At 70.5% G+C, this 57671-nt stretch carries 37 protein-coding genes, 2 tRNA genes and 1 riboswitch (1 of these 40 running past the window's edge); of the genes, 21 read left to right on the top strand and 18 right to left on the bottom strand.

What is annotated here, in order from left to right; genetic code table 11:
- Nucleotides 1-1739, bottom strand: the 5' portion of a protein-coding gene (locus ACFPZN_RS36265) for an MMPL family transporter (RefSeq protein ID WP_378286973.1). 511 nt of this gene lie to the left of the window's left edge; the window shows 1739 of its 2250 coding nt (coding positions 1-1739); the start codon lies at nt 1737-1739; its stop codon lies off the left edge, out of view.
- Between the two features lie 110 nt (nt 1740-1849).
- On the opposite strand from ACFPZN_RS36265, the gene ACFPZN_RS36260 reads away from it, so the two are divergent.
- The 3 genes from ACFPZN_RS36260 to ACFPZN_RS36250 all read left to right on the top strand — a co-directional run bounded on the left by ACFPZN_RS36260 (nt 1850) and on the right by ACFPZN_RS36250 (nt 6971).
- Entirely contained in the window at nt 1850-2422 is a 573-nt protein-coding gene (locus ACFPZN_RS36260) for a TetR/AcrR family transcriptional regulator (protein ID WP_378286972.1), read from the top strand.
- Between the two features lie 120 nt (nt 2423-2542).
- Entirely contained in the window at nt 2543-3724 is a 1182-nt protein-coding gene (locus ACFPZN_RS36255; RefSeq protein ID WP_378286971.1) for an FKBP-type peptidyl-prolyl cis-trans isomerase, read from the top strand.
- Nucleotides 3725-3974: 250 nt separating this feature from the next.
- Nucleotides 3975-6971: a transglycosylase domain-containing protein gene (locus tag ACFPZN_RS36250; protein WP_378286970.1), complete on the top strand. Its 2997-nt coding sequence runs from the start codon at nt 3975-3977 to the stop codon at nt 6969-6971.
- Nucleotides 6972-7081: 110 nt separating this feature from the next.
- On the opposite strand, the gene ACFPZN_RS36245 is transcribed toward ACFPZN_RS36250, so the two are convergent.
- A complete protein-coding gene (locus ACFPZN_RS36245; RefSeq protein ID WP_378286969.1) occupies nt 7082-7465 on the bottom strand; it encodes a hypothetical protein in 384 nt (127 codons plus the stop codon).
- Between the two features lie 50 nt (nt 7466-7515).
- Nucleotides 7516-7632: riboswitch (SAM riboswitch) on the top strand.
- A gap of 68 nt (nt 7633-7700) precedes the next feature.
- On the opposite strand from ACFPZN_RS36245, the gene ACFPZN_RS36240 reads away from it, so the two are divergent.
- From ACFPZN_RS36240 to ACFPZN_RS36225, 4 genes are all read left to right on the top strand, one after another.
- A complete protein-coding gene (locus ACFPZN_RS36240) occupies nt 7701-9038 on the top strand; it encodes an aminotransferase class V-fold PLP-dependent enzyme (protein ID WP_378286967.1) in 1338 nt (445 codons plus the stop codon).
- A gap of 251 nt (nt 9039-9289) precedes the next feature.
- Complete coding sequence (locus tag ACFPZN_RS36235; RefSeq protein ID WP_378286966.1) at nt 9290-12577, top strand: SseB family protein; 3288 nt, start codon at nt 9290-9292, stop codon at nt 12575-12577.
- Nucleotides 12574-12942: a hypothetical protein gene (locus ACFPZN_RS36230; RefSeq protein ID WP_378286965.1), complete on the top strand. Its 369-nt coding sequence runs from the start codon at nt 12574-12576 to the stop codon at nt 12940-12942. The genes ACFPZN_RS36235 and ACFPZN_RS36230 overlap by 4 nt, the downstream gene beginning before the upstream one ends.
- Nucleotides 12943-13040: 98 nt before the next feature.
- Entirely contained in the window at nt 13041-14018 is a 978-nt protein-coding gene (locus ACFPZN_RS36225) for a hypothetical protein (protein ID WP_378286964.1), read from the top strand.
- A 10-nt stretch (nt 14019-14028) separates the two neighbouring features.
- On the opposite strand, the gene ACFPZN_RS36220 is transcribed toward ACFPZN_RS36225, so the two are convergent.
- Together ACFPZN_RS36220 and ACFPZN_RS36215 are read right to left on the bottom strand one after the other, a co-directional pair.
- Entirely contained in the window at nt 14029-14850 is an 822-nt protein-coding gene (locus tag ACFPZN_RS36220; RefSeq protein WP_378286962.1) for a TrmH family RNA methyltransferase, read from the bottom strand.
- A 34-nt stretch (nt 14851-14884) separates the two neighbouring features.
- Complete coding sequence (locus tag ACFPZN_RS36215) at nt 14885-15934, bottom strand: endonuclease/exonuclease/phosphatase family protein (RefSeq protein WP_378286961.1); 1050 nt, start codon at nt 15932-15934, stop codon at nt 14885-14887.
- A 274-nt stretch (nt 15935-16208) separates the two neighbouring features.
- Here ACFPZN_RS36215 and ACFPZN_RS36210 point away from each other — a divergent pair, with 274 nt between their 5' ends.
- The 3 genes from ACFPZN_RS36210 (at nt 16209) to ACFPZN_RS36200 (ending at nt 22242) form a co-directional block, all read left to right on the top strand.
- Nucleotides 16209-18596: a substrate-binding domain-containing protein gene (locus ACFPZN_RS36210; RefSeq protein WP_378286960.1), complete on the top strand. Its 2388-nt coding sequence runs from the start codon at nt 16209-16211 to the stop codon at nt 18594-18596.
- 301 nt (nt 18597-18897) lie between these two features.
- Entirely contained in the window at nt 18898-20448 is a 1551-nt protein-coding gene (locus tag ACFPZN_RS36205; protein ID WP_378286959.1) for an RNA polymerase sigma factor, read from the top strand.
- Nucleotides 20449-20814: 366 nt separating this feature from the next.
- Nucleotides 20815-22242, top strand: coding sequence for an RNA polymerase sigma factor (locus tag ACFPZN_RS36200; protein WP_378286958.1), 1428 nt, complete (start codon nt 20815-20817; stop codon nt 22240-22242).
- 88 nt (nt 22243-22330) lie between these two features.
- Here the strand turns inward: ACFPZN_RS36200 and ACFPZN_RS36195 are convergent, their stop codons facing one another.
- The gene (locus tag ACFPZN_RS36195; RefSeq protein ID WP_378286957.1) at nt 22331-23437 is read right to left on the bottom strand and encodes a phosphotransferase family protein; all 1107 of its coding nucleotides are present in this window, start codon (nt 23435-23437) and stop codon (nt 22331-22333) included.
- Between the two features lie 527 nt (nt 23438-23964).
- Between ACFPZN_RS36195 and ACFPZN_RS36190 the strand changes: the two genes are divergently transcribed.
- Entirely contained in the window at nt 23965-25032 is a 1068-nt protein-coding gene (locus tag ACFPZN_RS36190) for a hypothetical protein (protein WP_378286956.1), read from the top strand.
- On the opposite strand, the gene pdxR is transcribed toward ACFPZN_RS36190, so the two are convergent.
- Nucleotides 24968-26350: a MocR-like pyridoxine biosynthesis transcription factor PdxR gene (pdxR, locus tag ACFPZN_RS36185; protein ID WP_378286955.1), complete on the bottom strand. Its 1383-nt coding sequence runs from the start codon at nt 26348-26350 to the stop codon at nt 24968-24970. The genes ACFPZN_RS36190 and pdxR overlap by 65 nt on opposite strands.
- A 68-nt stretch (nt 26351-26418) precedes the next feature.
- Here pdxR and ACFPZN_RS36180 point away from each other — a divergent pair, with 68 nt between their 5' ends.
- The 6 genes from ACFPZN_RS36180 to ACFPZN_RS36155 all read left to right on the top strand — a co-directional run bounded on the left by ACFPZN_RS36180 (nt 26419) and on the right by ACFPZN_RS36155 (nt 29701).
- Nucleotides 26419-27066, top strand: coding sequence for a pyridoxamine 5'-phosphate oxidase family protein (locus tag ACFPZN_RS36180; RefSeq protein ID WP_378286954.1), 648 nt, complete (start codon nt 26419-26421; stop codon nt 27064-27066).
- 54 nt (nt 27067-27120) lie between these two features.
- Nucleotides 27121-27720: an oligoribonuclease gene (gene orn, locus ACFPZN_RS36175; protein ID WP_378286953.1), complete on the top strand. Its 600-nt coding sequence runs from the start codon at nt 27121-27123 to the stop codon at nt 27718-27720.
- Nucleotides 27721-27789: 69 nt separating this feature from the next.
- Nucleotides 27790-27865: transfer RNA gene (locus tag ACFPZN_RS36170), tRNA-His, on the top strand.
- A 104-nt stretch (nt 27866-27969) separates the two neighbouring features.
- Complete coding sequence (locus ACFPZN_RS36165) at nt 27970-28926, top strand: TIGR03557 family F420-dependent LLM class oxidoreductase (RefSeq protein WP_378286952.1); 957 nt, start codon at nt 27970-27972, stop codon at nt 28924-28926.
- Nucleotides 28927-28985: 59 nt separating this feature from the next.
- Nucleotides 28986-29546 (top strand): response regulator transcription factor, encoded by a 561-nt coding sequence (locus ACFPZN_RS36160; protein ID WP_378286951.1) that lies wholly within the window; start codon nt 28986-28988, stop codon nt 29544-29546.
- 82 nt (nt 29547-29628) lie between these two features.
- Nucleotides 29629-29701 (top strand) — tRNA-Lys (locus ACFPZN_RS36155).
- Nucleotides 29702-30261: 560 nt separating this feature from the next.
- Here the strand turns inward: ACFPZN_RS36155 and ACFPZN_RS36150 are convergent.
- The 6 genes from ACFPZN_RS36150 to ACFPZN_RS36125 all read right to left on the bottom strand — a co-directional run bounded on the left by ACFPZN_RS36150 (nt 30262) and on the right by ACFPZN_RS36125 (nt 41794).
- On the bottom strand, nt 30262-31197 hold the full coding sequence (locus ACFPZN_RS36150; protein WP_378286950.1) for a hypothetical protein: 936 nt from the start codon (nt 31195-31197) through the stop codon (nt 30262-30264).
- A 24-nt stretch (nt 31198-31221) separates the two neighbouring features.
- The gene (locus tag ACFPZN_RS36145; protein ID WP_378286949.1) at nt 31222-31485 is read right to left on the bottom strand and encodes a hypothetical protein; all 264 of its coding nucleotides are present in this window, start codon (nt 31483-31485) and stop codon (nt 31222-31224) included.
- A gap of 317 nt (nt 31486-31802) precedes the next feature.
- Nucleotides 31803-33986: a UvrD-helicase domain-containing protein gene (locus ACFPZN_RS36140; protein WP_378286948.1), complete on the bottom strand. Its 2184-nt coding sequence runs from the start codon at nt 33984-33986 to the stop codon at nt 31803-31805.
- A 64-nt stretch (nt 33987-34050) separates the two neighbouring features.
- On the bottom strand, nt 34051-40701 hold the full coding sequence (locus ACFPZN_RS36135; protein ID WP_378286947.1) for a DEAD/DEAH box helicase: 6651 nt from the start codon (nt 40699-40701) through the stop codon (nt 34051-34053).
- An 89-nt stretch (nt 40702-40790) separates the two neighbouring features.
- Nucleotides 40791-40985, bottom strand: coding sequence for a DUF397 domain-containing protein (locus tag ACFPZN_RS36130; protein ID WP_378286946.1), 195 nt, complete (start codon nt 40983-40985; stop codon nt 40791-40793).
- The gene (locus ACFPZN_RS36125; protein WP_378286944.1) at nt 40982-41794 is read right to left on the bottom strand and encodes a helix-turn-helix domain-containing protein; all 813 of its coding nucleotides are present in this window, start codon (nt 41792-41794) and stop codon (nt 40982-40984) included. Before ACFPZN_RS36125 ends, ACFPZN_RS36130 begins: the two co-directional genes overlap by 4 nt.
- Before the next feature lie 56 nt (nt 41795-41850).
- Between ACFPZN_RS36125 and ACFPZN_RS36120 the strand changes: the two genes are divergently transcribed.
- The gene (locus ACFPZN_RS36120) at nt 41851-42324 is read left to right on the top strand and encodes an ATP-binding protein (RefSeq protein ID WP_378286943.1); all 474 of its coding nucleotides are present in this window, start codon (nt 41851-41853) and stop codon (nt 42322-42324) included.
- Between the two features lie 22 nt (nt 42325-42346).
- Here ACFPZN_RS36120 and ACFPZN_RS36115 read toward each other — a convergent pair whose 3' ends face one another.
- The 4 genes from ACFPZN_RS36115 to ACFPZN_RS36100 all read right to left on the bottom strand — a co-directional run bounded on the left by ACFPZN_RS36115 (nt 42347) and on the right by ACFPZN_RS36100 (nt 52156).
- On the bottom strand, nt 42347-42991 hold the full coding sequence (locus tag ACFPZN_RS36115) for a recombination directionality factor (RefSeq protein ID WP_378286942.1): 645 nt from the start codon (nt 42989-42991) through the stop codon (nt 42347-42349).
- A 168-nt stretch (nt 42992-43159) separates the two neighbouring features.
- Nucleotides 43160-48253, bottom strand: a complete 5094-nt coding sequence (locus ACFPZN_RS36110) for a class I SAM-dependent DNA methyltransferase (RefSeq protein WP_378286941.1) — start codon at nt 48251-48253, stop codon at nt 43160-43162.
- Nucleotides 48254-48328: 75 nt separating this feature from the next.
- On the bottom strand, nt 48329-51109 hold the full coding sequence (locus ACFPZN_RS36105; protein WP_378286940.1) for a DEAD/DEAH box helicase: 2781 nt from the start codon (nt 51107-51109) through the stop codon (nt 48329-48331).
- A gap of 18 nt (nt 51110-51127) precedes the next feature.
- Nucleotides 51128-52156 carry a serine/threonine-protein kinase gene (locus ACFPZN_RS36100; RefSeq protein ID WP_378286939.1) on the bottom strand — a complete coding sequence of 343 codons (1029 nt, stop codon included), beginning with the start codon at nt 52154-52156 and terminating at the stop codon, nt 51128-51130.
- 307 nt (nt 52157-52463) lie between these two features.
- On the opposite strand from ACFPZN_RS36100, the gene ACFPZN_RS36095 reads away from it, so the two are divergent.
- The 3 genes from ACFPZN_RS36095 (at nt 52464) to ACFPZN_RS36085 (ending at nt 55218) form a co-directional block, all read left to right on the top strand.
- A complete protein-coding gene (locus ACFPZN_RS36095) occupies nt 52464-52727 on the top strand; it encodes a hypothetical protein (protein WP_378286938.1) in 264 nt (87 codons plus the stop codon).
- 209 nt (nt 52728-52936) lie between these two features.
- Nucleotides 52937-54988 (top strand): N-6 DNA methylase, encoded by a 2052-nt coding sequence (locus ACFPZN_RS36090; protein ID WP_378286937.1) that lies wholly within the window; start codon nt 52937-52939, stop codon nt 54986-54988.
- Entirely contained in the window at nt 54985-55218 is a 234-nt protein-coding gene (locus ACFPZN_RS36085; protein WP_378286936.1) for a hypothetical protein, read from the top strand. Before ACFPZN_RS36090 ends, ACFPZN_RS36085 begins: the two co-directional genes overlap by 4 nt.
- 307 nt (nt 55219-55525) lie before the next feature.
- Here the strand turns inward: ACFPZN_RS36085 and ACFPZN_RS36080 are convergent, their stop codons facing one another.
- A complete protein-coding gene (locus tag ACFPZN_RS36080; protein WP_378286935.1) occupies nt 55526-56563 on the bottom strand; it encodes a Wadjet anti-phage system protein JetD domain-containing protein in 1038 nt (345 codons plus the stop codon).
- A 240-nt stretch (nt 56564-56803) separates the two neighbouring features.
- A partial coding sequence (locus tag ACFPZN_RS36075) for a polymorphic toxin-type HINT domain-containing protein (protein WP_378286934.1) occupies nt 56804-57671 on the bottom strand: 868 nt, incomplete at its 5' end.

The raw sequence follows: 57671 nt of genomic DNA, 5'->3' as shown, positions 1-57671 counted from the left end.
CAGCCCCACTGGAACACCGCCACGACCGCGCCGAAGGTGGCCGCGACGCTCAGCAGGAACCCGGCGGTGGCCTTCAGCGGGATCAGCACCGACCGGAACACCAGCAGAAGCAGCACCAGAGCCAGGCCGACGACCACGGCCAGGTAGGGCACCAGCGCGTCGGCCAGCGTGGCGGACATGTCGATGTTGAGCGCGGTCAGCCCGGTCACCGCGATGGACGCCCCGGTCGCGGCGCGGATCGCCGGGGCCTGCCCGCGGAGCCGCTCGACCAGGTCGGTGGTGGCCTGCTCGCTCGGCCCGCTGCGCGGCATCACCGTGATCAGCGCGGTGTCGCCGGCCTGGTTGAACGCGGCGGGCCGGGCGGCGGCGACGCCGGGCGTCCGGGACACCACGTCGCCGACGTGCCGGGCGGCGGCCCGCGGGTCGTCGCTGCGGGCGGCGTCCACGACCAGGGTGAGCGGTCCGTTGAAGCCGGGGCCGAAGCCCTCGGCGAGCAGGTCGTAGGCCTGGCGCTGGGTGGTGTCGGGCGCCGAGATGCTGTCGTCGGGCAGGCCGAGCCGCAGGTCGGTCACCGGGACGGCGAGGGTGATCAGCACGGCTCCGGCGGCCAGCAGGAACGGGATCGGCCGCCGCGTCACCTGCCGTGCCCAGCGGATGCCCATCGGGCCTCGTGCCGCCGCCCGGGACCCGCCGGCGGCGTCCGGGTTCGCGGAGCGCCGTGCCCGGCCGCGGCGGCCGAGGACGCGCGGGCCGGCGAAGCCGAGCAGCGCCGGCAGCAGGGTCAGCGCGATCAGGACGGCCACGACCACGGTGGCGGCGGCCGCCAGCCCCATCTCGGTGAGGATCGGGATGCCGACCACGGTCAGGCCGGCCAGGCCGATCACAACGGTGAGCCCGGCGAACATCACGGCGGTCCCGGCCGTGCCGACGGCCCGTCCGGCCGCCTCCTCCGGGTCGCCGCCGGACTCCAGCTCCTGCCGGTAGCGGGAGACGATGAACAGCGCGTAGTCGATCGCCACGGCCAGCCCCAGCATGATCGCCAGCGTGGGGGTGGAGGAGCTGAGGTCGGTGAACCCGGTGGCGGCGGTGATCGCGGTGACCCCGATCCCGATGCCCAGCAGCGCGGTGAGCAGCGGCAGCCCGGCGGCGACCAGCGAGCCGAAGGTGACCACCAGCACCACCGCGGCCGCCAGCACCCCGATGACCTCCATGAGGTGCTGGCCCCCCTCGGCCTCGGTCGCGTCGCCGCCCATCTCGACCCGGATCCCGGCGGCGCGGGCGGGGTCGGGTGCCCGCTCCAGCGCGGCGCGCGCCTCCTCGCTCAGGTCCGTGGCCCCGACGCGGTAGGTGACCTGCGCGAACGCGACGGCCCCGGACGCGCTGACGGCACCGGCCTGGTACGGGTCCTGGACGGCGGCGACCTGCGGCCCCGCCCTGAGCGCGGCCACGGCCTGCCCGACCGCCGCCCGCGCGGACGGCTCGGTGAGCCGCCGCCCTTCGGGGGCGGCGAACACCACCCGGGCGGTGGCACCGCCTCCGGCGGCCTGCGGGAAGCGCTCGTCCAGCATGTCGATCGCCCGCTGCGCCTCGGTGCCGGGGATCGAGAAGGCGTTGTCGGTCGGCCCGGACAGGGTCGCGGCGGCGGTCCCGCTGAGCCCGAGCAGCAGCACCCAGACGAGCAGGACCCAGCGCCGTCGGCGGAAGGCGAACCGGCCCAGCCGGTAGAAGTACGCGGCCACCTGAGGCTCCCATCAGATCTTTTGTCATCACATCTCTGTAGCGAGACAGAATGTCTCATCTTAGAGACAAGGCTGTCAAATACTGGGACAGGGAGATAGAGTCGGCCGTGATGATGATGAGGAGTCCCGCCCTTCGCGACCATGTGGCCACCGGCCTGCTGGAGACCGCGGCCGCCGTGCTGGCCGAGCGCGGCGAGTCGGCGAGCATGACCGACATCGCGGAGGCCGCCGGGGTGGCCCGGGCCACCCTCTACCGCTACTTCCCCAACCGCGAGGCACTGCGGCAGGCGCTGTACGACGCCGCCTTCGCCGACCTCACCGCGCGCGTCGCCGACGCCGGGCTGGACACCGCCACGGTGCCCGAGGGCCTGGCCCGGCTGACCCGCGCGTTCGTCGGGGCGGCCGGCAAATGGCGGGCCCTGGAGCTGTTCCACAAGACGCCCGGCGACGCCAGGAAGCTCGACCGCGAGCTGATCGAGCCGATGCGCGGGCTGTTCGAGCGCGGCGCGGCCGAGGGCTCCTTCCGCGGCGACGTCTCCGTGGCCACGATGATCGAGATCTATGTGGCGCTGCTGGAGGGCGCGGTGTCACGGGTGATCCGCGGCCGGCTCGGCGTCGAGGAGGCCAGCTCCGCCATCACCGCGATTTTCCTGAACGGGGTCCTCGACTCCCCCGACCGGTAGATTGCGTCGGAGCCGGTACATTGGGCCGGTCTTCTTTGCCCTGTTTTCACAGCCTTCTTAGGTCCACGGTGGCAGGGTGTGACCTCGTGGTGTCGTCGAGCCCGGAGCGAGTGAGGAAACATGTCCGAGGATGACAAGCCCCGGGGTGAGCGTACGGTCAAGGCCAAGGCCAAGCTGCCGAACGCCAAGAACATCCGGAGCCCGGAGTTCACCCCGCACGGGATCAGCGGCGGCAGCCGCAGCCGCGGCCCGCGCCCGTCGGGCAAGACCGCGGCGCAGGCCAAGCGGCAGCGGATGGCGGGGATCTCCGTCGCGGTGGTCGCCGTGGTGGCCGTCGCCTGGGCGATCAGCTACACCCAGGGGCACCGGTTCCTCCCCGACTCGGTCCCCGACTACCTGAGCCGTCCCGGGCCGGAGATCAAGGCCACCGGGGCGCTCGGCTCGGCGCCCAAGGTGAGCATTCCCAAGAACCTCCAGCCGACCGGGCGGCTCAACGTCACCACCCCCATCAAGGGCACCGGCACCAAGATCGCCAACGGGGACACCACGCTGGTGAAGTTCACCTTCTACCAGTGGGCCAAGAGCACCGACCCGGACAAGCCCGACGAGAGCACCAACAAGAAGCTCAGCTCGTCCTGGGAGCGCCCGGCGGGCCAGCAGGTGCTGCCGATGACCATCGGCAAGACCGAGCTCAAGGGCCTCGACAAGGGCCTGGCCGGCCAGACCGCCGGCAGCCGGGTGATCCTGGAGATCCCGCCCAAGGAGGGCTTCGGCGAGCAGGGCCAGCAGCTCGGCCTGCAGAGCGGCGACTCGGTGGTCTTCGTGGTGGACGTGCTGGCCTCGTACCCGAAGAACGCCGAGGCCAAGGGCACCCCGAAGCCGCTCGACGACAAGGACCTGCCGACGGTCGGGGCGGTCGAGCCGGGCAAGGGCCCCAAGGTCACCATCCCCAAGGCCGACCCGCCGGAGAAGATGCAGGTCAAGACCCTGATCGAGGGCACGGGACCGGCCACCACCAAGGACGACGTGGCCGTGGTCCACTACAAGGGCCTGATCTGGCGCGACGGCAAGCAGTTCGACTCCAGCTGGGAGAAGGGCGAGCCGGCCACCTTCCCGCTCAACGCCACCGAGGGCATGACCGGCTTCTTCAAGGGCCTGCAGGGGCAGAAGATCGGCAGCCGCGTGATGCTCCTCCTGCCGCCCGGGGACGGGTACGGCAAGGAGGGCAACCCGCAGGCCGGGATCAAGGGGACCGACCACACCGTCTTCCTGGTCGACATCCTGGGCACCGTGCCCAAGTGACGGCCGCCTAGAGCGCGCCTGGCGCGGTTCCGCGACATCGGACGGCGGGGCATCCGGAGGGGTGGCCCGCCGTCCGGCGTTCCGCGCGCCCCGGGAGCGGGGCACGGAAACGAGGCCCGGTAACGATCACGACAACCGTTCGGGCTTCCGGGCCGTCCTTATTGAGGGAAAGCCATGGCAGTGCGCTTGACCCGCCGAACCCGGCGAACCCCTCGGGTATCGTCGGTAACAAATGAATCACGGGGGGCTTGTGAGCAGTAATGATGAGGGCCCGGCCGCGGGCGGCAGGGTGAAGGGCACCGCCCCGGACCACATCAAATCCGACAAATCCGAGAATGACGACATCGCCGCGAACATGAATGACAACGGCGTCCCCGGCACGACCGGGACCGGCACCGACGACCACCCCGACCCCGCGGACGAGGCCACCTTGGCCGACACACCTCCGGACGAGACTCCCGTGGACGACCCCCCGGCGGACGAGGCGCCCAGGGACGAGGCGGCGCCCGAGGACGAGACGCCTCCGGACGACCCGCCCCTCGGCGAGACCGTCCGCGACGGAACCCCGATCGTCGACGACGACACCACCGGCACGGACGCTCCCCGGGACGAGGTCACGGACCCGTCCGAGAAGCCTCTCCCGGACCAGGCCCCCGACCTGGACGAAGGCACCGGCCTCGGCTCCGATTCCGGTACGACCCGCGATTTCGAGCCCGTCGACGCCCTCGAAGCCCCCGTCCTGAACGGGCAGGAGGCGGCCACCGAGACCACCGGCACCGGCGAGGCCGCCGAGCCCGCCGCCGACCCCGCCACCGAACCCGCCACCGAGGCGGAGGCCGCGCCGCAGACCGCACCGGCCCCCCTCGACGACCCCGCCCCCGCCCCCTCGGAGCCCCTCTCCCCCGCCCCCGCCGAGCCCGCCCCCGCCGGCGGCTCCGACGCGACCTCCGTCGGCTCCGGCGGCGCCGAGCGCCCGGCCGAAGACCGCACCGCCACCGTCGCCTCCCCCATTGCCGCGTCCCCTGACGCCCCTCCCGGGAAGAAGGGCAGGCGCGGCAAGAAGGGCGCGGGCAATGGCGCGGGCAGCGCCCCCGGAAAGGGCGGGGGCGGCGGTAAGAAGCCGCCCAAGAAGAAGCGCAGCAGGCCCGTCCGTTACGCGCGCCGCACCCTGTTCGCCGTTCTCGCATTCCTCGGGTTCGCGGTGGCCGCGTTCGGCGTCGCCTATCTCCTGACGCCCGTCCCCTCCCCGCAGCAGCAGGCCATCGCGCAGGGCCCGACGTTCTACTACGCCGACGGCAAGACGGTGATCGCCAAGACCGGCACCAACCGCGACGCCGTGCCGATCAAGCAGATCCCCGAGGGCGTGCGCGACGCGGTGATCGCGGCCGAGAACCGCAGCTTCTACGAGGACCCCGGGGTCTCGGTGCGGGGCACCGGGCGGGCGTTCTGGTCCACGGTCACCGGCGAGCAGCTGCAGGGCGGCTCCACCATCACCCAGCAGATGGTCCGCAACTACTACGGCGGCATCGGCAAGGAGCGCTCGGTCACCCGCAAGCTCAAGGAGATCATGGTCTCCCTGAAGGTCGGGCGGGAGAAGTCCAAGGACTGGATCCTCGAGCAGTACCTCAACACCATCTTCTTCGGCCGCGACGCCTACGGCGTCCAGGCCGCCGCCAAGGCGTACTACGGCAAGGACGTCAGCCAGCTGACCCCCGCGCAGGGCGCCTTCCTCGCCGCGGCGATCCAGCAGCCGAGCAACTTCGCCGAGCCCGAGGGCCAGAACCGCGTCTACGCCGAGCAGCGCTGGCGGGCCGTGGTGAACAACATGGTCCGGGACGGCGCGGTCACCCAGGCCGACGCGGCGGCGATGACCTTCCCGATGCCGGTCAAGCAGAAGATCACCAACATCCTCAAGGGCCAGAAGGGCTACATGGTCAATGTGGCCAAGAAGGAGCTGATCGAGCGCCGCGGCTACAGCGAGGACGAGATCAACCGCAGCGGGTTGAAGATCACCACGACCTTCGACAAGCGGCTGATGGACGCGGCGCGCCGCGCGGTCACCGCCAACGCCCCGGCCGGGATGAGCAAGAAGATCCGCACCGGGATGGTGTCGGTCGACCCGGCGACCGGGCAGGTGCTGGCGTTCTACGGCGGGCGCGACTACCTGGTGGAGGCGCTGAGCAGCTCGTTCGGCGACTGGGCGCAGGCCGGGTCCGGGTTCAAGCCGATCGTGCTGGCCACCGCGCTCGACGACGGGATGAAGCTGTACGACTCGGTCGACGGGTCCTCGCCGCAGTACTTCGCCGGCACCCCCGTCCGCAACGACAGCGGCCGCAGCTTCGGCTACGTGAACCTGGTCGGCGCCACCCAGAACTCGGTCAACACCGCCTACATCCACATCGGCCAGAAGGTCGGCCTCGACAAGGTGACGGCGATGGCCGAGAAGATGGGCATCCCCAGGAGCCAGCTCACCGCCAACGGCGCCAACACCGCGCCGACCTTCCCGCTGGGCGTCATCTCGGTGCACCCGGTGCAGCAGGCCGGGGTGTACGCCACGTTCGCCTCCGAGGGCCAGCACCGCACCCCGTTCGTGGTGAAGTCGGTGACCGACAACAAGGAGCACACCCGCACGTTCACCGAGAAGGGCGAGCGGGTCTTCAGCCAGCAGGTGGCGCGGGACGCCACGTACGCGATGCAGCAGGTGGTCCGCGGCGGCACCGGCACCGGGGCGCAGCTGGCCGACGGCCGCGACGTGGCGGGCAAGACCGGCACCACCGACGCGGGCCGGGCGATCTGGTTCAACGGGTTCATCCCGCAGATGGCCACGACGGTGTCGATGTTCCGCAGTGACAGCAGGCCGCTGAACATCCCCGGGTACGGGACGTACGGCGGTGCCCTTCCGGCCCAGGTGTGGCGCACCTTCATGGCGGACGCGGTCTCCATCATGAACTACTCGCCGAAGTCGTTCGGGTCGCCGTCGGTGACCCCCGGCGGCGGGTACTCCGGGCAGCCGTCCGACCGTCCCGGCGGGCCGCCGGCGACCGGGCCCGGCCCGTCGCGCCCGCCCGGCTCCGAGGGGCCCGGCCGCGAGCCCTCGACCCCGCCCACCGACGACGGCCCCGAGCTGCCGCTGCCGCCCGAGCCCGGTGACCCGGGCGATCCCGGCGGCGGGGGCGGTGACCCCGGCGATCCCGGCGACCCCGGTGGTGGGGGCGGCGGCACCGATCCCGGCCGACTACGCGGATGAGAGAAGGGGCCCGGCGGAAACGCCGGGCCCCTTCCTCGTCACCCGAGACGACGCGCCTCGGCACGGTGCCACGCTCGGCCGCCGCGCGCTCGACCGCCAGGGGCGGCGGGTCAGGCGCAGGCGCGGCCGATCCGCTGCGGCGTCTGGGTGATCACCGTGTTGAGCTGGGCGGCGTCGCCCGTTCCGACCGAGGTGGCGGCCCCGCGCAGGCGGCCGCCCTCCTCCTTCAGCGCCTTCTTGAGCTCGGGGTTCTCGGCCTGGCCCGACAGCCCCTCGACCTTTCCGGCGAGCTGCTCGGTGGCCTGCTTCCATTGCTCGGGCTTGTTCGCGGCGACGCTCCTGACCTGGGTGATGTACTGCTCGAACGCCTTCCTGGTGTCGGCGCAGACCTGGGCGGAGTTGTCGCCTCCCAGAAGCCCGCACCCGCCCAGCAGCCCGGGAGCGCCGAGCGCCAGCACTCCCCCGGTCAGCGCTCGAACCGCCGCGTTCCTCATCGCATCCCTCTCTTTGCTCCCCGTCGGCACCCGCATATACTTCCGCATTAGGTCATGAGCGTCAGCGACAAGCCCCGGCTTGCTGACCGGCAACCCTTCGTCCGCGATGGGGTGCCCCGGGTGAGGACCTGGCCGGACGCGAACCCGCGTCCCGGCAAGCGCGGATCCCACCCGGTCGCGGCCGTCAGGGCCGGACACTCCATGGGGTCCCCGGGACCCTGGGAGGGTCGCACGCATGTCGTCCGCCGGTATCTCCACGCTCGTTCCGTCCGCTCCGGCGCCCCGCACCCCCGTACCGCCGCGTGAGCCGAGCGTCCCCCGGCACGAGCCGGACCTCCCGCGCGTCATCGGGACCGGCGCGCCGGTCCCCCTGGACGACGGCGGCAGCATCGCCTACGCCAACTTCGACTACGCCGCCAGCGCCCCCTGTCTGGAGGCGGTGCACGAGGCCGTCACCCGCACGCTGCCGTACTACAGCAGCGTGCACCGCGGCGCCGGATACGCCTCGCAGGTCACCACCGACGCCTACGAGAGCGCGCGCGAGACCGTACGCGGGTTCCTCGGGGCCTGGACGCGCGCGGCGGTCGTCTTCACTCGCAACACCACCGACGCGATGAACCTGCTCGCGCACGCGGCCCCGCCCGGCACCACCGCCGTCGTGTTCGAGACCGAGCACCACGCGAGCCTGCTGCCCTGGCGGCGCGCCGTGCGGCTGCCCGCCCCCGCGAACCCGGCCGAGGCGATCGAGGCCGCCGACCGGGCCCTGGCGGCGGCGCCGGCCGGGCCGAGGCTGCTGGTGGTCACGGCGGCGTCGAACGTGACGGGCGAGGTGTGGCCGATCGCCGAGCTGGCCCGCACGGCGCGGCGGCACGGGGCGCGGATCGCGGTGGACGCCGCCCAGTACGTCCCGCACCGGCCGTTCGACATGACCGCGCTCGGCGTGGACTACGTCGCCTTCTCCGGGCACAAGCTGTACGCGCCGTTCGGCGCCGGGGTGCTGGCGGGCCGGTCGGACTGGCTGCGCGCCGCGGAGCCGTTCCTCAAGGGCGGCGGCGCCAGCGACTCGGTGAGCGCGCACGGCGACCGGGTCCGCTGGTCCGCGGACGCGCAGCGGCGGCACGAGGCGGGCACCCCGAACGTGCTGGGCGCCATCGCCCTCGCCGCCGCCTGCGACACCCTCGCCGCGACCGGCTGGGACGCGCTGGTCCGGCGGGAGGAGCGGCTGCTGGCCAGGCTGCGCCGCGGCATCGCCGCGCTGCCGGGCGTGCGGGAGCTGACGCTGTGGGGCACGGGCGTGCCTCGCGTCGGGATCGTGTCATTCGTGGTGGACGGGTGGAACGCGCGCGACGCTGCGCTTACGCTGTCGGGGTCGTACGGCATCGGTGTCCGGGACGGGAAGTTCTGCGCCCATCCGTTCGTCGGGCACCTGCTCTCCGGCGCCGCCGCGGACGGCGCTGGGTGCGGCGAGGGCGACACGGCGGTGCGCGCCAGCTTCGGACTGGGGACGGGTGAGGAGCACGTCGACCGGCTCTTGCGGGCGCTGGCCGAGCTCGTCCGGGAGCCGCGCGGCTGAGGCTCGTTCCCCGGCCGCCGGACGGTGCGCGGGGCGGATCGTCCGCCGGGCGGAGCGTCGCCGGGGGCACTTTGGTCCTGTTCGCCCATGTAGCGTAAGGCGAGTCCGTAACTTGCGCGTCAAGAGCCCGGTCATCGGGCCCGGGACGGGCAGGATTGAGCCTCGCCGGGTCACCGGCGGTGCTCGGACGAGGGCGGCGCGACGGCGGCGCGGGATTGACGCAGGCGTGACTGATACAGGGGGTGGCGATCGTGGCCGACGCGTGGCGACCCACGTCGGAACTCGAGCGCCGACTACAGGAGACGGTGCGGGCCGGGGACCAGGAGGGCTACTTCCGCGTCCTCGCGGAGAGCGAACTGGTGATCCCGGTGCCGCCGGACCTGGCCGACGAGGTGCTGGCCGACCGGGCCCAGGCGACCTGGCCGGTGCAGGAGGAGGAGGGCCGCACGCACGTGCTGGCCTACACCTCGGCGGCGGCGATGCGGGAATGCCTCGGGCCGGCGTACCGGCACTTCCTGACGCTGAGGTTCAGCGACCTCGCCGAGACGTGGCCGGACACCCGGTGGTGGCTGGCGGTCGACGCGCCGGCGCGCGGGGCGGACGAGGTGGTGCTGCCCATCGAGTCGCGCCTGCCGTCGTGGTTCATCAAGCAGGTGGTGGAGGGCGACAGCCGTCCGCCGAAGGTCGGCCGGGGCATGGCCGATCCGCTGCGTGACGGCCGGCGGGCCCCGGCGCACGCGGCGGGCAAGGGCCTGGGCAAGCACGCCGCCCCGCCCGTCCCGGCGGCTCCGCCGAGCCCGCCGAGTCCGCCCGTTCCGTCGGCTCCGCTCGACGCGGTGGAGCGCGAGCACAACGCGCAGCCGCCGTCCCCGCCTGCTCAGACGCCGCCGCCACCGGTGGGTGCAGAGCCCGGCGTGCCCGTGCAGGAAGGCGCCCCGGCCGTACCGCCGCCCGCGCCCGACGCGCCCGCTCCGGACGCGCCGCCCGACGGCCTGTCGCAGCTGCCCGAGGGCGGGGTCGCCGCCGCGCTCGGCGCCGACACGACCGTGCCGCCGCCCGACGCCGCCGACGCCACGCGGCTCGACACCCCCGCCATCCCGGCGGACGCGACCGAGCCCCCCGCCGCCACGGCGCCCGCCGGTGCCGACGGGGCGCCCTGGGAGGAACTGCAGGAGCAGCACCGCGACCTGCCGCGCGCGGAGCCCCGGCGGCCCGAGTTCCGTCCCGCCAACGAAGTCGAGCGCTCGCTGCTGCGCGCCGCCGCCAACAACGACCACGACCTGTTCCTCCAGACGCTGGCGGACGCGGAGGTGCTGCTGCCGATCCCGGAGGACATGGACTACCTGCTGCGGCCCGGCCGTCCCGGGTTCCCGTGGCAGACGCGGGAGATCGACGGGGCGACGGTGATCCCGCTGTTCACCTCCAGGGAGCGCCTGGTGGAGGCCGCCGCGACCGCCGGAGCGGGCACCGACTACATCACGCTGCCGTTCACCGTCGTGCTGCGCTACTGGCCGGACCGCGACCGGCCGCTGGCGATCAACTCCGGTTCCCCCGCGGGCGGGACGATCCTGGCCGAGCAGCTGTCCGGCCTGGCGACCTGGGCGGACCAGCGCGCGGCCCGCCGCATGTCGGAGTCCTTCGAGCCGCAGAACGACGTCGAGCAGCGGCTGTTCGACGCGGCGCTGCGCCGCGACACCGACGCCTTCTTCAAGGTGCTGCTGGGCGCGCAGGTGCTCGTCCCGGCCGAGCAGGAGACGCCGTGGGGCATCGCGCCCGACGGCGCCGAGTTCCCGTGGCGCCCGGTCCCCGTCCACGGCAAGGTCTCCATCCAGCTGTTCACCTCGCTCAAGTGGATGACCGAGGCGATCGGGACGTCGCGGTTCGTGATGCCGAGCCTGCTGGAGATGGTGTCGGCCTGGCCGGACACCGAGTGGACGCTCGTCCTGAACCCCGGCACGCCCATCGACGCGACGATGCCCGGCGAGCAGGCCCGCGCGCTCAGCGGCCCGGCGCGCTCGGACGCCGCCGCCGCGGCGCCGCCCGCCGCCCAGCCGGAACCGGAAACGGAACCGCGACCGCAGCCGGAAGCGCAGGCGAAGGCCGAGCCGCAGCCGGAGCCACCGCGGCAACCGCTGCCCGAGCCGGTGCCCGCGCCCGAGCCGCTGCCCCAGGACGCCGCCGCGCCCGTCCCCCCACCGGCGGACGCCCCCGCGGCGCCCGAGCCCGAAGCGGCCGAACCGCAGGACGTGCCCGCCCCCGCACCGCCCGCCCCCGTACCGCCCGCCCCCACGCCGACGGAGCCCATCCGCGCCGAGGACCCGCCGCCCGAGACGCGTCCCGCGCCGCCGGAGGCCGAGTTCGAGCCCGGCAACCGCATCGACCAGGAGCTGTACGAGGCGGCGCTCGCAGGCGACTCCGACGCGTTCCTGCGGGTGCTGCTGGCCGCGAACGTGCTGGTCCCGATCCCCGCCGACGCGCCGCTGGAGGTCACCCCCGTCCAGCGGGAGTTCCGCTGGGAGGCGGCGCTGCGCGGCGACTCGGCCGTGCGGGTGTTCACCTCGCTGGTCCGGCTGCGGGAGGTGCTCCCGGAGTCCCGGTTCGTGTACGCCGACTTCCGCGAGCTCATCGGCTCCTGGCCGCACGTCGACTGGGCCATGCTCCTCAACACGGGCACCCGCATCGGCGCGTCGCTCCGCGGCGACCAGGTGCAGGCGCTCAGCGAATGGGCCGTGCGGGTCGGGCTCGTGCAGCCGCGCCCCGAAGTCCCGCCCCCTCCGGCGGCACCGGCCGCTCCGCAGCAGCAGCCGCACCCGCCGGCGGCACAGCCGCCGCCGGAAGCGCACACGCCCCACCCCGTCGCCGGCGCCACGGCCACCGACGTGCCGCTGCCCGCCGTCCACGACCAGGACGCCCCCGGACCGCAGGCACCGCCGCCCGCGCCCGAGCCGGAACGCCCGGCGCCCGCACCGCTGCCCGAACCCGAAGGCGACCGCGTCGCCCATCCCACGATCATGCAGAAGGTCGTGTCGCACCGGCACGTCGAGTGGTACCTGGAGCAGGGCTACGACCGCGTCGGCGGCTTCGTCCACCCCACCTCCGACGTCGCCGAACTGCAGACGCCGATCCAGCTGTACGAGGCGCTCGGCCTGCTCTACGACGACTCCTCGTTCCAGCCCGGCGACCAGGGCGTGCACGTGATCCGCTGGCCCGCGTACTGCCCCGACCTGTACCGCATCCCGTTCGGCGGGCAGACCGAGGAGGAGCTGGCGGCCTGGGGCGAGGACGGCTGGGTCATCGAGCGCGCGCCGTTCCACGGCGGCGGCTTCGCGCCCGGCAGCGCCGGCTCCATCCGCGAGTACAAGGTCGACAGCGTCCGGCTGCCGTACGGCGCGGAGATGTACTACCTGGCCGAGGACCGGACGGAGCGGTTCGTGGCGATGTACGATCCCGACCGGCTCGCCTGGCTGCGCCCGGAGACCGGCACGCCGGGCTGGCAGGAGGGCTGGGAAGGCCAGGCCGGACAGGGGGCGGCACAGTGATCCGCGACGGCTACCTCGCGCGCTGGCTCGGCCGCGAGTTCGAGGCGTCCCCCGGCGCCGACGGGGAGATCCGGCTCTACACGCCGGAGCCCACCGACGGCTTCGAGGAGCTCCGTCCCGGCCGCTTCCGTCGCGTCGTCCCGGCCTCCGAGGTGGAGGAGCTGCGGTACATCCGCACCATCTGCCGGTGGCGCGGCGAGCGGTTCGTCGTCGTGGGCGAGCATGACGGCTGGCTGCGCGTCGAGTACAGCGGGGGCCGCGCCCCGGTCGCCGAACATCTCGGCCTGGACCGGATCGACCACGGCGTGTGGCAGAGCTGGGCGCCGCGCGCCGAGATCGAGGATCTGCAGGAAGAATTCATCTGATCGTATGAAGATGCGGACGACGGGTTGCCTTGACCCACCCATCCGTGTTCGCATGATTGCTGCGACCAACGCGACGGCGCGACGGAGGTGCTGGGGCTGTGCTTCCCCGGTCGACAGGCAAACCGGTCTTCATCGGGCTCGGCACGGCGGCGATCCTCGCCGTCGGCGCCGCACAGGTCCAGGCGGCGGCCCCCGAGGACGACCTCAAGCCCGCGCTGGAGGTCGTGCTCGACGCGGCCAAGGAGGCCAGGGCCGGGACGATCGTGGAGTTGCCCGCGTCGGTGAAGGCCGTCAACGGTGACGCCGAGGTCGTCAAGGTCACGTCGCTGACGGCCGTCGCCGAGCCCGCGACCGGCGTCGACATCAACCTCAAGGGCGCGTGCGTGCCGAGTTGCGACCTGACGCCCAAGCTCACCCCCGCCGACGATGGCCAGGTCATTCCGCTCACCTCGGTGACGGTGCCCAAGGACATCACGAAGACGACCAAGGTGACGGTGACGTTCACGGTCGACTCCTCCACCACCGAGGAGAAGGTCGCCACCAGCACGGTCACGTACACGCCGGTGAGCACGCCGACACCGACGCCGACGAAGACGCCCACGAAGAAGCCGACGCCGACCAAGACGCCGAAGCCGACGCCCACGCCGACGAAGTCGTCCGACAAGGACGATGACGACAACGACTCGGGCGGGTCAAGCGGGTCCGGGTCGGGGTCCTCGTACGCGCCGCCGACGCCGAACGGTTCGTTCAACACGCCGAGCGCTCCGGCGAGCCCGCAGGTGGCGCTGCCGCCGATCGCACCGCCGAGCCCGTCGGTGGCGCCGCAGACGGCGCCGACCCCCGAGAGCCGGCTGCGCAACAACACGGCGCCCGTCGCGCAGGACCTCACCTTCGAGCGGATGGCGAGCACGCAGATCGCGTGGCTGGCCGCGCTGCTGGTCGCGTTCTCGCTGCTGATGACGCAGTTGCGGCTGGGCCGCCGCCGGACCGTTCCGGTGTCGGCGCGGACGGCCCGCGCGGCCGGACGGTCCAAGGGCCACCACCGGCGCCCCCGCCGCGGCCTCTTCGGGAAGTGAGCGCGGCGGCTCAGGAGCGCATCAGGGCGTGACAGGCGATGGCCGCCGCGGCGACCACGTTGAGGGAGTCGACGCCGTTGGCCATGGCCGTGCCGCTCATGGGGATGCAGACGCGTTCGTCGGCTTCGGCGAGCCAGCGTGACGAGAGCCCGTCGCCCTCGGCCCCGAGCAGCAGCGCGACGCGTTCGCCGAGGGCGGCCTTGTCGAGCGGCACGGCCGACTGGTCGGGGGTGAGCGCGAGCAGCGTGAACCCGGCCGCCTCGCGGAGCGCGTCCAGTCCGTCGCGCCAGTTGGTCATGCGGGCGTAGGGGATCGCGAAGACGGCGCCCATCGAGACCTTCACGGCGCGCCGGTAGAGGGGGTCGGCGCAGCGCGGCGACAGCACGATCGCGTCGATGCCGAGCGCGGCCGCGCAGCGGAAGATGGAGCCGACGTTGGCGTGGTCGACCAGGTCCTCCAGGACGAGGATGCGGCGCGTCCCGGCGACGGTGTCCTCGACCGGCGGCAGCGGGAGCCGTTCCATCGAGGCGAGCGCGCCGCGGTGGACCTGGAATCCGGCGACGGCCTCCACGGTGGCGTCGTCGGCGACGTACACCGGGGCGTCGACGGTGTCGAGCAGGTCGGCGAGGGGCTCCACCCAGCGGCGGGCCATCAGGAAGGACCGCGCGGGGTACCCGGTGCCGACGGCGCGGCGGATGACCTTCTCGCCCTCGGCGATGAACAGCCCGTGCTCGGTCTCCAGGCTCTTGCGCAGGTTGACGTCGCGCAGCCGCACGTAGTCGGCCAGGCGCGGGTCCCCCGGGTCGGAGACGGGAACGAGTCGGGCGGCCATGCTCCAATTCTGCCCGGTCGGCCTCCGGGCCCCGTCAGGGGAGGCGGATCTCGGCGACGACGGCGCGGTGGTCGCTGCCCCGGACGTCGTGGACGGTGAATCCGGTCACGGCGCAGCGGCGGTCGAGCAGGACGTGGTCGAGGGTGAGGGGCGGCTGCGGTCCGCCGAGTCCCCAGGTCGGGATGAGCCCGGCGCCCGCGCGGTCGGCGGCGTCGGCGTAGCCGCGGCCGATCAGTTTCCGCAGCGTGGCGTGGTCGAGGGTGGCGTTGAAGTCGCCCGCGAGGATCCGCACCGGCTCGCTCCCGCCCGGAGCGGACGGGAGCAGTTCGATGTCGTGCTTCCAGGCCATGTAGGCCCGGGACGTGATCGGCGGCACCGGGTGCACGGCGGTGACCTCCACCGCGCGTCCTCCCGGAAGGGTGAGCGCCGCCCTGGGTGTGGCCATCTGGGTGGGGCCGGGCGGCGGCAGCTCGCGCAGCGGGAGGCGGGAGTAGAGGCCGGAACCGGACGCGCCCCAGCGCGCGTCGAGCACGGCGTGCGGCAGCAGCCGCGACAGTCCGGCGCGCTCGTAGCGCCCGGCCGCCCCGGGACTGAGTTCCTGCACGCTGAGCACGTCGGGGCGGGCGCGCCGGACCAGGTCGACGAGCGCGTCCGCGTCGGCCTCGCCGACGAAGAGGTTGACGCTCATCACGCGGAGCGCCGGGCCGTGCGCGGCGGGCTGGCCGCCTCCGACCGCGCGCGGCGCGACCGACGCCACCAGTGCCAGCGCGATCGCGGCGGCCGTCGCCGTCGCCCACCACCGGCGGGTCAGCAGCGCGACCAGGACGGGGATCGGTGAGGCGGCGACCACGAACGGGGTGACGGCCAGCAGCGGCGCGGCGGCCGCGCCGACACCGGGGATGCGGTCGCCGCCCGCCAGCCGCAGCACGGCCCAGCTCCCCCAGCCGACGACGCCCGCCCAGGCCAGCAGCGGCCGCCAGCGGGCGGGCTCTTCCACACGGAAGGCCGGCTTCGGGACGGCCTTCCGCTCCGCGGATCGCGGCTGTTGCCGCGGCTGCTCCTGCGGCACTTCTGTGTCGCTCACGGCATCCCCTCGTCGGCCGCGCGCCCTCGCGGGCGAGACGCTCCGTCCCCCTTGGAGCCCTCGTCCGTCTGATGCCCGGCCGGGGCGGGAAGTTGCCGTGCCGTCGCGTACGGCTTCGAACGCGGTGCGTGACAACACCGACGGCGATCGTCGGATCCTACAGAGTCAAGCGGATGACCTGCATGGTCTTCCGATATGAGTTCTTTGTAACCTTCCGTTCGTACTACTACAGTGCCGGGGAACATCGAGGGATTCGGGTGAATCGAGGGCAATCGTGAGTGGACGTCATAGAAATGACATCCCGGACGAGCCGCCGGGCGGTGACGGGCATGACGCGTCCAGGCCCGTCTTCGGTCCTGCCAACGACGGTTCCTCCGACTGGTTCGGCGCGCCGCCGGGCCGGCCCGCGCAGCCCATCCCCCAGAATCAGGCCGGACCACCGGGCGCACCGGGCGGCGCCGATGAGCCCGACTGGTCCGTGCAGCGTCCGCCGGGAGGCTCGCCGTTCTCGGGTGCTTCCGACGCGGGCGGGTACGGCCTCGGCCGCGGCTCGTCCAGCGGCGGGTACAGCGCGGCGTCCTCTCCTCTCGGCGCTCCGGTTCCCCCGGAGCCTCCCGGTTCCGGGTACAGCGAGTACGACTCGATCCGCAGTTCCGACGGCGGTCCGACCGGGCCGGGCAGGCCGTCGTCGCCGTACGGCGGAGCGCCCGCTTCCGGCCCGTACGGCACGGGCGGCTCGGGCGGCTCGGGCGGCTCTGGCGGAACGGGCGGCGGCTCGGGCGGATACGGCGGTTCCCAAGGCTCCGGCGGCTACGGCGGCCCAGGAGGTTCGGGCGGGTATGGCGGCTCGGGCGGCTACGGCGGTCCGGGCGGACCGTCCAGTTCCTCGGGCTCGGGCGGTTACGGCACCGGCGGTTACGGGACGCGCCGCAAGAAGCGGCGCAGCGCCACCGCGCTCATCGGCCCGATGGCGGGCGCCGTCGGCCTCGCGGTGCTGCTCGGCGTGGGCGTGTACGCGTTCGCGGGGGCCGGCGCCGACTGCGACAGCGGCGACGCCATCACCCTGAACGTGGCCGCCGCCCCCGACATCCAGCCCGCCGTCGTCAAGGCCGCCGAGCGCTTCAACAACGCGAAGAACGAGTCCGGCGGCAAGTGCGTCCAGGCCACCGTCGCCAAGTCCGAGCCGGCGGCCGTCACCACGCTGCTGTCCGGGCAGGGCGTGGCGACCGGCTCCAACCAGCGCCCCGACGTGTGGATCCCCGACTCGTCCCTGTGGACGTCGCTGGTCGGCAGCTCGGAGAAGGGCAAGGACGCCGTCCAGACCACCAAGACCTCCGTCGCCAGCAGCCCGATCGTGGTCGGGCTGCCGCAGACGCTGGCGTCGCAGCTCAAGCGGCAGGGCGTCACCGCGACGCCGTCCTGGGACAACCTGCTGAAGGCCGCGGGCGGCACCGCGGGCGGCGGCGTCACCAAGAACCAGATGATCCCGCAGGGCGCGGTGCGGCTGCTGGTGCCCGACCCGGTCCGCAACGGCGCGGGCATGGGCGCGCTGATGGTGACCAGCACGCTGCTCACCAACGACCCCAACCGCGAGTCCATCTTCACGGGGATCGTCCGCACCGTCCGCGAGAGCACGCTGCCGACCGTGGACGCCCAGTTCGCCCAGTTCAGGAAGGGCCGTACCGGCAAGCAGCCGATCTCGCTGTCGTCGGAGCAGGCGTTGTGGACCTACAACCGGAAGGGCCCGGCCGAGCCCGCGGTGGCGCTGTACCCGATCGAGGGCACGCTGTCGATGGACTACCCCCTCGCGGTGACCGCCGACGACGACGCCAAGCGCGCCGCGGCGCGGCAGTTCGAGCGGGCGATGAACAGCGAGGCGACCCGCAACGACGTGCGCGCGCTCGGGTTCCGCGCCGCCGACGGCAAGGCGCCGACCGGGTTCGACGCCAGGCTCGGGGTGAGCCCGTCCCGGCCGCGCCAGCTGCCGGCGCCCAAGGCGAGCGACGTGGCGGCGGTCATGCAGTCGTGGGCGAAGCTGTCGCTGAGCCTGCGCATGCTGACGCTCATCGACGTGTCCGGTTCGATGGCCGAGGTCGTCGGGCCGAACACCAACCGGCTGCAGGCCATCGCGCAGGTGTCCCAGGGCGGCCTGGCGATGATGTCGAACGACACCGAGCTCGGCCAGTGGCTGTTCTCCACCAACATGCAGGGGCGCCAGGACTGGCGGGAGACGGTGTCGATCGGCCCGCTCGGCGAGCGCATCGGCTCCATCACGCGCCGCCAGCTGGTGCTGTCCACGCTGCAGCAGATGCGTCCCAAGCCCGACGGGGACACCGGCCTGTACGACGTCGTGCTGGCCGCGTACAAGAAGATGAGCGACACCTACAAGCCCGAGTTCGGCAACTCGATCCTGCTGCTGACCGACGGCAAGAACGACGACGACAACGGACCGACGTTGAAGGAGACGCTGGCCAGGCTGGAGGACATGAAGGACCCCAACAAGCCGATCCAGGTCAACATGATCGGGTTCGGCGACGGGGTGGACCGCAATGAGCTGGAGAGGATCGCGAAGGCGACCGGCGGCGCGACGGCGGTCGCGATGACCCCGCAGGAGATCTCGAAGATCTTCCTTCAGATGCTCTCCCGGCGCATCCAGAACTAGTCCATCCCTTCCCCCAGCACCGTCCCTGACCTGGAACTCTCCCTCTCGGCCCCGTCGGCTCCGAAATCTCCGAGATTTCTCGGCCAACCCGTGTCAACCAGACGCGGGCGCCGCTCGTCTTGTATTCGGAGGCCCGACGGGGAGCGGGGCCGTCGGGCCTCCGACCTACCCGCGCACGAGGGCGGGGCAGTCCCCGGTCAGGGGCAGACGAGATCCGCGGAGCGATCGCCCGGCGATCCCCCGGATGTGGTTTCACAGGCCGTCGAACGGCCGCTGATGTCTCCCCCCGCAGGAGGACCTTGTGTCCGGTTGGTCCAGTTCCGGTTGGCCGAGTCCCGACCGTGCGGACGACGAACGCCTGGCGCGCTCGCTCGCCGCCGGGAACGACGCCGAAGCCCTCATCCAGCTCCTCGACCGTTATGCAGCGCGACTGTACGACTACTGTCACGCTCTGCTGCGCGACCAGGAATCGGCCGCCGGCGCGCTGCACGACGCCGTTCTCGCCGCGTACGCGCACGCCGGTCGGCTGTACGACCCCTCCCTGTTCCGCGGCTGGCTGTACGCGCTGGTCCGCAACGAGTGCCTGCGCCGCCTGCACGACCCCGACCGTCCGGCCGAGCGCTTCGAGGCGCCCGAGGTCGAGGACATGTTCCTGGACGCCGACGAGCGGGCGCAGCGCCAGGAGACCCGCAGGCTGGTGCACAACGCGCTGGCGGGGCTGCGCGGCCGCGAGCGCGAGGCGCTCGACCTGCTGCTGCGGCACGGGCTGGACACCGTGGAGATCGGCGGGGTACTGGGCGTCCCGTCCCACGAGGCCGAGCAGCTGGCGGCCGAGGCGCGGCACCGTCTCGACGGCGCGCTCGCCGCGGTCGTCATCGCCCGCGACGGGCGCGGTGACTGCCCGGCCGTCGCGGCGCTGACCGAGGGCGGCGAGTGGCCGCTGCCGCAGGCGGTCGCGCGCAAGGTGATCCGGCACATCAACACGTGCGCGACGTGCACCGAGCGGCGGCACCGCACGGTGTCCACGGCGGGGCTGCTGCAGGCGCTGCCGGTCGCGCTGATGCCCGCCGACCTGCGCGGGCGGATCCTGGCCACGGCGACCGACCCCGCCTACGCGGGCGACCTGGCGTCGATCGCGTACGCGGCGGAGCCGTTCGACGGGCACGGCTGGCCGCTGCCCGCCGAGCGCGCCGCCGCCGGTGGTGGTGGCGGCGGTGGCGGTGACGGAGAGCCGCGCCGGTCCGGGACGCCGCGGCTGTGGCCGGCGATCGCCGCCGCGGCGGCGGTGATCGTCCTGGCGGTGGGGGCGTTCATGGTGCTCCCGGGTTCCTCGGACGACCGCACGGGCGCCGTGGGCCCGAGCGCGGGCTCCTCCGCGCCGGGGCCGTCGGAGTCGCCCGCCGACCCGTCGGAGTCGCCGTCGGAGTCGCCGACGCCGACCCCGACCACCACGTCCCCGACACCGACGCCGACGGTGACGACGCCGACCCCGACGCGCACGCGCGCGTCCCGGACGCCGACGCCGACCAGGTCGTCGAGCCGTCCGTCCGTCGGCACCCTGTCGGTGTCGGGCTGCACCATCGAACGCGGTGAGCGGGCCTGCCCCATCACGGTGCAAGCCGTGGGCGGAGCGGTGAACTGGGCGGTCATCGGCAGAAGTGGCGGCGTCCAGGCGGGCGGCGGCGGGCGGCTGGCCGCGGGCGCGTCGACGACCGTGATGGCATCTGGTCCGGGCTGCGACGGCGGCTCGGGTACCGGCTCGGTCTCCTTCTCACCCGGCGGCTCGGCGGCCGTGAGCTGGGAGTGCCGTGACAACGACGGCGGCGGCCAGCCCGGTGGCCCCGGCGGCTGAGCGCAGGGCCGACCTGGGCCGGCCGCCCCGGCTTGGTGGAAGGCGACGACCCCCGGACCTCCGGGGGTCGTTTTGTACGGAACGCTCCATACCTCCGCCTCCCCGAAGTTTTTCCGATTCGTCATGTATTCAGAAACCGGCCCGTGACGTGCTGTTATGACCACGGGCCGTGTTACACCGGTCACACGAATCCCACAAGATGCAGAAATCTCTCCTATTTGGTGGCAAGATCGGGCAACCGGAGCGCCATGACAAGCGTCAGGGCCTCCTCGGGGGCAATCCGAGATCACCGATCACCTGGGGGCGATTCCCGTGTCCGCTGGGCCAGGTCCCGGTCAGTTCGACGATCCTCGGCTGGCGGATGCGTTGCGTGCCGGCGACGTCATCGCGCTCACCGAGGTCTACGACACCTACGCGCCGTTCCTCTTCGACTACTGCCACGGGTTGCTGCGCGACCGCGTGGAGGCGGCGGGGGCGCTGCGCAACACGCTGATCATGGCGCGCGAGCACGTCGGCCGCCTGAGCCAGCCGGAGCGGCTGCGCGGCTGGCTGTACGCGCTCGCCCGCAAGGAGTGCATGCGCCGGCGGGAGAGCCCGAACCGGCACACCGGGCAGGAGGCGCCCGAGGCCGACGACGGCGACCTCACCGAGGAGCAGCTCTCCCGGCGCGAGGAGCGCCGGGCGCTGGCGCACAGCGCGCTGGCCGCGCTGAGCGGACGCCAGCGCGAGGCGATCGACCTGGCGGCCCGGCACGAGCTGGACGCCACCGACCTGGCCGGGCTGTTCGGCATCCCGCCGGACGAGGCCGCGCAGCTCCTCGACGAGACCCTCGAGGACCTCGGCATCGCGCTGCACGCCGCGCTGATCGCCCAGAACCACTGGGAGGACTGCCCCAGCGTCTCCGCGCTCACCGAGTCGTGGCCGCTGGCGCCGCAGGCCGCCCGGTCGCTGATCCGGCACGTGGACAGCTGCCCCACCTGCGGCGGCCGGGACACCCCGCCGCTGCCCGCCGACCGGCTGCTGGCGGTGCTGCCCATCGCGGCCATCCCCGGCGAGCTGCGGCTGGACGTCCTCACCGCGGCGACCGCCGCCGACCGCGCCGACAACCGGCGGGCCATCGCCGCCTACGCCGAGCCGTTCACCGCCCGCGGCTGGCCCGTCCCCTACCAGCCGCCCCCGCCGCGCGCCCGCGACCGCGGCGCCGCCGGAGGGCGCCGCAACGGCCGGCTGGTGGCCGCGATCGGCGGCGGGGTCGCCGCCATCGCCCTCGTCGCGGTCGCGATGACCGCCATCGGCGGGGCGGGCGCCAACGAGAACACCGGCGCGACCGGCCCGGAGTCGCCCGGCACGTCGGCGGACCCGTCGGGTCCCGGCCCGGACCCGTCCCTCCCCGGCGGCGTGGACCCGAGCGAGTCGGTGTCGCCGTCGGTGTCCTCGACCAGCGCCTCGCCGTCGGAGAGCCCGTCGCCGTCGGAGACCCCGACGACCGAGTCGCCCACGCCGCGGCCCACCACGTCCAAGCCCAGACCGCCGCGGCCCGGCACGCTGTCGGTGGCCGGCTGCAGCATGGGCGTGAACGAGTCGTGCACCATCCGGATCACGGCGGTCGGCGGCGCGGTGAACTGGACCGTCACCGGGGCCTCGGGCGAACTCAGCGCGGGCGGCTCCGGACGGCTGGGCGCGGGAGAGTCCACCGGCGTCCGGGTGTCCCGCACCAACGGCTGGTGCTGGGGCAAGCGGAGCGGCTCGGTGTCGTTCTCGCCCGGCGGCTCGGCCTCCGTCTCCTACTGCTGAGACGGGACGGGGCCGGCCGGGCGATCCGCCGCCCGCCCGGCCCCGCGTCCCGTCCGGCCGTCCGGCCGCGGCCGGACGCCGGCTCAGTTCACCAGACCGAGCCCGCGTCGAGGATGTCGTGCGCGCGGCCCAGCAGCACCGGGACACCCTCGCCGATCTTCTCGAACCCCTCGCCCACCGTCGCCTTCTGCAGGTAGCGGGCGTGGATGCCCTCCAGGATCGCGGCGAGCTTGAAGCAGGCGAACGCGACGTAGAAGTCCAGCGCGCCCAGGTCGAACCCGCTCAGCTCCGCGTAGCGCTCGGCGAACCGGCGGCGGGAGTGGAACCCGGGCGCCATGGTGATCGTGCCGCCGACCGGCAGGATCACCTTCTCGGAGTCGGCCGCCTCCGCCCAGTAGACCAGGGTCAGGCCGAGGTCGGACAGCGGGTCGCCGAGCGTCGACATCTCCCAGTCGACCACGGCCGCGATCTCGGGACGCGGCTCCAGCCGCGCCAGCGCGTTGTCGAGCCGGAAGTCGCCGTGCACCAGCCCGGTGAGCCCCGCGGGGCCGTCCCCGCCCTCCGGGATGCGCTCGGCGAGCCGCGCGACGAGCCGGTCGTACTCGGGCAGGTCGCGTTCGGCGCCGGTGGCCCGGACGGCCTCCTGCGAGCTGTCCCACTGCTTGCCCCAGCGCCTGAGCTGGCGGGCCATGTACCCCTGGGCCCGCCCGAAGTCCTCCAGGCCGGTCGCCGCCAGGTCCACCGTGTGGATCGCGGCGAGCGCCTCGGCCAGCCGCTCGCTGAGGGCGGCGGCCTGCTCGGGCGTCATGCCCGCGGCGTCGTCCCTGGACCGCAGGACCCGGCCGTCCACGAAGTCCATCAGGTAGAAGCGCGCCCCGATGACCTCCTCGTCGTCGCAGAACGCCAGCGTGGCCGGCACCGGCACGTCGCTGCCCCCGCCGAGGGCGGACAGCACGCGGTACTCGCGGCCCATGTCGTGGGCGGTCGGCAGGACGTGGCCGAGGGGCGGGCGGCGCAGCACGACGCGGCGGCCGCCGTCGAGGGTGATCCCGTAGGTCAGGTTGGACCGCCCGCCCGCGATCAGGTCGATCGCGGTGATCCGGCCGGTGCCGGGGAGCGTGCGTGCCAGCCAGTCCGCCAACCGGGGGACGTCGATGCCGGGGACCCCGGCCGGAAGTTCAGCGTCAACGGTCATGACCCATTATTAGAACGCTGCTCGGTCGGCCATGGGAAGCCCACCCCCCCGGCGAGACCGGGCGACCGCCTCCCCGCACCGCCCCATCCGGCCCGTCCGGCCCGTCTCGCCCCGCGGCCCCTCCTGGGTGGCGGCAACGGATGATCTCCGTAGCCGCTTCGTAACTCCTCGGCCACTTCTGGCCGTTCGCCGCAAGATACTTTCGGGACGGCTGACTTCCGTCCACCACCTGCGTCAACGCCGTACCGCCCGGCACCGGGCGCCTCGCGGCCGCCTCAACGCGGTGTCCCGAGGGTAATTCACCATGCCCGGAGGGTACGCAGCGGCCCCCATAGTCGATCAAAATGGGACCCACTGGACAGCCCCCCTGTCGTCCGTCGAAACAGCCCACGGGCGGCAGGCTGGACTTATAAGTCCGGCTGGGCTACGAACGAGGACTAGAACGAGCAACTACACCATTCGGGGCCAGACCGCCCGATTGGGGGGGACACACCGTGGCAGACGCATGGCTGCCGAGAGTAGGCCGCATGCCCGTGAAACAGGACGGTGGAGCCTTGCGAGGGGGTGCGCCGCGCGTCGTCTGGTTCAGCAGCGAGTCCGACCCCCGCGTGGTCTCGGCCCGCTCCGTCGCCGCCGACCTGCTCCGCGAGGAGACGCCGGCGCACCTGGTATGGAACCCGTGCTCGGGGGAGATCATCCAACTGGTCCCGGTGACCCGTGCCGGCGGGCTGCTGGAGGGCACGGTCGGCCACGAGGGCCGGGTGTGCGTGCAGGTGATGGTGGTGGGCCATGCCCGCGACCCGTTCACGGGCACGCTGCTGCACGGCCTCGACACGATCATGGGCTGGCTGGACGCGTGGGGGGTCGTCCGGCGCTGGCCGGCCGGTCCGCCGCTGCCGTCGCCGCAGTCGTACCACTCCCAGCGGGGCCGCCGGGACTGGGCGCGCGGCGGCCACTTCGGCGCGTCCCAGGTGCCCGGACTGCACCGGCCCGACCCCGGCGGCATCGACATCCGGCGCGTCACCGGCCCCGACACCCCGGTCACCGCGCTCCCGAGGCAGCGTCCGATCCCGGCACAGCAGGAGCCCCGGCCCGTGCCGGTTGGGGAGGCACCGCCGGTGGGGGACGCACCGCGGCCGGTACCCATGCGGGACTCTCCAGACTTTGTGCCCCCGCAGGACACCCCTGAACCCGTACCCGCCGGCGCAGTCCCCGCCGTCGCCGGATCCGTCACGGGGGGCACCGCAGGGGGCTCGGCGGAGGGCTCGGCCGGGACGAACGGAAGTTGCGTGGCCGTCCCACTACCGCGGAGGGCCGCCCCTCTGGGAGCGGTGGTGTCCGTCGCCCAGCACTATCCCCTGGACCCCCTGGGAAACATCACCGATCCCGTGGAGCCCGCGAGCGTGCCCCAGGCGAAACCAGAGGACACCAAGGCCGTGCCCCTCTACCCCAGGAGCACACCCCCACCGCGCCGGATCTCCGCACCGCTGGCGACCTCGGCCCCGTCTCCCTCGGACGGCGCGGCGGCCCCTATACCCGCACCCCCTCCATCAACCGGAACGCCAGTTCCCGAACCAGCGAGCATGCGGTCCTGAGCTCACCCGTGCTCGCCGCCGCTCCATAACCGACCACCAGCCCGGACACACCCCGGGCCTGGGCGTAGTGGCGTTCGAGGTCGTCCAGCAGCACCCCTTGCCGGTACGCCTCGCGCACCACTTTCCTGGTCACCGCCGCCGGCATCTCCACCACCAGATGGAGGCCGGCGGTGTCCCCGCGCAACGGCATGCCCTCCAATGCCCGCGTCACCTCCGCCCGGCGGCGCGCGTACTCGGCACGCATGCGCCTTACATACCGCTCCAGGTCTCCGCGTTCGAGCAGGACGCGGAGCGCCTCCTGAGGACCGACGGCCGTACGGTCGCTGAGCTCCTCCCTGCGACGCGCGACGGCCTCGACGAGGTCGGGACGGGCCACCAGCCAGCCGACCCCCATGTTCGACGTCAGGATCTTGGACGAGGTACCGAGATAGACGACCACCTCGGGATCGAGGCCGTAGAGGGCGGGGAGCGGTGCGACGTCGTACCGGAACTCCCCGTCGTAGTCGTCCTCAACGACCAAGGCGCCCGTGCGCCGGGCCCAGCCCAGCAGAGCCTGGCGGCGCGGCACGGGAAGCACCCCTCCCAAGGGGTACTGGTGGGACGGCGTCGTGTAGACCAGTTTCAGGTCCTCGGGGAGCCCGTCCACGACCAGCCCCTGCCCGTCCACCGGGCACGGCACCACTTCCATGCCTCGCGCCTGCAGCACCTGGCGAGCCTTGACATAGCCCGGCTCCTCCACACCCACTCTGTCCCCGGGGCCCAGAACAGTGGCCGCGAGCAGGTCCAGCCCGTTCGTGGCACCTCTGGTGACCAGAAGCCGTTCGGCGGTGCACGCCACGCCTCGGCTGCGGCGCACGTAGTCCGACAGGGCAACGCGCAGACCGTGCAGCCCCCACGGCTCCCACTTGAGGGGCGTGGTCACCGCCGCCGCCTGCCTCCAGGCACGACGCCACGCCGGCGTGTCCAATGCCCCGACCCAGGCGATCCCCGGCCTCAGATCGATCCGCGGCCCGTCCTCCTCACCACGCACGCTCGCCTCAGGCAAAGGCCGCACAGGGCTAGGCGGCGCGATGTCGGCGACGAACGTCCCCGACCCGTGCCTGCCCTCCAGCCAGCCCTCGGCGTACAACTGCCCGTAGGCCTCCATGACCACCGTCCGGCTCACCCCGAGCAACCCGGCCAGCGCCCTACTGGAAGGCAGCCGTTCCCCCGCCAGGAGCCGTCCCTCGCGCATCGCGGCCCGCAACTGCACCGCCAGCTGCTCGTTCAGAGGCTCGCCAGAGGCCCGCTCCACCGACAACGGCAGGTCGAAGGTCAAAGTGGTCTCCACGTATCGGCGCCAAGTGGCCCTTCATGCCATGCCACTTCTTTCCTAGCGTAGAACCCATGAGCAGCACACCCTTGTCGTCGACAGACCGCACCCGCCTCGGCCGGTACAGGAACGAACGCTCCCGTACCGACCGCTCCGCGCTCTACGAGATCCTCGACGAGGCGCGGATCTGCCACCTCGGCGTGGTCGTCGACGGCTCCCCCAGGGTCATCCCCACCGGATACGGCCGCTCGGGCGACACCCTGTACCTCCACGGCTCCACCGGGGCCAGCAGCCTCCTCGCGGGGCCGTCCCAGGACATCTGCGTCACGGTGACCCACCTCGACGGCATCGTGCTCGCCCGCTCCCTGTTCCACCACTCGGTGAACTACCGGAGCGCCGTCATCTACGGCACGCCCCACCGCCTCATCGGCGACGACGAGAAGCTCGAGGGCCTCCGCGCCATCACCGAAAGCCTCGCCCCCGGCCAGTGGGACCTGGCCCGCCGCCCCACCCCCAAGGAACTGGCCGCCACCACCGTCCTCGCCCTCTCCCTGCGGGAAGCGTCCGTCAAGGTACGCCAGGGCCCTCCCTCGGACGACGCCGAGGACCACGCCCTGGACGTCTGGGCGGGCGTCCTCCCCGTCCGGCAGGTCTTCGGCGACCCCGTCCCCGACCCCGCGCTCCGCCCCGGAATCCCCGTCCCGCCCCACCTCACCGGGTAAAGTCGATCAATACTCGATGACCCGCGCGGTCATTCCTGGTCGTAGGGTTGACCCATGAACGAGCGGCTGGTCTGGATCGACTGCGAAATGACGGGACTCGACCTGCGCGACGACGCGCTGATCGAGATTGCGGCACTGGTGACGGACAGCGAGCTCAACATTCTGGACGCGGGCGTCGACGTGGTGATCAAACCGCCGCAGGAGGCGGTCACCCAGATGTCCAAGGTCGTCCGCGACATGCACACCTCCTCCGGGCTCCTGGACGTCCTGCCCGGCGGCGTCACCCTGGCCGAGGCCGAGGAGACCGTGCTGCGCTACGTCCGCACGCACGTCAAGGACGCCAAGAAGGCCCCCCTGTGCGGCAACTCCATCGCCACCGACCGCTCGTTCCTGGCCCGCGACATGCCCGCGCTGGACGCCCACCTGCACTACCGCATGGTCGACGTCTCCAGCATCAAGGAGCTCGCCCGCCGCTGGTACCCGCGGGTCTACTTCGCCAGCCCGGAGAAGAAGGGCGGCCACCGCGCCCTCGCCGACATCACCGAAAGCATCCAGGAACTGCGGTACTACCGTTCTGCGATCTTCGTCCCGCATCCGGGCCCCGACTCGGAGACCGCGCGGTCCCTCGCCGCCCAGATCGTGGGCGACGCTTGAAAAACCGGGTGGCCAACCACCCTCCCGGAACCGCTACACTCTTTGAAGCCGGGTCGCGTCCCGGCCACGGTGGGTGTAGCTCAGTCGGCAGAGCACCAGGTTGTGGTCCTGGATGTCGCGGGTTCGAATCCCGTCACTCACCCCACGCACAAGGGCCCGGCCGCCGGTAAACGGCGACCGGGCCCTTACGTGTAACCGAACCGCTCACGGGCAGACCTCCCCACTACGCACCGTCACCGGGAGGCATCCGTGAAGATCGGCTACAAGCTCTTCGCCGAGGCGTACGACCCCAAGGAGATCGTGCGGCAGGCCCGGCAGGCCGAGCGGGCCGGCTTCGACTTCGTCGAGATCAGCGACCACTACCATCCCTGGCTCTACAGCCACGGGCACAGCGGCTTCGTCTGGTCGATGCTCGCCGCGGCCGCCGCGAGCACCGAACGGATCGGGCTGGCCACCGGCGTGACCTGCCCGTTCATCCGCTACCACCCGGCGATCATCGCGCAGGCGGCGGCCACCACCGCGATCCTGTCCGACCACCGCTTCACCCTCGGCGTCGGGTCCGGCGAGCGCCTCAACGAACACGTCACCGGCGCCCCCTGGCCGTCGGTCACCGTCCGGCACGCGATGCTCCGCGAGGCCCTGGAGATCATCCGCCTGCTCTGGTCGGGCGGATACCACTCCTACGAGGGCAAGCACCTCGTCCTGGACGACGCCCGCGTGTTCGACCTGCCGTCCGAGCTCCCGCCCATCGCCGTCGCCGCCTCGGGCGACCGCGCCGCCGAGATCGCCGCGTCCCTCGGCGACGGCCTCTTCGCCACCGAGGCCGACGCCGACGTGATCGCCGCGTACACCGGGGCGGGCGGCACCGGCCCCCGCTACTGCGAGGTCCCCCTCGCCTACGCCAAGGACGAGGCCACCGCCGCCGCGTCCGCGCACCGCCTGATGCGCTTCGGCCTGACCGGCTGGAAGGTCCAGTCCGAACTCCCCAACCCGATCAACTTCGAGGCCGCCACCGCGTCCATCACCGAGGACGACATGCGCCGCGCCTTCGGCTGCGGCCCCGACCCCGACCGCCACGCGGAGGTCGTCCGCCAGTTCACCGACGCGGGCTTCGACCATCTCACCCTCATGAACGCGGGCCCCGACGTCGACGGCTTCTTCGACTTCTACGCCACCGAGCTGTCAGGCAAGCTCGTCGACTCCTGAAGATCGGCCGGTTATGCTCCGACGCAATAACCCGCCACTGACACCCCACCGGAGCCGGGATGAGTGTCGACGAAACGGCCCCCCTGCGCGTTCTCGTAGTGGACAAGGACCCCCGCGCCCGCGCCGACGTGGTCTCCCTCCTGAACGGAAGCACCGAACTGGAGGTCGTCGCCGAGACCTCCGATGACGCGATCGCCCTGGCCGAACGCCTGCGGCCCGACGTCGTCCTCCTGACCCCCCACGCGACCCACCACACCGCCCCCCTGAGCCGAGCCTCCCGGGTCTTCGTCCTGGCCCCCGACCGGGACGCCGCCGAACCCGCCCTCCGCGCCGGCGCCTGCGGCCACCTCGTCCCCGGCTCCTTCACCGTCCCCGACCTGATCCGCGGCCTCCGCGCCGCCAGCCGCCTCACCCTGGGCCTGTCCGCCCGCGAGGCCGAGGTCATGGACCTGATCGCCACCGGCCGCTCCAACGGCGAGATCGCCCGCCAGCTCTTCCTCAGCGAGAAGACCGTCAAGAACCACGTCAACCGCATCTACTCCAAGCTGGGCGTCGGCTCCCGAGCCACCGCCATCGCCCTCTGGCGAGGCATGATGAGCGTCCTCCCGGCCCAGGACTAATCGATTCGCACTGGTCCGCGCGTCCTGCTAACCTTCTTCCTGTCGCCAGGAGGGGACGCACCACCCCCCTCCACACCGACAGGCGCCGTTAGCTCAATTGGCAGAGCAGCGGACTCTTAATCCGCGGGTTCGGGGTTCAAGTCCCTGACGGCGCACCCGCCACGGCTTGGGCATTCGCAGCAGTATCGCGAATGCCCATCAGTCTTTATGGGCCCTTTTTGGCCCACCCACGCTGCTCCATGTTCGCTCGCCGTGACACCCGCGCCCCCAATGGCCATATCGGCGGCCGTTTCCCGGCCTCATGCGCCGCCGAAACGGCCCCCCGCACACCGCTGCTCTCGGCCGGGACGCCCTGTTCCTCTTCATCCCGGACCAGTCGGGGAACCGGCCCGATCGTCGCCCGCACGCAGGCGAGGGCCAACGCAGCGACGGCAGCAGTCTGCCGGGCCGCGATCACGGCACCGAGGAACGCGCCCACGGCCTCGACAGCGGTGATGACGCCCCAGGCCCGGGAACCGCGGTGAACTGGAGAGTGAGGATCCACACCCGCGGTGCGCGGTGAACTCCCGCCACCCGGCGCGCAGTTCCTGCCACGTCCCCGACGCAAGCGACCAACAGATCGAGCGAAGTCCTCACGGTTGCGAACTCGTCGGCTGTGACGGCGTGGTGCGAGGCTGAGCCCGCCGGACCCTACAGCGACGCGATCTCGTGACCGTCACTCGGGGAAGTCGTCGGGATCCACGTCCGAGGTGCGCGCGTTCCCGCCGACGACCTCCTGAAGGGTGATCCTCCATGTGCTGTACCGGATCTGGGTGGCTGTCCGGGTGGTGGTGTAGTCGAGCGGATCCTCGAACTTCTGGAAGGCGCACTCGCGGCCGAACGCCTTGGCCGCGCCGTCCCAGTTGGTGCCGCCGGTGAAGAACACCGTGTACGCGCCGTCCGGCACACCGTTGACCGTGTGCTTCTTACCCTGCCGGACGAAGACCGACAGCATCGGCTTGCTTCCCTTGCCGAGCGTCACCAGCGCGTCGTCCGAGCCGCCGCTGTTGTCGATGGTGAGCCGCCCGCTGCCACCGCCGCCGCCCGACCGGATGAGCGCCCCGTTGGACGGGCGCGACCCCGGCTTCTGGCCGGCGGACGGCAGCGTGAGCGTCCGCCGCCCGCCCGGCACCTTGGCCTGCACCGCCGCCATGGCGGAGCGGAGCGCGCCCGTGCCGTCCGCGTCGCCGATCTTGGCCCGGACCGCCGCCCCGGTGCACAGGTTCCGCGAGCCGACCTCGCCGCCCAGGCCGCCGACCACGCTCTCGAACCGCTCGAGGGCACTGACGAGGCCTGTGTGCTCCCGGGCGGCCTCGGCAGGCGGGGTGACCGGACGGAGCTTGGCGGCGGCCTGGGTCACGGCGGCCTTGACGTCGTTGACGCGACCCTGCAAGCCCTTGTACGCCTTGGCCTTCGCCAAGTCTGCCAGCTCGGTCTCCAGCGGATCGACGGCGCTCTTCAGCGTGGCGCGGTACTGCTCCATCGATACCGGCGTCGCGGACGGCGACCCCGCCGCACGCGAAGTTGGTGTCGTCCCGCCGCCGCACGCGCTCAAGCACAGCGCACCCGACACCGTCACGGCGACGCCCGTCGCCCTCTGCCACTTCGTCACAGCAGTATCTTGGGCCCCGCCCGATCAGGGATCAACGCGAATATCCACAGACGGCCTGAAACGGACGATCAGCCGGCCACCAGGCTGCCGGTCGGCGACCAGGGGAGCGGCCGCTCTCGTGCTCGCGCCGCCGCCGGACGACGCAGGTGCCGAGCCCGCACCCGGAGGCGCCGTGCTCGGGTGCATCAGGTAGACGACGGCCTTGGCCTCGAAGACGCCGATCGCCAGGGTCTCGCGGTCGAAATCCTTGGCGGTCCAGCGGCACGTCCCGGGTTCCGAGACGAGCATGTGCGGGTTGCCCCGGCGGCGCCTTGGAGGAGTTCGACGCCCTGGGGCGGCACGTCGCTCCACTCGGGGTCGGCCCAGAACGTCGCCGAGGCGGCGACAACGGCATGCGGGACGACGATGAGGTCGCCTGGTCCTGCAGGCCGTCAACGGCGAGAGCGGTCAAGTATTGCCGGTCTTCGTCGCTCAGTATCCCGATGGGGTCGAAACGACCTACTTGAGCGTGCCGGACGAGGTTCCAGCGTTGCTCGAAAGAACTGTCCCACCAGGGCCGGCCCCCCAGAGTGACCTTGAGGCAGGGCAGACCAGCGAAGAGCCGGCTACGTGCCGGGCGCGGGGAGGAACGGGCTGGGGGTGCCGTGCCACGTGATAACCAGAGAATCCCGGGCGCGGGTGGCGGCCACGAAGAGCAGGGAGCGGGCGCGCTGTATCTCTCTGCGGTACCGGACACGGTCGGTGGTCTCGTACTGGCGGACGTAGCTTTGGGGGACGAGCCCGTCCGCCACTCCTGCGATGATCATGTGCTGGTACTCCAAGCCCTTGAAGCGGTGCATCGTGCCGACGTGCACGACGTCGTCCTTCTTGGGGCCGTCCGGGCCGATGGCGGCGGCGAGGACGCCCGCCCTGCCCAGCTTGGACTCCACGTCGGCGACCATGTGCCGTTCCGGGACGCTGATGGCGATCGAAGCACCCGGCCCGTCGTTCCACTCGGCGACCTGCTCGGCGATGAGGTCCAGTTCCGCCTCCCAGGACGCGGCGGACCGCAGGACGGGTAGCGGGCCACGCAGGAGCGACCTGTAGCCGTCCAGGTCGTCCGTGCCGTCATCGAGGTCGTCCCAGGACTGCTCGCCGAGCAGGCCGAGCGCGGATCCGAGGATCTCGTGGGTGGTGCGGTAGCTGAGCGTCAGCCGGGACGAGCGCCCCCGGATGTTGATGCCGAGGCTGCCGAGAGAGACGTAGTTCTCGTAGATGCGCTGATGCGTGTCGCCCACGATGAACAGATCATTCGGGCCCTCGGGGACCATGGCCCGCAGCATCTTCCAGTGCGCGGCGCCCAGGTCCTGCGCCTCGTCGACGACGGCATGCTGATAGCGGGGCTTCTTCAGGGCGATCGAGGCGTCCTGTGCGTGGATGTTCATCTCCTGCGCGGCGTGCTCCCGAATCCGCTCGGCGCGGGCCATCTCCAGTCGGGCGGCACGCTCGGCGACCTGCCGGTAGGTCCACAGGTTCTTCTCGTCCAACCGCATGCTGAACTTCTCGACCAGCTTCCAGATCTCGTCACGTTGCGCGCGGCCGATGTTGCGGCCGCGTCCGGCGCGGCGGGCACGGAAGTAGGCGGTGCGCGAGTTGATCGCCTGACCGAGGATCACCTGGGTCCATTCCGCGTGCAGGAAATCGGCGTCCCAGGTCATGTGGCCGAGTTCGGTCAGCATGTCGCGCCATTCTTGAATGGCGCGTCCGTCGTCGATCCAGCGGCGGCGCCCGCCCGGCTCGGCCTTGCTGACGATCTCGGTGGCCAGCTTGTCGATGTTGACCACCCGGACCCGGGCGGCCAGCTCTTCCCCGCCCAGCTCCTTCAGCCGTTTCTCCAGGTCGGCTGCCAGATTCTTGTTGAACGTGGTGAGCAGCACGGCCTTGTCATCACCGGGCTGAAGCCGGTCCACCAGGTACTTCACCCGGTGCAGCGCGACGATGGTCTTGCCGGTGCCGGGACCGCCGCTGACCCGGGTGGCGCCGGAGTAGTCGCGTCCGACGAGCCGCCGCTGGGTGGGATGCAGGAAGACCTTCCAGCGGTCGAAGGCACCGTCGAGGACAGGGCGGAGCGCGACGTCCTCCGTTGTGACGCGGGTGGCGGGGCGGGCCAGCGCGGTCACGTAGTCCGTGGTATCGATCGACTCCTCGGCCGGCGCGGCGACCGGGGCGGTGACCTGGTCGTAGACCTCGTCGAAGGTCTTGCCTTCGTACAGCGCGAACAGCACCTCGCGGGTGTGCGCGGGCGCGTACTCGATGAGGCCGAGCAGCTCCTCCTCCGTGGTGATCTTCTGGACGAGCGGGAGCAGCGGCTCGGCGACACCGAGTTCACGCAGCCGCTCCTGCCCGTGGGCGGCGAACAGCGGCTCCGGTGACGGCGCGGGTTCCGGCGCCGGGGACGAGGCACCCGCCCGCACCGACACCATGTCCATGAACTCGATCGCACCGGTGACCTCGTTGATCTGGTACCGGTAGCGGTCGAGATTCTCGTAGACGTCCTTGCGGTGCCGAACGGCGACCAGGACGTAGTTGCGCCGATCGATGTGCAGCAGCAGCGCCCGGTACTCGGCGTTGACCCGCGCGGAGAACAGCCGGGGGCCGCCGCCCTTGAGCTGCTTGAGGCGCAAACCGGGGGCGTCAGGGTTCTCCCGGAACTTGTGCTGGAAGTCGTAGATCGCGCCTTTGACGATTCTGGGAAGTTTCCGGATCTCGTCGTCCGCCTCCTGCAGCAGCCGCAGCGTCGCCCCGCTCACGCGACCTCCTTCGTCGGCGCCGCGAGCAAGACTGCTGTGCTCATCGGTCCGCTCGCACGCTCGCTCACGTGTCCTCTCCCCTGATCCGCTCGTCAAGTTCGTCCACGGTCCACCAGCGGGCGGTGCGAACCTCCCAGTTCGCGCGCATGTACGCCTGGTACCGCTGGGTGGCCTCCTGGTCGTTGCCCGCCAGCACGACTCCCACCTTGCGGTCCGGCCAGGCCAGCTCAGCCTGCCAGGCGTTCTCGCCCAGTTCGTAGCCGATTTCGGGCACTGGCAGGCCGCGTTCCATGAGGCCGCGTGCCAGTTCGGCGAGCCCCGGTTCGTCGGGGTCGAGCAGGTCGAGCACCTCCGCCCACGCCGAGCCAGGCGGCGGCTCCATGGGTTCTCCGGCGCCGCGCGGGACGGGCTCGGCGGCGGGCTCCGCGGCCGCGGCCGCGGCCGCGTCCTCGGCCGACTCGTTCTCGTCCGGTTCGCCGCCCGGCTGGGTGGCCAGGCCGCCTGCCGTGTCGTCCGGGTCGAGGTCCAGCAGGCTCAGCTCACTGAACAGACCGTGGCCGCCGGCGGCGGCGAGGGCTCCGGTGTCGAAGGTGTCCAGTGCGGTCGCGGCGATTTGCCCGCCCTCGCCTCTCCCATGGGAGAGGAACTGGAGCAGGTTCCCCCAATACAGCCAGGCTTTCCAGCGGCGCCTGTGCGCCTGGTCGTCGTCGTGCACCGTTTCGGGACGGTCGTCGACGAGGGTGAACCCGCTCCATACGCCCGCGGCGGTGGCCAGCCCGACGACCGGGCACTGGGAAGCGTCCTCGGCGCGGAACAGCATCACGTCACCCTGGCGCACGGCCGGAGGGGTCTGCCCCCGCAACACGGCTGCCGCCAGTTCGGGGACGCGATCGGAGGGGCAGAGTGTGAACCACGACGCTCCCTTGGCGGCGCCGGCCACGGCGGCCTCCGCACGCCGCAGCCAGCGCTCCTGATCTGGATCGGCCAGGAAGGCGAGCAGGGTGTTGATGGGGCTGGTCCAGATCAGGTCGGGCAGCTCGGCGGGATCCAGGCCCGCCTGCCGGTACGTCTGCCGCGCCCGATCCTGCGCGACGCCACCGTAGGGGTGCCAGACGGGGTCGGCGGCTTCCTCGCCCGTCTCCCAATGGCGGATGTCGTCCCAGGTGAGCTGGAGGACCACCCGTCCGTGCGCGCGCAGCCGGGCGCGTTTGGCGGCGTCGTCGGCGAGCCGGTTGTGCCGCTGGGACGCGTGGTACTCATACCCGTCGAGGTAGACGGCGACCTCCAGCGGCGCGGCGTCCAGGCGCCGGAAGATCACGTCGGGCCGGGTGCCCTTGATGGCGCTCTGCAGGATCACCTGCCAGTGCACGACGGTTCCGTCGCGGCCGGTGACGCGCAGGTCGGCCGTGCGGCGGTCGTTGATCCGCCCGGCCGGGCCGAGCGCGCGCCCGGCCCCGGGCTCGGCGGCCCACGTGCGCAGCCCGGCGACGAACCGCGCCTCCAGTTCGCTTTCGACCTGGTCCCACAGTGAGATGTCGTCGGTGCTGGCGACCTCGGCGGACTCCCAGCCGTCCAGCAGGTCGTCCAGCATCTCCTCCGCCAGGCCCCGGTCGACGATGTCGAACTCGTCGTCGGCGGCGTGGGCGAGCAGGCAGCGGTGGCAGGCGCTCTTGGTGTCGTCGCCGGCGCACACGCAGTTCCCGACGACGTCCCGGGCGTGTTCCAGGACCTCCTTCAGCCCGGACTCGGTGGACAGCCGGTGCAGGTAGCCGGTGCCGCCGGGCAGCGTGTCGTACAGCACCAGGAAGCGCCGCTCGTGCCCGCTGTGGTGCAGGTGGTCGGGCATGGTGGCGGGGGTGATCCGCAGGTGGTCGGGGTCGCCGCCGTACTTGCGGGCGATGCCGGCCATGAGCGCGGCCTTGAACGTGGCGGTGCGCTCGGGGATCATCGTCGTCGCCACCGGAACCAGGATCCGCAGCGCCTCGGTCTCGAGTTCATGGGCGAGGATCATCCGCTCCTGCGGGGCGTCGCCGCCGCGCCGCTGGGGGCACCAGGGCCGGTGGTGGCTTTCGGAGAAGTCGTACCCGGAGGTGGCGGACCCCGCGCCACCGCCCGCCGGGTCGAAGCCCTGCTGGACGCCGCCCTGCGCGGTCTCGGCCGTCGCACCGCCGCATTCGGTGCAGACGACGAACGGTGAGATGCGCCTGAGCTCCCCGGCGAAGGGGTCCCCCGCGGGACGGTCCATCCGCAGCGGCCCGAGGTTGAAGGTGCGGATCTTGGCCTGGCGGGTGAAGTCGATGCCGAAGGCGCGGTGCGCGTGCCGCCACGATCCGGGGCGCTCGATGGTCTCGCCGGGGATGTCCACGGCCACGGCGCGCTCGTAGTAGCGGCGCTGCCGTTCGTCATGGTCATCGCGGATGCGGGCGTCGTCGCGGCGGTCGTGTGCGGTGACCTTGGTCGGGACCAGCACGGTATGGAGCGCGCTGCTGTCACCGATCAGATGGTTGCGGCAGCGCGGGCATCGGCTGGTGTCATCGGATGCGGGCGGGGTGCGGACGTAGCCGCACTTCTGGCAGATCCGCCATTTCTCGTAGGTGGGACGCTGCCGGGTCCCGACGTCCACGCCCGTGATCTGGTGCCGGTACCCGCGGATGTAGAAGTAGTTGCCCGGTGCGAGTTCGGTGAGCGCCTGGGCGGCGGAGCGCTCGTACTCGCGCAGTTCGCTGTGGTAGCGGCGGTCGGCTCCGCGCGGCGTCCCAGGGCGTCGTCCGGGACGGCCCGGCCCGGTTTCCGGCTCGCCGCCCGCGACCGGCCCGTCCGCGTCGGTGTTCCGCTCCTCCCAGGTGAGGGTGGCTTCCAGTGCGGTGGGGGTGTCGATCAGCGAGTAGTTGGGCAGCAGCCCCAACTCGACCATGGTGCCGTGCGCGTCGGCGCGGCCGATCTCCCCGATGCGCCTGCGGACGGCGTCCCGCTCGGCGCGCAGTTCACGCTGACGGGCGTTGTGCGTGGGGTCGGACTCCACCAGCGCCCCGATCGCCGCCTCGATCACCTCGGTGCGGCCGCGCAGGTCGGTGAGGCGCTCGTCCCAGAGGGCGGCGGCCCGGTCGATGGCCTCCCCGATGCCCTCCGCGGCGAAGGCACGCAATCGCCGCGCGGCCTCTTCGGTGAGGCCGCGCTCGGGCTCGCCGCCGACGGGGCCGAACAGGGCGAGAAACGGCTCGACCAGGGCGGGGCCGTGCTCCAGCGCGGCGGCGCGGAACCCTGTCAACCAGCCGGAGTCGCCGAAGAGGGCGGAGGCGAGCCGGGGCATGGGCAGGACGCCGGGAAGCGTGCTCTCCCGGGCGGCCAGGTCGACCAGGTGCGCGAGGTACTGGCGTTGCAGGATCTCGATGGCCGACAGGTAGCAGCCGGGCGGGACGATGTCCCCGGCGATCATGTCGCGCGGTTCGGCCAGGTAGTACCGTTCGCGCGCCCGGCGGCCGATGAAGGTGAGCAGGAGCGCGTTGCGGGTCTGGCGTCCCGCACGACCGGCCCGCTGCACGTAGTTGGCGGGCGCGGGCGGCAGCGACGCCATGACCACGGCGGAGAGGTCGCCGATGTCGATGCCCAGCTCCAGCGTCGGCGTGCAGGCCAGGACGTTGGGGTCGTTGTAACGGTTCCCCTCGCGGAACGCGCGTTCCACCTTCTCGCGCTGCGGGCGGGTGAGGGCGCCGGTGTGCTCCGCGGTGATCACTCGGAACGGGGCGCGCTTCTGGTAGAGCCGCCGGTAGTAGTCGTCCCGGAACCGCTCGTCCTGGTTGGCGGCCAGGTGCCCGCCGCAGCGGTAGCGCGGGCAGGGCGCGTCCACCCATTCGTGCAGGCGCAGGGGGTGGACGGTCTGCTTCCAGTTGCAGACGACGCAGTGGACGCCGGCGGCGGGCGCCTGGGGGTCGGCCAGTCCCCAGACCTGGATGTGGCCGGGCAGCAGTCCGTAGATCCTCGTGGTGCCGTCCCCTGTGGTGCGGCGCGCGAGGGCGCCCTCGTCTACAAGCATGTCGAGGACACGGCTGAGGTAGTGGGTGGCGCCCGCCGCGTCCAGTCCGAGGCATCGGGCGGTCCAGTACTGGTACCAGGAGGGTTGTCCGGCGGTCCCGTGAATCCCGTCGAACTCGCTGGGTCCCTTGGGCCGGTCCAGGACGAAGCGGGGTGCGGGCAGTCCCCGGGGAAAGGCGGGCATGCCGTCGGGCCGCCGTCCCCAGATGGTCAGGAAGCGTTTGGTCCCCGCCTGCTCGATCCAGGGATCGAGCCAGTGGTGCTTGATCCCGCCGCGCATCCGGATGCGTTCCAGCAGGCCTCGCACATACCGGATGAACATGGTCTCGTCGGGCATGCCCTCGAGTCTCGCGGCGGTGCCCAGGAACAGGTCACGGGCGAGCGTCCCGACGCGTTCGGGCTCGGCCAGCAGGACCTCGGCGGCGGCGGTGCGGGTCAGCTCCAGCGTGCGGCCCTGCCGGGAACGCAGGCCGAACTCCATGACGGTGGCGAACGCCAGCCGCTCGCCGATGAGGTCCCAGGTGCGGGCGGCCCCCTCGCTCTCCCCCGCCAGCAACGCGTCAACGTCGTCACGGTCGTGCAGGTCGGGCGGGACGACGGAGGGCAGGTACTCGGGCACGCTGGCCTCCTTCACCACCTCGGCCATCAGCTCGTTCAGCGGGACGGGACGCTCGGAGTCCAGCCCGCGGGCCAGCAGCAGCCGCAGCGAGAAGCCGAAGGAGCGGTTGGCGACGAACCCGGCCCGGTGCGCGGCGTCCTGGACGGCGTCGTTGAACAGCAGCGTCTTGCGCTGGGGGCCCTCGAGCTGACCACCGGTGAACAGCTCGGTGACGGCCACGGACGCCAGCGCGGCCAGCCCCGCTCCCAGGAATCGGGTGCCCTGCTCCATGCCGCAAGCGGGACAGTGGTCGTTCTCGGCGGCGCGAACACTCGTCCTGTTGTGGGCGATGTCGGCGAGCACACAGACATCGCGGGTGTCGCGGTTCTCGCCGAGATCTCTGGACGGGTCGAGCGGGCGGAGCCGGTGCCCTCCGTCGGTCAGGACCAGCACGGGCGGGCCCGGCTTGCCCTCGGCCTGAGCCTTGACCTCACTCTCCGTCGCCGTGATCATCGGGCGGACGCGGCCCTTCTCGGCGATCGCGGCCCGGTAGATGCGGGCGGGGTCGGTGTCGAGCTGCTGCGGGTCGCGTTCCGGGGAGATCGCGGCCCAGCCCGCCCGGCCGCAGTGCCGGCAGTAGATGGAGGGCAGCATCTCCCGCCCGCCGCCGGCCAGCGTGGTCTCCGCGTCCATCGGCGGGGGCGCCTCGCCGAACCATCCGAACCCGGGACGGGGCCCGACCGCGCGCAGCAGCCGCGACACCGCCCGGATCCACAGGTGCGTCTCGACATGCAGGATGGGACGCTCGCGGGAGTCGGCGACCTCGGTGGCGACCGACAGCAGCGCCACGAACCGGGACAGGGCGACGGCGGCCTGCGTGGGCGACCGGCGGACGGCGTCACCCCAGCTGTAGGCCCCCTTGAGAGGCAGGACCTCCAGGATCTCCTCAAGGGTCTTGGGCTCCCCGTCCAGCACTTCGAGCAGAGCGCGGGTGAGGATGTGGGCGCGCAGCTTCTCGCCGAGTTCGGGCGGCGTGAGCGCGCGGGTGCCGGTGACCGCCTCCATGATCCGGTCCATCGCGCCGGGGTCGTCGTGCGGGTCGGGCAGGGCCGCCAGCTCGTGGGGTTCGGGAATCGGCAGCCCGAAGTCGATCCTCCCCATCCATGCGTCGACCGGCAGCCGGTCCTCGCCGATCACCGAGCCCTCGGGGAACGCGGTACCGAAGACGGTCTCGGCCACCGCCCGGATCTGTGCCGCCGCGCCAGGCCCGCTCTGCCCCAGCGTCGCGCTCGTCGCGACCGGGCAGATCTTCCCGAGCGGCCTGCCGGGACGGCTGTGCCCGGTTGCCGCCGCCAGGCGCCGGATGAGCATGGCCACGTCCGTGCCCTGAGCCCCGTCGTAGGTGTGGAACTCGTCCACCACGATGTAGGCGAGGTCGGCGTCCTTCCAAAGCGGGAGGTCAGCGGCCCGCTGGAGTAGCAGGTCGAGCATCTTGTAGTTGGTGATGAGGATGTCCGGCCGCTCCCGCCGGATCACCGTCCGCCGCGTCTGCACCCTGGGGTACTCGGTGTCGGGGGTGTCACCGATGTAGAGCCCGGCGGTGACCTCCCCCAGGCCGGATTGGGACAGGTAGTCGCTGAGCCGCTTCGCCTGGTCGGTCGCCAGCGCGTTCATCGGGTAGAGAAGGAGGGCCTTGACCCCGGTCTTGCCCTTCTTGCGCTCCCGCCGGCAGTGGTCCAGGACGGGGTAGAGGAAGGATTCGGTCTTGCCCGACCCGGTCCCCGTCGTGATCAGCGTCGGCTGGGCTTCCTTGTTGAAGGTGCTGAGCCGCTCGAACGCCTTCGCCTGGTGGAGGTAGGGCGCCGGGCCGTCCGGCATGAACTCCAGCGGGTTGCGCCAGTCGTCGCCGACCTTGCGGAAGGGCGTCCGGATCCGCAGGTAGGGCCCACGGAAGATGCCCTGCTCGTCATGGTTGAGGAACCGTTCGAGCCCCTCGCGCACCTGGTCGTCCGCCAGCGCGAACGTCGTGGTGAGGTACTGGGTCAGATTGCGCCGCACCTCATCGGCTGCCAGCGTCGGCCTCACCACGCACCCCTTTCGTTCTGTGTCGTCCACCCGACCGGCCCGGCGCGGCGGGCCAGGTCAGGAGGCCCGCCGCACCCTAACGGAGGCCGTCACGGCCGGTCGAGGCCACCCGCCTTGATCTTCTCCACCAGCACCCCGAACACGGCACCGCTCACCGTGAACCGATCCCCGTCCGGGTCCTTGGAGTCCCGGATTCCGACGCCCTGCTGAAGACGCGCAAGCTCAACGCACACGTCGTCATTCGCTGTGCCGCTGTAGGAACTCTTGCGCCACTGAACGGTCATGGGTACCTCTCCAAGTACTGCTTGATCACGTCACGTGACCTCGCCTGAGATTCGGCCTTTGCGCCGATACGCTCGAACGTATCAACGTACGACTTGACCTCGTCTGCCATCTCGATCAGCCGTCCGCCTCCCTGGGCGCCCGCGTAGGCGATGTCCCGGTCAGGCAGGCCGATGAGCTGGAAGAACCCGTCGGCTCCCTCGTACTCTCCCGCCAAGAAAGGAATGATCCGCAGGATCACGTTCCAGCGATCCGCCATTTCCAGGAGATGCCGGAGCTGAGCCGCCATGACCTCTGGGCCACCGACCGGACGTGCGAGAGCGGCCTCGTCCAGGAGGGCCCAGATGCAGGGCGGGTGTTCCCGCTCCAGGATGGCCCGCTTCCTGGAGATACGCCCGGCCAGGACCGCCTCGCGGTCCATGGACATACTGAGTCGACCGTAAGCCTCGGTGTAGTCGTCGGTCTGGAGCAGGAGCGGCACTGCCTGCCCGTGGTAGACCTTGATGTCGGCCGCTTGCTTCTCGTGCTGGCTGTACTGGCGGAACCAGTTCGGATCGTGCGCCATGCGGGCGTACCAGAGAAGCAACTCGAACAGCCCACCCGTCTCGAACTTCACGTCCAGACGTCTCGCGTAGTCCACCTGGAGCTTGGCGCGCCCGGCTTCGATATTCGAAACACTCGATCGCGCCATCCCGATGATCTTCCCCCACTGAGCGAGGGACAGCCCTTCTTTCTCGCGTACGAACCGAAGGTAGTAGGCGAGGAAGTGCCACATCGAGATCTTGGGGTCTAGGGGGTCTCGAACGTTCACCACGGGCCCTCCAGGTTTTCGCCTTCTGTTGATACAGGCGAGAGTAGAGCGACCGCGTGATCCTTGCCACAAGAAAGCGACAACAAAGTCAGGGGCAGGATGACGTGACAACAAAGACGGACGAACTGATCCTTCCCATGCTGGCATCGGCAGCAGCAGCTGGAATGGCCAGAACGCTTACAAATGCCCGACTTATAAAGTGGGGCCACTCTCACATTTCGGACGACACGTTCCTCGTCGCTTCCGAATTGATCAACAATGCGGTCAACGCGACGCCCGGCCAACAGATCACGTACCGGCTCAGCCGGGAGGCCAAAGAGATCCTCGTGGCCGTCTGGGACTCGTCCGACCGTGTCCCGACACCCGGCCAGCCGACCGAGCCCACGCTCGACGATCTCGACCTCTCCCCCGAGCACTGGGACGACAACGGCGGCTGGGGCCTCAACATCGTCGCGACGATCGCCAGCAGCTGCGGCTATACGAGGGATCCCAGCGGAGGCAAGTGGGTGTGGGCCCGCCTCAAGCCCTGACGACTCCACGACGGGCGCGGGCCTAGCCAGACGCACCATGCTCATACGCACCACAAACCGCCAAGGCCGGCCTCTTGTACGAGATCACCCGCCCCTTGTACGGCCCACGCTCAGGGGTGAAGGACACCGTTTCAAGCTTGAGCACGCATGCAGCAGGCCCGCCAACACCCTCAAGGGCGTCCGCATACTCGTGCAGCACGCGAACCAGATCCCACGACCCCGATGTCATGCAGAACTTCCCGAGGCCAGGAGCGCCGAGCAGCCGAAACGTGATCCTCGTACGGGGCTTAGGCCCCCGTCCCGACTTCGCCGCAGCCTTGCGGTCTGCCACCAGCTCAGGGCACCCGCACGGCTGCCCGGGACGGTCACCACTCAGAAACGCCTGGCTATCACAGTGGTGAAGGATGGTCCCATCCATCCCCCACAGCATGAGGTCCGCCGCTATGGCGTCGGGGCCATCCAAGATCACCTCAACGGCATCGGCGTCCGTCAGGACCTCAATGTCGTCCTCGCCCTCGGTAACCCACTCCTCCGGCGTGCCACCCAACAGCGCGGCCACGTTGTCGGCAACACGCTGATCGCCGGTCGTCACCCGCCATCCGTCCAAGGCAACAGGCCTGCGCCCCTTAAGACGCCCCAACCGGAACCGCCCCACGACATCGGGCATGGAGCCAGCGGACGCATCAGAGACGCGCAGCTTCGCTGACACACCCCACCCCTCCCGAGTCTTGGCCGGTAGACGAGCCGCCGCAGCCATATGCCTGCTGCCGATCACACCCAAGCCTCACGCCCTGGCCGACGCAACGAGCCGCCTCAAAGCCAGTCGAAGCCGAGTTCACGACGCCGACTCCCCATCAGGCGTCCACCCCTCAGCCTTAGCCCGCTCCAGCCGCTCCGAGAACACGGCATGTGCCTGCCGATACTCAGCTTCCCGATCCGCCTTGTAGAACGGCGGCGTGTACCCCTCCGGAGCAGGAACCCTTTCCGGATGCTCCAGATGCTCCTGGAGGTGCTTGAAGTGTTCTTTCGTCTGCCCATAACCAAATGCATATGGGTCCGCTGAAAGCCTTCGACCGGAGCTGTCAAACCACATCGCCGAATCACGATCAGCCAATATCGGGTAGCGGGCACGGTAGATCGCAATCAACTGCTCCACCGAAAACCCAAGCCATGCAGCAACAAGCGCATCGATCTCGACGAGGGCTGCACGACGTTCGTATTCCGTACGCAGCGGCGTTACTCGATCCCACTGTGGCCCCACTGCTTCCAGCGCTGGCATTTGCGGCCAGTTGACGACCCATGTCTCCGTTGACCAACTGGCAGAATATACGCTCTTCCACAATGCAGCGTAGGCCTCTGTCATACAGTTAAGCCGCAATGTCCGCAAAAGCATTGCCGATGCAAATGGGTGGCGCAGTTCCCCCACGGGCATCGCAAAAGCTTCAGCTCGCTGGAGATGCCCACGACCTGTCACGCGAAGCAGGTAGTCCAGAGGAATAGAGGCCCAGAAACCGACCAAGAGGGCAGTGGCGTGATTATCAATATTCACACCATTGCCCAGAGTGCCAGTTTTCCCCTCCACGGGCACTGCCATACTGTAGACGGTATGGACATGGGCAGGTCCTGGCGGGATCAACGCTGCGAACAGCGATCGCTCGGCAGCCTTTGGGTCGATAAATGACCTCCATGCCATGCGATAGTGTTCCGTATAGCGAGAATCGCCCCACCTATCTTGGGCCAATTGAAAACGGGAGGGATCGGCAGCCCTCTGATAATTTGTGATAGGGATCGCATCTGAGGTCAATTGCCTAACATCCCACGCCACATAGTCGTGATGGGTGCGGCAAGGGATCTTGGGCTGCTTGTAGAAGGGTGTCCCAATCGCAAAATGCGGTGCCTGCAGGACCACGTCGTCCAGCGATTCTGGCCGCATTGTTTTCCACTGAATCAAACCCTCGTCTTTGGCCCCCTTTTCATGATATCCACTACTAACATAAGGGTTACTATCCCCCAAGCGTCGAGGATAAGCGGCCAACAACTCGATACCGTCCGCTTCCGCCGTTGTCACCGGATACAGCAACGGTGTCTCCTCAACAGGAACTTCGGCGCCTACGGTGAGCTTTCTCCAGCCGTCCAGCACCTCTTCATCAACACTGATGACCCGAGCCTTATGAGGACGGGTATCCCAGGTGCCTTTGTACTTGATACCGGGAAGTTCCCCTTGCCCATCGTGCACCAACGATTTCGAGAGCACCTGAGCACTATATAGATCGCTCAAATGGACGAAACTGATCTCACTGCGAGGGCCGTACACATGCAGTCCGAACTCCTGCGTCCGCACCAGGTCCTGGAATGCCCAGTTACCAGCATTCACGAAAGTTGCATGTAGGCGCAGGTGCCTATATGCAGCAGCCCTCAAACGCCCTTCGCGAGCCCCACCAAAGTGAGTGTCGGGGTGTATCAATGCGCCAACTCCCGCACCGTTGAGACTATTCCACACACGGCACATGAATGCGCGATACAGATCTGGCTGCGTGCCAACTAGCAGTGAAAAAGTTGGCTCAGATTGCAAGAAGCTGCCGATACCACTGATTCTGGTCCGTTCACTCAGGAAGTAGTCGCGCGAAGAGTTCGGCTCGAGAAGTTTCCGCTTCCGTTCTTCCTTATAGATAGAATTTTGCTCCGTCGCCAACACGAACCAGGGTGCAAGTTCGGCCAGTACAACTGCCTCTTCCCAGCGGGGTCGTACCCAGGGTGGGTTGCCTACCTGGAGGTCGAAGCCGCCCTTGTTGAAGATCTGGGCGAATATCAGTTCCCAGTGGAAGAAGCCTTGCTGCTCGGCGATGTTCTGGACGGTGTGGAGCCAGGGGAAGAATTCTTCCAGTCTCCACTCGTCCTCCATGCCCATCCAAGTCGGAAGCGCCCTCTCGTACTGGTCTAGGTCGCTGAGAAGGTCAGACTTCGGGAACAGAGAACGCTCTTCGTCCAAGTCGTCGGCGCCCAGGAGTGCCTCGGCGAAGTCGAGCCAGTCGTCAAGGCTGTTCAACGGGGTCACCGTGCGGCGCTTGACGCGCGGCTTGGCTGGCTGGCTCTTGCGGCGCTGCTTCTGGAGAGCAAGTTCCTGCTGGGCAGGAGGTAGCGCCCCGTCCAGGGTGGGCGCCTCCCATCGCTGCTGAACAACGAGCGAGTCCGTAGTGGCTGCTTCTTCCGCCTTCTGCGGCTCGGCGACACGGCTGATAACGTGCGGGGCCTTGAGCACCTCGTACTGCTCGTCCGTTCCGTCCAAGAGACCGACCTTGTCGAGCGGCCAGAACCACAGGGCACACCAGGCGTCCATGACGGTCTTGAGGCGCCAGTAGGGCGACCCCTGCCTGGTGAGCCTCTCCTTGATCTCCTCCCTGGGGATAGCCTCCTTGGGCTCGGGCAGATCCTCAGCGCCCCAGACGTCCACACGCCGACTGATCTCACGTTCGGAAAGCTCCAGCCGCCTGATGACCAGGCCCCACAGGAACTCGGCCCGGCGAGCCAAGCCTTGAAGGCGTTCAGTCTGAGAGCGCTTCTTCCCAGTAGAAGGGGAGGTGCGGAGGCGTTTGCGCCAGGCGGCCAGTTGCTTCGCCTCTTCGGGGGCGAGGTTCTTGGCCTCCTTCTCGCCCGCTACCGCTCCCCAGCCCTGGGCGGGTAGCAGGAAGTGGTGGATGTGTCCATGGGGGATCGGACCGTCCCGGAATGGGTGGTCGTTGGGGGCGGTGGTCAGCCAGGCACCCTTCTTCAGAGCGTCCGGGGCGTACAGGCGGCGGCCTGCACCGATGAGTGAGTTGCCTCGGCGGAGGTGGAGGCCGAACCAGGGGGCCTGGAGGCCCTCGTGCATGACGTTCAGCCAGAGCGAGACCTCCGCCAGTTCCACGGCGGTCTCGTTGAGGTCCACTCCATAGGAGTTGTGCAGGGCGATGTACGCCTTGACCTTCTGGAGTTCCTGGATGTAGCGCTCACCTTCGAGGCGTTCACTCCTCAACTCGGCTTGGCGGCGCTTGAGGTATTCGGCGGCGACCTGGTTGATGGCCTCGTTGAGGAACGCGCCGGAGCCCAGGGCGGGCTCGCAGATGGTCCAGTCGAGGATCTCGCGGGCCTTGGTGGTCGTCCCGTCCTGGTCAAGTCGATGTTGCAACGCGAGTTGGACGGTGACCTGGGTCAGGGACTCGGGCGTGTAGTACGAGGCACTGGTCTGGCGGTCGCGGCCGGCCAGCCGGTAGACGAACGATCCGGGCTTGTAGCTGACCCACTCGCCGGTCTTGATTCCATTTTCGTCGATGCGGCGCACGAACACCGAGTCGTCGTAGTCGGCGACCTTGTGGGCGGGGATCATCCAGGAGCCGTCCTTGGGGTCGCCGTTCTTGGCGACCTCGTACAGCTCCTCCTTGGCGATGAACCCCGTGTACGACATCAACCCCTCGTACACCGCTCCCAGCTGGTTGATGCCGAGCTGGGCGTAGGAGATGAAACCTCCCCGCTCCTTCCGCTTCCCCTTGGCCAGCATGAGAAGGCGAAGCACCTTCCGGAGGGCTTCGTTGCGGAGGCGGGTGTCGATGCGGCGTGGGTTCTCGTCGTCATCGTCGAGGACGAACGTCCCGATGTGCCTGGTGCGCTCCGGGTCGAAGAGGTCGCTCTTGAGAGGCTCGAAGCGCAGTCCTTCGCCCTCGGACTCGCCGGGCTCCGTCCCTCCACGGGGGTTGTAGCCGTCGTTGACCATGCGGAACAGCAGGTCCAGCGAATCGTAGAAATGGAATCCGCGGCGGGACTCCTCTGACACCAACTCCCGGATGAGCAGGTCGCCGAGGCGGGCCATGCTGTACCCCTTGACGTACGCCTCATCGTCCGCGGGCAGCACGTGCAGTTCGGGACGTGCCTCGGCGTACAGAAGGAAGAGGATTCTGTACAGGTAGCGGAGGGATTCGCGGCCGAGTTCCTTGGCGAACGCGGCGGGCTCCATGAGGTCAGCGGGTTTCACGCCCTGCTCGTACAGGCGATTCAGCACCTCGTTGGCGATGATCTCGACGGAGTCGCGGAGTCCATCGCGCAATTCCTTGGAGACGCCGACGGCGTGCTGGCGGGAGCTGGTGAGTAGTTCGGCCAGCCGTTCCGTCCCGCCCTCTTCGGGCGGCAGCAGCGTGTCCGCGCCGAACAGGGCCGCGATGGTGCCGAGCTCGTCGGGCAGGGCGGTGCCGCGGCCCAGGGCGACGTCCAGGCTGACCGCGAGGTAGCGGCCCTCGCCCCAGGTCATCCGGTCCGCGAGGATGACCACACCGCCCGCCAGGATGAGCACGTAGCGGGGCGGGTCCTCGCTGTTGAGCAGCCAGGACGCGAGCTTGTCCCCGGTCTCGATCGTCTCCCTGCCGTCAAGCTCGACCCCGCGCAGCAGCAGGCCGGACAGTTCGGGGTCGAGGGCGGCGTCCACATCGGGGGCCCAGCCGCATTCGATCGCGACGACGAGAGGGCGGTCGTGCGGGCCCGCGTACGCGACGTCCACCTCATAGGCACCGCCGGAATGTGTGACGGTGAGTGTGCGGGGCTCCGCCTCGTACCCGAGAGCGCGCAGGACGTGGCCGTGCAGCTCGTGCAGCGACTTCTTGTACTCGAGCGGGTCGGGACGGACGGGCGCGTCGTCCCGGACGGCTTCCAGGTAGTCGGCGAAGGTGGGGCGCGCCTTGAAGTACGGCTTGCGGAGGGCGCGCAGACCGGCGCGGGGAGTCGGCCAGCCGCTCTCCTCGTCCTGGTTCTCCTCGCCACCCTTGTGCTCGTCGCGCCAGCGCTTCTCCTGCTCGGTCCAGCGGGCGAACAGGCCGTCCTTCTTCTTGAGGTCCTTGGGCAGCACCTCGGCCAGGTAGTGCGCCGAGAAGTAGTCGCCGCGGTTGACCAGCGAATCGAACGTCATGGTCACTCCCCTCCCCCTGTGGGGGGACGAACCCCCACACCCCCAGCAAGAACAGCGGTCAGTCCTTCGCTCCGCTCAGTCATCATGCGGAACCAGGACGGCGAGGACGCGCAGCAGCGGCTCCCCAGTGGTGCGGATGCTCTCCATGAGCCGCCGCTGCTGGTCGGCCGTGTCGCGTACGTCGTCGCGCTTGCGGGCGCCTCGTCCCTCGGCCGGAATGCCGGACAGGGACGTCTGCTCCCAATCCACGAGCCGCTCGCGAGGCCCGCTGAGCTGCTTCTCGACCTGCTCGGCGTGCTCGTCGCGGCGGGCGTCCAGGCGGCGGCGGGCCTCTTCCACCGCGTTCCGGACAAGGGGGCGCAGGCGGTCGAGGTCCGGCGGACGCAGCGTGTTGATCATCTGGGGGCCGACTCCCGCCTCGGCGAGCACCTCGAACATGTCACGGACGCGCGGGCAGTGCGGCAGGCCGTCGATCGCCATCCACTCCACGACGAGCGGCTGCCCCAGAGCATTCGAATAGATGCCTTGCAGCAGGAACGCCGGCTCGTCCACCTGGGCGGTGATCACGGGTGCCTGCTGCCGTACGAGTTGCACCTGCACCTTGTCGACCAGCCACTCCACCATCGGGTGCAGGTCCGACAGGTAGGCGATGTCCGGCCACATGGTCTTGGTGCGGCGGGCCTCGTCCAGCTTGCGCTGGGCCAGGGCGCGGTTGAAGGTGACCTTCATCCGCTCGTGCACCTTGTGCCTGCGCAGGTAGGAGGCGGGCAGGGCCGACATCCGCTGGATGAGGTCCGGCGGCGGTTCGAAGGCCAGCAGTTCCCCGTCGTCGTCGATGCGCAGGCCGGGGACCACCGTCCGCAGCGCCTCTCGGACGAACGCCTCGGTGGACTCGAACAGTTTCGGGTCGGGCGCGCTGGGCGGCGGTTCCTGGGTGTTCTGCTCCATGGAGCCCATCAGGTCGGCCAGGAAGTCGAACCCGGCGGGCGGCGCCTCGTCCAGGGACTGCTCGACGGTCTTGCCGGCGAGCAGGTCCTTGATGAGTCGGTCCTCTTCCTTCTTGGCGGTGAACTCGCGGGTGACCGCTTCGGCCGTACCCAGGCTGCGGTGCGCCTCCTCCTCCCGGCGCAGCAATTTCTCGGCGACGGTGGTGTCGTCCTTGGCGCCCTCGATCTCGGAGGTGAGGATCAGCGCGTGGAACTGCGGCTGGTGCTCCTGGCCGTAGCGGTCGATACGGCCGTTGCGCTGCTCGATCCGGATCAGGCTCCACGGCAGGTCGTAGTGGATCAGGTGGTGGCACTGGCGGTGCAGGTTCACGCCCTCGGACGCCACGTCACCGGTGACCAGCAGCCGGACCTCGCTGTCCTGCAGGGAGAACTCCTCCACGATCCGCTGCTGCTCCTGGTCTCCGATGCCGCCGTGCATCAGCAGCACCTGATCGGGCCGCAGGCCCAGCTCGGCCGGGACCGTTTCCGTCAACCAGTTCAGGGTGGGAACGCTCTCGGAGAACACCACCGCGCGGGTCGCCTTGCCGCCTCCGACTCCGATTTCCTCAAGCTTGTCGATGAGGGCGCGGCGTTTGGCCGAGTCCTTGTCCTGCATCGCTCCGGTAAGAGCGGCCAGGTCGGTGAGGGCCTCGATCTCGCGGGGCTCGGTCGCGTTCTTGAGGCGTCGTCCCACCGTCGAGGCGAGCGCGACATGGGACGACAGGAACGCTTTGAGCAGCGTGTAGGGGAACAGCCGCCGGTCCGGGCCGGCCAGGGGGCCGCCGGTGCGCTCCGGCCCGTCCAGCCAGACCTGGGTCAGCTCCTCGAAGATCCGCTCTTCCTTGGGCGTGGCCGGACAGCGCACCGCGACGGAGGGGCCGCGGTCCGGCCAGCGGCCGCCGATCTGGTCGCGTACCTCCGGGCTGACCTTCGTCCTGCGCAGGTAGAGGTGCTTGATCTGATCGGCCGAGTAGTTCTTCGGGTCGGCGATCGCGGCGGGGTCCAAAAGCCGGACGAGCTGGGCGAACGACTCGGCGTTGCCGTTGTGCGGGGTCGCGCTGGCCAGCAGGAGCGCATCGGTGTGGGCGGCCAGGAGCTTGGCCAGCCGGTTGCGGAGATTGCCCTCGTTGATGAGGTTGTGGGACTCGTCGATGACGACGGCGTCCCAGTGCATGTTCTCCAGGTGCTGCCCGTACTTGCCCTGGTTCTTCAGCGTGTCCACCGAAATGATGGCGCGCTTGTAGAACAGGAACGGATTGCGGCCGGCCGGGATGTCACGCTGGATGCGCTCGAGGCCGACCGAGTCGAGCCGGACCAGCGGGATCGCGAACCGCGTCCACAGCTCGTGCTGGAACTGCTCGAGAACCTGCTGGGGCGTGACGACCAGGATCCGCTCCCCCCGGCCCCTTCTGATCAGCTCGGCGAGGATCAGGCCGATCTCCAGGGTCTTGCCGAGGCCGACCACGTCCGCCAGCAGGATGCGGGGGCGCAGCCCTTGCAGCGCCAGCTCGGCGGGGCGCTGCTGGTAGGTGAGCGGGTCGAGGAGGAACCGATCGGCCAGTGCCAGGCCGCGCTGGGTCTGCGGCAAAGGAGTGCGGCGCAGCACGGATTCGAGGTAGAGGCGGCCGCGGGCGAAGGCCGGCGTGGTGTCGGCGACCGGCTCAGTGTCCTCCGGACGCAAAGGGCGCACGTCCTCGATGTCAGTGAAGAAGATCGCGTCCTCGTCCCGGACCAACTCCGAGACCCCCACCGCCCGGACCATGTAGCCCCGCTCGACCGGGGTGCAGGTGCGCACCATCCACTCGGCGTCGCGCACCTCGATCCGCGCGCCGTTCGCGAACGGCGTGGCCTGCGGATGTGCGATGGTCACTCGCAGAACTCCTTCATCTCAAAGCCGTGTCGAGGTCGCGTAGGCGGCGCGGATCCGGTCCGCCAGCGCCTGGATCGCGGGCCGTGGCACGGGGACCGTGACGGGACGGCGGCGCCACGCCTGCGAGGGCGGGTCGAAGTCGGACGGCGGGTCGGTGTCGCGCTTGACGAAGGTGAGGGTAGCCAGGTGCACACGAGCGTCCCTCGGCGACAGGCCCGCTTCCTTGCACACTCGGCGAAACTCGTCGGCGGCCTCGGCCAGGGTCGGGCGCGAAGCCGGCTCGTGCGCCACCATCGCGACGATCACCGGCTCCAGCGTGGGCGGCAGGCCGCTCAGGTCCGGCGCGATGTTCGAGTCGGTGATCGCGTGGAAGAGCGCGTTCTTGTTCGGACGCTGATACGGGAAGTGACCGGCCAGGGCGTAGATCAGCGTCGCGCCCAGCGAGTACACGTCGGCCGCCGGCGTCAGGTTCTTGGCGCTCTCCACTTGCTCCGGAGACATGGTGACCGGGGTGCCGAAGGTCTCGTTCGTCGAGGTGAGCTCCTGATCCTCCAGCGCCTCCAGCAGCCCCGCCAGCCCGAAATCGATGATCTTCGGCCCCTCCGACCCCAGCAGGATGTTGCCGGGCTTGAGGTCGCGGTGCAGCAGTTTGGCCGTGTGGACGGCGATCAGCGCCTCGACGAGAAGGTCACCCAGCGCGGCGCCCATCGCCGCGGCCAGCGTGCCGCGGCCTTCGACGTACTGCCGCAGCGTGAGGCCGCGCACGTACTCCATGGCGAGCCATGGTGGCTCCTCGCCCTCCGCCGCGGCGGCGACCAGCCCCGCCACACCGGGCCCGCGGATCATGTCCATCACCTTGATCTCGCGGTTGAACCGTTCACGGACGATCTGATGGCCGACCATCGCGTCCCGGATCACCTTGACCGCAACCTGCTCCCCGTCCGCGGTAAGCCCGAAATAGACAGCCCCCATGCCACCCTCACCGAGCCTGCCCCGCAACTCGATGCCTCCGATCACGCGGGGGTCGGATGGCTTGAGGTCATCCATGCACACCTGCCTCGCCGCGCCGGCATCATCACCGCCACACTGGATCGCCCGTCGTGCAGATAGTCATGATACGAGCCAGACTCACCCTTGCAGGCCGTGTCCTGACAACCCGATCACTGTCGTACTCGGGCGTCGTCAGGAACGCAAGCCGACGGGCCACGGCCCGCCCTCGGCCCCCAGGCCAGACCCGGCCGACAACCAGAAGTACGTCCCGAGCGTCTGGCAATCCAGTTCACCGGGTTCGGTGACGTCCCTGACTCGGATCTTGAAGAAGGGCCCGGGAGCCACCGCTCGAGTTCCGCCGCGAGTGCTGCATCCGGTCAAGGACGGCCCGCCGGTCCGGCAGGGCGCTGCGGATGTGCAGATGCCCAACCGGAGCATCTACATCCGGCTGGGCCAGGACCACATCGACGCGGGTCTGGAGCCGAGGCTGGCAGCGGCCGGCCACGCAGGACTCGCGGCGTCCCGGCGCCGGATCGCGCGCGTGGAGACCGAACCGGCGGTGACCCAGCGGGCGATCCAACCTATGCAGCAGGCCGTGCCCCAAAACGGTTCGAAGCGATCGAGGTGATGGACGGACGGCGGCTGCCTATCAAGGCGTGCTGCCGCGTCCTGGGCGTGTCGGAGTCGGGGTTCCCTGTGTGGCGCGAGAACCCGTTCCGGGGCGGCCATCGCGTCCTGCCGCTCGGTCAGCAGGCCGGCCGGCTTCTCCCGGCTCAGCGGAAGTGCGCATCATGATGCGCAGTTGCCCTCAGGGCGTCCTTCCCCGAGACTTGCTTCATGACCGCCGCCCCGGACGAGGACGCTGCCGCCCTTCGTACCCAGGAGATCCTGACCGAGCTCTTCGGACCGCTCTCGGTGAGAGTCCGCGGACGCGAGCACCCGACCGTCTACCTCCACCTCCTGTCCTCCCTCATCCTGCTGCGCCACCGAGACAGTCCGGCATGGTCCCGGCTGCGCGACGATGTGCGCGGCGCACTCGACGAGCAATGGTCTCCGCAGGAGTTGCTGCGGGCGATCGGCCGCCGCGTCGCGGCGGCGCTGGAATCGGCTGGCCTGCCACCGGGATCGGCGGTCCGGCTCGACGACCTCGACGCCGAGGCCGTCGACGACGTGGCGCACATCGTGCGGCTGTGCGAGGAACTCGGGGTGGACGCCTTCCACCCACTGCTCGACCGCTTCCAGACCTGGAGCAAACCGGCCGACGAGGCGTTCTTCGCCCCGCGCTCGGTGGTGAGGACGATGATCGATCTGCTGCTCAAGGACGGCCGCGCCGCCGGGCGCATCCATGACCCCTTCCTGGGCGGCGGAGAGTTCCTGGCAGGGGCGTTGGAGGTCTCCCCCGGCCTGCGGTTCTCGGGAACCAGCCCCTCGCGGGACCTGCTGGAGATCGCAGGGATGAGGCTCCACGCGCTGGGCGTCCCGCAGGTGGACCTGAGTGTGGCTCCTCAGCCTCATCAGACCGCTTCGCCTTCCGCGCAGGTCGATGTCGTTGTGTCCAACCCGCCGTTCAACAGCCGGCGGCACGGCCGCCACGAGGAGCCGGGCAAGGACTGGGTCTACGGATCTCCACCACCGCACAACGACAACTACGCCTGGCTCCAGCACATCCTCGGGTCACTCGCACCGGGCGGCCGGGCCGGTGTGCTGATGCCCAATCGGGCGGCGGTGTCCACCGACGCCCGGGAACTGCACATCCGGAGGAGGATGATCGAGGACGGGGCGGTGGAGTGCGTCATCGCCCTGCCCCGCCAGCTCTTCGCCGGAACCGCCGCTCCAGCGATGATCTGGGTCCTCAGGCATCCCACCGGTCGGGTGGCGGCACAGGGCGGGCGCATCCTGCTGATCGACGCCCGCCGGTTCGGCGTCAAGACCGGCAAGCAGCGCGTCCTCGCCCAGGACGAGATCGACGCCCTGGTCGAGTGCGTGCACCGGTGGCGTTCCGGGGACGACAGGTGGCTTGAGGCGCTGGGCGGTCGCGGCGCGGCCGCCGCCGTCCCGGTCGCGGACATCGCGGAGCGCAGCCATTCACTCGTCCCTTCAGACCACCTTCCCGAGACGCCGTTCTGGCCCGGCGGTGAGACCGGAATCCAGGTTCCACGACCGGCGGCCGCGCTGGAATTCCAGACGGAGCAGGCCCGGGAAGCCGATGCGCGGGCCGCCCGCATCAGCATCGCGCACCGGACGCTGGACGAGCGCGGTCGCGTCAGTGACCGGCGGGAGGTGCGATTGGCTGATCTGTGCCGCATCCAGGCGGGCCCGTCCCACAGCCTCGTCAAGAAGGCCGAACGCGCGCCCCATGGCGTCCCTCTGGTGATGCCCGCGCACCTGAGGGACCATCGAATATCGGTCGAAGACCCCGTCCTGCTCTCTGTCGAGAGCGCGCGTGCACTGGAGAAGTACCAGGTCCGGCAAGGCGACGTTCTCATCGTTCGCACCGGCTCGGTCGGTCCGACGGCGCTCGTCACCGCGGCGGAGGAGGGGTGGCTGCCGTCCACCAACCTCATGCGTCTGCGCCCCGACGACGGCGTGGAACCGGATTACCTGCTGGCGCTCCTTTCGTCTCCGACGGTCCAAAAGTGGATCGAGGCGCGCAGCGGGGCGGCCAGTGCCATCCCGTCCATCAGCGCCGCGAACCTCGGGGCGCTTCCGGTGAAGCTGCCGCCAGCCGACGAGCAGCGCCGCATCGGCCTGGCGGTCGACGCCCTCGACACGCAGATCATCGCGCACCACGCCTTGGTGAAGGCCGCCGAGACCACACGCGATGCTCTGGCCGACGGACTGGTCAACGGCCTGCTGGAAACCGTCCACACCCTGGAGGGAGCATCATGACCGCCCCCCGGTCGCACAGATCGCGTACCGTCCGTGCCCTGCTCGCGACGATCGCCGTCCTCCTCGGTGTCATCGCCGCGCTGGTCGGCGGCATCCTGCAGCGCCTCGACGGCGACTCGCTTCCGCAGGCGATCGAGTACGGGTGCGGAGTGTTCGGAGCCACCGTGCTGTTCACCTTCGCGGTGTTCTACTTCCTCGGCGGCAACGGGCCCGGAAACGGCGAGAGCTGAGCCGGCGAGATCACGCGCCTCCGCCCTACCGGACAGCGCGAGAGGCCTCCTGCCCGCCGACTCCAGCGGTGCCGGCGCCGGACCTGCCATGGTCATGACCGGAGAAGCCGACGGCGGAGCCTCCACCGCGAGATCGACCTTCCTGGTCGGACAGGTCGTCAGACTGGCCACCTCGACCTGGAAACCGGTGTCCCCACAATCCCCGCTGCGTCCATCCTCGTACGCCGCCGGTGTCGAACACGATGTTCCGGCCGGCACGCGAGGCTTCCTGAGACGGGCCCGCCGCTTGGCGAACAGGCTTGAAACCCTACGCCCCATCGATCGGGTGACAACGGCTGCGGCCCGGTGACGAAGGGGATCTCATGCAGACGTCCAGCAACCGGGTTGCGGCGTGGGCGAGGGGAATGGCTTCCTGTTCGATCCGGCGGAACGGGGTGGGGCCTGCAGTCGCGATGGTGTCATAGGCGGTCGTCTCGGCTTCGGTGAGGTGCGGCAGGATCACCGGGGACGGCTTGATGGGGCGACCCGCCTTGTCATGGTTCACCCCGTGCCGGGCGTAGCGGTGCAGGTCCGTGGCGTCCATCAGGATCGAGGTGACCGGTTTCGGTGGCGCTTCGTCCGGTCCGGGCTCGGCCAGCGCGGCGCGGAACCGGTCGAGGATCGCGTATCCGTCCGCGTCGATGTCTCCCCAGTAGGCGACGTGCTCCGCAGCGCGGATCCAGGGCACGTTAGCGAGCAGGGTCCCGGCCGCCTTACCGCCGCCCTCGACCACGATCGTGTCCCGCACCGGTGGGAACCAGAGCCGGGAGTCGCGGTTCTCGACGACGAGAACGATCCGCGGCCGGTAGGCGATGTCGTGCGTGTCGCCGGTGGTCCAGGCGTCATGCCTGCGACGGCCCGACGCGGCGTGGCCTGGGTCGACGTAGGTCAGGTGCAGCACGGCCGGCCGGGGCCGGACCTCGTCCCGGACGTCGCGTCCCGCGACGTCGCGCAGCAGCGCGCCATGGGTGTCGAGCCACTTGGTGTGCATGCCGGGGACCGGGAGTTGACGTGCGGTCCACGCTCCCGCGTCCGGGTGCCGACGCAGCCAGGTCACCGCGCTGAACAGCACCTCGGCGTCGTCGGCTCCGAGCTGGTAGACGGCCCGGACGGTGGCCGGGGTGAGGACCGCGCCGGTGGACCGCAGCGACTCGGTCTCCAGCTCGTTCAGGCGTGTCGGCGATCTTGGTGACGTTGCCGGCGGGGTCGTAGGTGTAGTTGATGTCGTTGTCGCCCGCGCCGATGTTCTCGCGGTCGGTGCGCGGGCGGGTGAGCCGGCGGGTGGCGTCGTCCGCGGGTAGGCCACCCGGTAACACCCGCCGTCGGGTATGACGCGATCAAGCCCCTTGAGGGCGAGCCGTTCGACGGCGTCCTTGATCCACCGGTTTCCGAGCGTCAGAGAGGCAAACGTATGGCGCGAGAGCCCCCTGCCAGGAGGCGCTGGCCCACCGGCAGGCGGCCGCGGACTATGGCGCGTTCATCATAGATGGCGTTCCCGACGCCCACCCCGTTGACCCGCCCGGCTCCCCCTCTTAACATGCTTACTTCAATTTTTGTAAGCGAGACCGAGGAAGCTGGGATTTTTCAAGAGATCCGGATAATCCTCAATAAGAGACGTGGTGCCCTTATGGACAAAGTCAAGCAAGGCGATCGCCAGCTCTTTATCGCTCACGTCCATGACCCCGTCGACATAGCTGCATGTCACGCGAACTCGATCAGCGTGGCGCTGCACGGTCAGGTGACCATCGCGCTCGTAGAAATGAAGAACCCCATCGCCCGAGCTTTGAGCTCTTGCGAATGCCCCAGGAAGGTCGGTCATGGCATTGATCATGGAGACCAATCCAAAATTCGTAGTCGCACCGACTTCAACATAGTAGGTGTGATCGATAGCGACGGTGAGGTTGTGGACATGTTGATACTGGCTCCAAGTCCGGATGGCGGTTACCCGAACCTGGGTGCCCGTGTCGGAACGTAGCCACATTCCAGCCCTCACCTGCTCGGCGGGCAGCCAGCGGGAGAGGGATTGGACCCAGAAGGGATGATTGCCGGTGGCAATGATCACGTCGGCCTTGACGCCGCGGTCCCCGTCACTATCAATATTCACCTGTACGAGGTTCTTGATATCGGCCCCGGCGACCGTCGCCACAACGGTGCGGTGTGAAGTCTTGCCTGTCCTGATATCAGTGGCCAGCACTTTGTCCCCGGCCTTGATTTTCTTGATCGGTTTGGTCCTGCCGTCGGGCAACCTGACCCTTGTGTCAGGCAGAAAACTGTTCTTCTTGCACAACTTCGGTGCGGCGTCGGCGGCGGCTCTGGCTGTGTTGGCGGCTTTTTCGGCGGCTTTGAGGGCTCGGTTGGCCTTGAACCAGTCCTTGATGCCTCCGGCGATGTCGGAGACGGCTCCCCAGAGGCGT

Origin of the sequence: Actinomadura rugatobispora (assembly GCF_042656285.1) — a bacterium.
Lineage (GTDB): Bacteria > Actinomycetota > Actinomycetes > Streptosporangiales > Streptosporangiaceae > Spirillospora > Spirillospora rugatobispora.
This window is presented reverse-complemented; position numbering and strand designations above follow the sequence as displayed.

What these genes read in the sequence shown, in the direction of transcription:
- ACFPZN_RS36180 (WP_378286954.1), top strand. Translation starts at nt 26,419, where the DNA reads ATGAGCAGCACACCCTTGTCGTCGACAGACCGCACCCGCCTCGGCCGG.
- ACFPZN_RS36260 (WP_378286972.1), top strand. Translation starts at nt 1,850, where the DNA reads ATGATGATGAGGAGTCCCGCCCTTCGCGACCATGTGGCCACCGGCCTG.
- ACFPZN_RS36160 (WP_378286951.1), top strand. Translation starts at nt 28,986, where the DNA reads ATGAGTGTCGACGAAACGGCCCCCCTGCGCGTTCTCGTAGTGGACAAG.
- ACFPZN_RS36090 (WP_378286937.1), top strand. Translation starts at nt 52,937, where the DNA reads ATGACCGCCGCCCCGGACGAGGACGCTGCCGCCCTTCGTACCCAGGAG.
- ACFPZN_RS36110 (WP_378286941.1), bottom strand. Translation starts at nt 48,253, where the DNA reads ATGACGTTCGATTCGCTGGTCAACCGCGGCGACTACTTCTCGGCGCAC.
- ACFPZN_RS36085 (WP_378286936.1), top strand. Translation starts at nt 54,985, where the DNA reads ATGACCGCCCCCCGGTCGCACAGATCGCGTACCGTCCGTGCCCTGCTC.
- ACFPZN_RS36190 (WP_378286956.1), top strand. Translation starts at nt 23,965, where the DNA reads ATGCCCGTGAAACAGGACGGTGGAGCCTTGCGAGGGGGTGCGCCGCGC.
- ACFPZN_RS36255 (WP_378286971.1), top strand. Translation starts at nt 2,543, where the DNA reads ATGTCCGAGGATGACAAGCCCCGGGGTGAGCGTACGGTCAAGGCCAAG.
- ACFPZN_RS36220 (WP_378286962.1), bottom strand. Translation starts at nt 14,850, where the DNA reads ATGGCCGCCCGACTCGTTCCCGTCTCCGACCCGGGGGACCCGCGCCTG.
- orn (WP_378286953.1), top strand. Translation starts at nt 27,121, where the DNA reads ATGAACGAGCGGCTGGTCTGGATCGACTGCGAAATGACGGGACTCGAC.
- ACFPZN_RS36240 (WP_378286967.1), top strand. Translation starts at nt 7,701, where the DNA reads ATGTCGTCCGCCGGTATCTCCACGCTCGTTCCGTCCGCTCCGGCGCCC.
- ACFPZN_RS36130 (WP_378286946.1), bottom strand. Translation starts at nt 40,985, where the DNA reads ATGACCGTTCAGTGGCGCAAGAGTTCCTACAGCGGCACAGCGAATGAC.
- ACFPZN_RS36100 (WP_378286939.1), bottom strand. Translation starts at nt 52,156, where the DNA reads ATGGATGACCTCAAGCCATCCGACCCCCGCGTGATCGGAGGCATCGAG.
- ACFPZN_RS36195 (WP_378286957.1), bottom strand. Translation starts at nt 23,437, where the DNA reads ATGACCGTTGACGCTGAACTTCCGGCCGGGGTCCCCGGCATCGACGTC.
- ACFPZN_RS36245 (WP_378286969.1), bottom strand. Translation starts at nt 7,465, where the DNA reads ATGAGGAACGCGGCGGTTCGAGCGCTGACCGGGGGAGTGCTGGCGCTC.
- ACFPZN_RS36145 (WP_378286949.1), bottom strand. Translation starts at nt 31,485, where the DNA reads ATGCTCGTCTCGGAACCCGGGACGTGCCGCTGGACCGCCAAGGATTTC.
- ACFPZN_RS36115 (WP_378286942.1), bottom strand. Translation starts at nt 42,991, where the DNA reads ATGCCCGATGTCGTGGGGCGGTTCCGGTTGGGGCGTCTTAAGGGGCGC.